Genomic DNA, 55715 nt, shown 5'->3' with positions numbered 1-55715 from the left:
CATCGGCCTCTCCGAAGCCCTCGACGCGCAGGTGCTGAGTCGAGTCGGCGCAGCCATCGGCCACTTTCGCCGGCGCAACCAGGCGGTGCAGATCGAACTGCTCAGCGCCATGCCGGCCGAACTGGAACGACGCCTGCTGCAGGATCAATTGCACCTGGCGATCGGTTACTTCTCCGGCGCCCAGGCCGCGCTCGACTACGTCCCGTTATTCGAGGAGACACAAGCGTTGTACTGCGGCGGCGGGCATCATTTATTCGCTCGAACCGAAGTGAGCCTGGAACAGTTGCAGGGCCAAGACAGCGTGCTCCACCCCTACCGTTTCATCCAACGCGACGAACCCTGGCAAACCACCGCCAGCAGCGCCCACAGCGAACAGGTCGAAGGCACTCTGGCCTTTGTCCTGTCTGGCGCCCATATCGGCTACCTGCCCCGACACATCGCCGCCCCCTGGGAAGCTAGCGGCCTGCTGCGCGCGCTGCTGCCGGAACAGCTCGGCTTCAGCGTGCAGTTTCACCTGGCCAGCCACCGCGGCCGTCAACCGAGTGAGGCGCAGCAGGCCATGGTCAAGGATTTGCTCACGACCTTCAGCTGAGCAAGGCCCGCCAAGACCTTCGGCGCCGGGGCGGTCTATAGTTTCAGTTCACCCCACTTCCCGCTCTCACTGGCAAGGAGTCGTCATGAGCAAGGTTCACCACGTCGCCGTCCTCGTCGGCAGCCTGCGCAAGGCATCGATCAACCGCAAGCTGGCCCTGGCGCTGGCCGAGTTGGCGCCCGCCTCGCTAAAGCTGGAAATCATCGAGATCGGCGACCTGCCGCTGTACAACGAGGATATCGACCAGCAACAGCCGCCCGAAGCCTACCTGCGCTTTCGCGCCAAGCTCAAGGCCGCCGACGCGCTGCTGTTCGTCACCCCGGAATACAACCGCTCGGTGCCGGCGCCGATGAAGAACGCCATCGACGTCGGCTCGCGTCCCTACGGCCAGAGCGCCTTTAGCGGCAAGCCGGGCGCCGTGCTGAGCGCCTCGCCGGGTGCCATCGGCGGCTTCGGCGCCAACCAGCACCTGCGCCAGTCCATGGTGTTTCTCGATGTGCCGATGATGCAGCAGCCGGAAGCTTATCTGGGCGGCGCCGGCAGCTTCTTCGAGGAGGCCGGCATGCTCGGCGACGGCATCAAACCGTTCCTGCAGAAGTTCATCAACGCCTATGCCGAGTGGGTGGAGCAGCAGATAAAAGGCTGACCCGCGCGAGCCAGCGCGCATCCACCACCAGCCGAGCAGGAAGTCCCGAAAGGGTTGCCCGATGGCCGCACCGCACGTCGCGGCAGCCTGCTGGCAGGATGCCGCTGCGGACAAACGCCGGATCGGCTGAAAGGGGGTGAAAAACGCCCGCCTGCTGCGACCAATGACCTCGCGCAACCCGCGATCCGCAGGCTGTCACTCGCCGCAGGCAGTGCAGCGTCGATCAGCGCGACGCCACACAGCTGGCGGGCTGCGCAGCCTGGCGCTGCGCCTTGCCGCGAATAGCTGGCGGCGCCCTCGCGATATGTTCACCACCTCTGACGCCTTGGCTTACAGCCCGTATTTCGCCTTCAGCGCAGCGACCGCCTGCCGCTCGCTGCGCAGGAAGGCATCGAAGCGCTGGATCAGCTCGGGATGGCGGATGCTCGACAGGTAATAGTGGCTGTCGCTGGACTGCAACAAGCTGGGCTCTGCCACCAGGGCGTGCGGCCGCTCGAGTTGGCCCAGGTGATAGCGCGCAACCTGGCGGGCCATGTTGGCACCGTCGATGTAGCCGGCCAGGGTCATCCGGATCAGGCCCTCCGGGCTCGGCGCCCGGTGGATCTCCACGGCGCCTGCGGCAATCTCGGCGTGAAACTTCCAGGGAGTGAAGCCGCGGACGAAGCCGAGCTTGCGAAACCGCTCTCGCGGCTGGCCCACCCGTGCCGGCAGCACCAGCATCACGTCCTGGAAGGTCAGCAGCGGCTGCGAGTAGGTAATCACACCGTGCGGTTTACCGGTCTCATACCAGCGCGGACTGTCGGGAAAAACCAGGTCGAGCCGACCCGCCCAGTACTCGTGATAGAGCCGGCGTACCGGCAACGGCACATAGCGCAGCTGGATGTGCGCGTGGGCGGCGAACAGGTCGAGCAAATCGCGGGCGTAACCACGGTACTGGTGGTCCGCCGACACCGCAAAGATGGGGTAGTAATCGACGTCTTCCACACCCACGCGGTATAGCTGCGCGGCGGCCACTGGCTGGATAGTGCTCAGGCTCAACGCCGCGAGCAGCAGCCAGACGGAGCGGAGCGATGGTGGAAAACACAGGGCAAGCTGGATCAGCATAGCGAGGCTCGACGCGTACAAAGTCGTCACAGTTTACTGCAGGTCGCCATCGACTCGACTGACCTGCCCCCTCGACGTCTGGATGCCGTGGAGGCTGCCCCGCTGTGAACCATCACGCTACTGGAGATTGACGCGGCAGAAGCGCCGCACTGGGCGAACGCCCAAAAAAAGAAACCCCGCTGGTGCGGGGCTTTGCAGACTGTGTACTGACATCCGTGTTGCGCGCACCATCCTGGCGGCTATCCTGCGTGTCCCTTTTGGTTTTTTTGCGCTTCCTGCGCTACGTCCATGGCCAGAAGATTAGCCGCCCAGCGCCGATCACAGTAGTGGCGATCGACGGCACGCCATGTAAGCCAAAGCTTACATGGCGCCAATCTTTCGGCTTGCTCATGTGACGCGGGTCTTGTTAGATGCGGCCACTCTAAAAAAACAACAGACCCCGAACACGGCGGTCAACGGAGTCTTATCATGCGAGCAGTCGTTATCGCCCTCGGTTGCCTGGCAGCCAGTTTCAGCCTGCCGGCGCTGGCCAATGGTCAGAGTCAGATTGCCGATCCGCAAGTCCGCGACCAATTATTCTGGGGTGAGCTGTATGGCGCCGGCGGCACCTCGCTGTATTGCGCCAAGGCCTTCACCGGTGAAGGTGGCGGCGCACTGCTCAGCGCCAGTCCGATCTACAGCAGCAAGCAGTTGAAAAGCGCCCTGCGCTGCATCACCGATCGCCAGTGCAGCATCATGAGCCCACGCTATGCCTATATGGCCGCCGACCTGCATAACCTCTATCCGGCGCTGACCCGCGCCGAACAGGTGCGGCGCGACGCGCAGTTCGGTTTGCTGGACGCCAGCGAGGAGAGCACGTTCGCCGACATCGGCTGCGACCTCAAGAGCCGCTTCAAAGTGCTGGAGCCGCGCGACGCCGCCAAGGGCAACATCGCCCGGGCGATCTTCTACATGCACATCGAGTACGACCTGCCCATCGGCGGCGACGCGCGCATGTACAAGCAGTGGCACCGGATGGACCCGCCGGATGGCGAAGAAAACGCCCGCAACGAAAAGATCGGCAGCCTACAGGGCACACGCAATCGCTTTATCGACGACCCGGCCCTGGTCGAGCAACTGATCGCCGACTGACAACCCCGCGCCGCGCCGGTGAGCCATGCTGCACTGCCTGCAGCGAGTGACACCCTAGGGATCGCGGATTGCTCAAGGTAATGGGCCTGAGCCTAGGGTGCCTGGAGGCGGCTGCAGTAGGCGAGCGTTAGTCCAGCGCGCGGGCCAGCTGGATCAGCTCGGCGCGCCATTCGACGGCCACCGGCAAGGCGAGGAAGGAGGGGTTGAGCAAGGATTCGCGCGCTTCATAGGTCAGCACGTCGCCCTGCAGGGTCAGCACTTCGCCGCCGGCGCCTTCCAGCACGCCCTGGGCGGCTGCGGTGTCCCACTGCGAGGTCGGCGCCAGGCGCGGGTAGCAATCGGCATTGCCTTCGGCCAGTTGGCAGAACTTCAACGAGCTGCCGACGCTGGCCAGTTGCAGGTCGCCAAAGCGTTCGCTCAGGCCCTCCAGCAGACGCTCCTGCGCCGGGCTGGTGTGGCGCCGGCTGGCGACCACGGTAAAGGCTTCATCCGGGTTCAGGCGCACGCTGATCGGCTGCTCTGCACCATCGGCCTCGGCGCGCCAGGCACCCAGGCCGGCGCCGCCGTAGTAACAGCGACCATTGGCCGGAATCCCGACTACGCCGAACACCACCCGGCCCTGCTCGATCAGCGCGACGTTGACGGTGAATTCTTCACTGCCGGAAATGAATTCCTTGGTGCCATCCAGCGGGTCGACCAGCCACCAGCGGCTCCAGCGCGCGCGCTCGTCGAAGGCGATATCGGCGGCCTCCTCGGACAGCACCGCAATGCTCGAATCGAGCGCGACCAGGCCATCGTTGAGGATGTGATGGGCGGCCATGTCGGCGGCGGTCACCGGCGAGGCGTCGGCCTTCTCGGTCACCAGCACACCGGCTCGCCAATGCGGCAGAATCGCCGCGCCGGCCTCGCGGACCAACTGGATTACCGCCGGAATCAGGGGATGGCTCATAGCACGAAGTCTCCACGCTGGGTCAGCAGGTCGCGCGCCAGATAGAGCGCGGCCAGGGCCCGGCCCTCGCTGAATTGCGGATGCTGCACCAGGCTCGAGAGCTCGCGCAGGTTAACCTTGTCGACCCGCATCGACTCCGGTTCGTCGCCGGGCAGGCGTTCCGGGTACAGGTCCGTGGCCAGCACCACCTGGATTTTCTGGCTCATATAGCCGGGCGACAGGCTCAACTCGGTCAGGAGCTCAAGCCGCCGCGCGCCGAAACCGGCTTCCTCCTTGAGTTCACGGTCAGCCGCCGCCAGCACGTCCTCACCCGGTTCGATCAGCCCCTTGGGCAGCGACAACTGGTAGTCGTCGGTGCCGGCGCAGTACTCCTCGACCAGCAGCACATGCTCGGCATCGGCCAGCGCCACTATCATCACCGCACCGTAACCGACACCCTTGCCGACCAGGCGCTCATAGGTCCGTTCCACACCGTTGGCGAAGCGCAACTGCAGCTCCTCGATACGAAACAAGCGACTGCTGGCGACTATCTCTCGGGCGAGTACGGTGGGTTTCTGACGCATGGTGCGGCTCCTGAGAATGGCGGGGCGAGTTATCATACCGCGCCTGTTCCGATTAGCCCCGCCGGAGATTGCGCGATCACGACGTCAGTCGGCAGATTCGCGACACCCTCCGCACTCAGCACACAAGAAGCCACCATGCCGTCATTGCCCTGGAGCGAGATCGATACCGTACTGCTGGACATGGACGGCACCCTGCTCGACCTGCATTTCGATAACCACTTCTGGCTGGAGCACCTGCCGCAGCGCTACGCCGAGCTGCACGGCATCAGCCGGGCGCTGGCCGACGCCGAGTTGCTGCCGTTGTTCCATGCACATGCCGGCCAGCTCAACTGGTACTGCACGGACTTCTGGAGCCGTGAGCTAAACCTGTCGATTCGTGACCTCAAGCGCGAGGTGGCCCACCTGATCGCCCTGCGCCCGGACGCCGACACCTTCCTCGCCGCGGTGCGCGCCGCCGGCAAGCGCGTGGTGCTGATCACCAACGCCCATCGCGACTCGCTGTCGCTGAAGCTGGAACGCATCGAACTGGCGCCCTACTTCGACCGTCTGATCAGCTCCCACGACTACGGCTTCGCCAAGGAAGCTCAGCAGTTCTGGTTCGCCCTGCAGCAGGACCTCGGCTTCGCTGCGGCGCGCAGCCTGTTCATCGACGACAGTCTGCCCGTGCTGCGCAGCGCCCACGCCTATGGCATCGGCCACCTGCTGGCGGTGCGCCAGCCGGACAGCCGCAAAGGCCCAAAGGACACCGAGGAATTCGCCGCAGTCGGTGATTACCGGGAGCTGATCGAGGGGCTGTAACGGTTTCGCGGCAGACCAGCTTCGCGGTCAAGACCGCAGCCACACTAACGCGCCGGGCTGTATACCCGTGGCGCGCTGTGATGCGGCAGGTGGATCAGGTTGAGGCGATGCTCGCGCGCCCAGCGCACGCTGAGGTTGGTCGGTGCCGAGAGGCTGACCAGGGTGGCAAATTCGCCGCGCACCGCCTTGTGAATCAGCTCCAGGCTGCAGCGACTGGTGATCACCACGAAGCCTTGGCGCGCGCTACGACCCTGCTGGCGCAGCGCGCCGATCAGCTTGTCCAGCGCGTTGTGCCGCCCGATGTCCTCGCGGCACAGGTTGATCTCGCCGTCCTGGTCGACGAATAACGCGGCATGCAGGGCACCGCTGTAGCGCGCCAGGCTTTGCGCGCTGGCGATGCGCGTGCGCAAGTCATGCAAGTGTTCGGCGGGCGGCAACGGGCTGGACGGCAGAACTGCGAGTTGCGGCAGCGCCTGCTCCAGCGCCGCCACGCCACACAGGCCACAACCGCTGGTGCCGGCCAACTGGCGACGTTGCTGCTTGAGCGCCCAGAAGGCGCGATTGCTGATCTGCACCTCGGCGTTGAGGGTGTCGCCATTGCGCTGAACGCGCACGTCATAAATTTCTTCGATGCCGCTGACCACCGCACTGCTCAGGCTGAAGCCGATAACGAAGTCTTCGACGGCCGAGGGCGACACCATCATCACCGCATGGCTGATGCCGTTGTAGGCAATCGCCAGGGCACACTCCTCGGCCAGCATGGCGCTGCCGCGCACCGCCGCGTCATCCAGCTCGACATAGGCATAAGCATCCTGCGTCTGGCTGGTGGACGGCTCGCCCGGGACAGGGGTGGCGGCGTTGCGTGACATGCGCGAAGACTCCAAGGGATCAGGCCCCAGCTTAAGCCGGTCGGGCCAGCGGTTCGATCTGCTCACGCAGGCCCTGCATCGCCTCCAGGGCGAAGGCGCTGAGCCCTTCGCCGGCGGTGGCGTCGACGTGTGCATAGAGCGCGATACGCATCTGCGGGTCCCATTGTTTCCTCAGATGCAGGGCGAAGTCCGCACGGGCCTGCTCCGGGTTGGGTTGCGAGGCGAAGAAGGCGCCGATCTGGTTGGCCATCTTGATCAATTGTGTGGCGTTCATACCCATCTGCGAACCTCTGGCAGTCGAGGAGCTGAAAAACAATGGCGCCGAGCGATCACACGGATCGCCCGCCGCCAGCGGCGCTTAGAGCTGGGTCACCTTGATCCGCGGCAGCAGGTCGAGTTGCTCCTTGGTAAAGGCATGGAACTCGTCCTGCCATTGCGAAGGTGTTTCGACCTTGCTGATCTGCACGGCGGTGACCTTGTACTCGGGGCAGTTGGTCGCCCAGTCCGAGTTGTCAGTGGTGATCACGTTGGCGCCGGACTCCGGGTGGTGGAAGGTGGTGTAGACCACCCCCGGCTGCATCCGCTCGGTGACCACCGCGCGCATCACCGTCTCGCCTGCGCGGCTGTTGATCGCCACCCAGTCGCCGTCGTTGATTCCGCGATCCTCGGCATCCACCGGGTGCAACTCGAGGACATCCTCGGAATGCCAGGCACTGTTTTCGGTACGCCTAGTCTGCGCGCCGACGTTGTACTGCGAGAGGATCCGCCCGGTGGTCAGAATCAGCGGACGCTTGCGCGAGGTGCGCTCCTCGGTGGGAATGTACTCGGTGATCATGAAGCGACCCTTGCCGCGCACGAAGGCGTCCTCGTGCATGATCGGCGTGCCTTCCGGCGCGGCGTCGTTGCATGGCCACTGGATGCTGCCCAAACGCTCCAGCTTGGCGTAGCTGACCCCGGTGAAGGTCGGCGTCAGGCTGGCGATTTCATCCATGATCTGCGACGGATGGCTGTAGTTCATCGGGTAGCCGAGGGCATTGGACAGCGCCACCGTCACTTCCCAATCTTCCTTGCCGGCCAGCGCCGGCATCACCTTGCGCACCGGCGAGATGCGCCGCTCGGCGTTGGTGAAGGTGCCGTTCTTCTCAAGGAAGGAGGCGCCGGGCAGGAACACATGGGCAAACTTGGCGGTTTCATTGAGGAACAGGTCCTGCACCACCACGCACTCCATGGCCCGCAGCGCGTCGGTGACGTGCTGGGTATCCGGGTCGGATTGCGCCGGGTCTTCGCCCTGGATGTAGATGCCCTTGAAGGTGCCGGCATGCGCCGCAGCGAGCATGTTGGGAATACGCAGGCCCGGCTCGTCGAGCAGACTGACGCCCCAGGCCTGTTCGAACTGCCCCCGCGCCAGCGGATCGGAGACGTGGCGGTAGCCGGGCAGCTCATGGGGGAAGGAGCCCATGTCGCAGGAGCCCTGCACGTTGTTCTGTCCACGCAGCGGGTTGACGCCGACGCCGGCGCGACCGATGTTGCCGGTGGCCATGGCCAGGTTGGCAATCGCCATCACGGTCGAGGAGCCCTGGCTGTGTTCGGTCACACCCAGGCCGTAGTAGATCGCCGCGTTACCGCCGGTGGCGTACAGCCGCGCGGCGCCGCGTACTACGGCGGCCGGCACGCCGGTCAGTTCTTCCATGGCCTCGGGGCTGTGCCGCGGCTCGGCGACGAAGGTGCGCCACTGCTCGAAGGCTTCGCCCTCGCAGCGCTCGGCGACGAAAGCCTCGTCCACCAGGTTCTCGCTGACGATGACGTGGGCCAGGCTGTTGAGCAGGGCGACGTTGCTGCCGGGACGCAGTTGCAGGTGGTAGTCGGCCTTGACGTGCGGGCCGCGCACCAGATCGATGCCGCGCGGGTCGGCAACGATCAGCTTGGCGCCCTCGCGCAGACGACGCTTGAGCTGCGAGCCGAATACCGGATGACCGTCGGTAGGGTTGGCGCCGATCACCAGCACCACGTCGGCGGCCAGCACCGAGTCGAAGTCCTGGGTCCCGGCGGATTCGCCGAGGGTGACCTTGAGGCCATAACCGGTCGGCGAATGGCAGACCCGCGCACAGGTGTCGACGTTGTTGTTGCCGAAGGCGGCGCGCACCAGCTTCTGTACCAGATAGGCTTCTTCGTTAGTGCAGCGCGAGGAGGTCAGGCCGCCGACCGAGTCGCGGCCGTACTGCGCTTGAATGTCCTTGAAGCGCTTGGCGGTGTAGCTGATCGCCTCGTCCCAGTCGACGGTGCGCCAAGGCTGATCGATGCTCTCGCGGATCATCGGCGCGGCGATGCGGTCCGGGTGGGTGGCGTAACCCCAGGCGAAGCGGCCCTTGACGCAGGAGTGACCGTGGTTGGCGTGGCCGTCCTTGTTCGGCACCATGCGCACCACTTCATTGCCCTTGATCTCGGCCTTGAACGAACAGCCGACCCCGCAATAGGCGCAGGTGGTGGTCACGCTGCGTTCAGCCTGGCCCATCTCGATCACCGATTTTTCCATCAGGGTGGCAGTCGGGCAAGCTTGCACGCAGGCGCCGCAGGACACGCACTCGGAATCGAGGAAGTCTTCGTTCTGCCCGGCGCTGACTTGCGAGTCGAAGCCACGGCCAGTGATGGTCAGGGCAAAGGTGCCCTGTACTTCTTCGCAGGCGCGCACGCAACGGTTGCAGACGATGCACTTGGCCGGATCGAAGCTGAAATAGGGGTTGGATTCGTCCTTGGTCTCGGCCAGGTGGGTCTTCACCGGGTCGTAGCGCACTTCGCGCAGGCCGACCACGCCGGCCATGTCCTGCAGCTCGCAGTTGCCGTTGGCCGAGCAGGTCAGGCAGTCCAGCGGGTGATCGGAGATGTACAGCTCCATGGTGCCACGGCGCAGATCGGCCAATTTCGGGCTCTGCGTGCGCACCTTCATGCCGGTTTCCACCGGGGTGGTGCAGGACGCCGGGAAGCCGCGGCGGCCTTCGATTTCCACCACACACAGGCGGCACGAGCCGAAGGCTTCCAGGCTGTCGCTGGCGCACAACTTGGGCACGGCGATGCCGGCCTCCTGGGCCGCGCGCATCAGCGAGGTGCCGGCCGGCACGGTGATCGCCTGACCGTCGATTTCCACCGTTACCGGGGCGCCGGTACGGGCGGGGGTGCCATAGTCGAGTTCACGAAACAGGGCCATGTCGGTGTCTCCGGTTCAGCGGGCTGCGGCGGTGTCTGGCGACACCCCGAAGTCTTCAGGAAAGTGATTGAGGGCGCTCAGCACCGGATAGGGTGTCATGCCGCCGAGGGCGCACAGCGAACCGCCGAGCATGGTGTCGCACAGGCTCTTGAGCAGTTCGATGCGCCCCGGCTGCGGGCCTTCCGAGCGGGCGACGATGATCTGCTCGAGCAGCTCTTCGCCGCGAGTCGAACCGATCCGGCAGGGCGTGCACTTGCCGCAGGATTCGATGGCGCAGAATTCCATGGCGTAGCGGGCCATCTCGGCCAGGTCGACCGTATCGTCGAACACCACGATGCCGCCGTGACCGAGCACCGCGCCGAGGGCGGCGAAGGCCTCGTAGTCCAGCGGCGTGTCGAACTGCGATTCCGGTAGGTAGGCGCCCAGCGGGCCGCCGACCTGCACCGCGCGGATCGGCCGCCCCGTGGCCGAGCCGCCGCCGTAGTCGTAGAGCAGTTCGCGCAGGGTGACGCCGAAGGCCTTCTCGATCAGGCCGCCACGGGCGATGTTGCCGGTCAGCTGGATCGGCAGGGTACCGAGCGAGCGGCCCATGCCGAAGTCTTTGTAATAGGCCCCACCCTTGTCGAGGATGATCGGCACCGAGGCCAGCGAGATCACGTTGTTGATCACCGTCGGCATGCCGAACAGGCCTTCGATGGCCGGCAACGGCGGCTTGGGTCGTACTTCGCCGCGCTTGCCTTCGAGGCTTTCCAGCAGCGAGGTTTCCTCACCGCAGACATAGGCGCCGGCGCCGCGGCGCAGGTGCAGGTGGAAACGCTGGCCGCTGCCGAGAATGTCGTCGCCCAGGTAGCCCTCAGCATAGGCCGTGGCGATGGCCGCGGTGAGCGCCGCCTCGGCGTGCGGGTATTCCGAGCGCAGGTAGATATAGCCCTCGGTGGCGCCGACGGCCAGGGCGGCGATGGTCATGCCCTCGATCAGCACGAAGGGATCGTCCTCCATCACCATGCGGTCGGAGAAGGTGCCCGAGTCGCCCTCGTCGGCGTTGCACACGATGTACTTCTGTGCGGCCGCGCAGCCGGCCACGGTGCGCCACTTGATCCCAGTAGGAAAAGCCGCGCCGCCACGCCCGCGCAGGCCGGAGTCGAGCACCTCGGCGATAATCGCCTCGGCGCCGATTTCCAGTGCGCGCTTGAGGCCGCGGTAGCCGTCATGCTCGATGTAGTCAGCCAGCGACAGCGGATCGGTGATCCCGGCGCGGGCGAAGGTCAGGCGCTCCTGGCGCTTGAGGTAGTCGATTTCTTCGGTCAGACCGAGTGCCTTCGGGTGCTCGCCTGCGGCGAGGAAGCCGGCATCGAACAGCCCGGCGACATCGCGGGCCTTGACCGGGCCATAGGCTACGCGCCCGGCCGCAGTGGCGACCTCGACCAGTGGCTCCAGCCAGAACAGCCCGCGCGAACCGTTGCGCACCAGGTGCACCTCGAGATTGCGCGCCTTGGCTTCGGCAACGATGGCCCGTGCTACCGCGTCGGCGCCCAGGCTCAGGGCGCTGGCGTCACGCGGGACGTAGACGGTGATGGCTTGGTTCAACTGGCTCATGCGCGCGCCTCCTGTTCTTCCAATAGGTCCAGCAGGTCCTCGGCATCGACCCGACCGTGCAGCTCACCGTTGAGCATGGCGTTCGGCGCACAGGCGCAGTTGCCCAGGCAATACACCGCCTCCAGGGTCAGGCTGCCGTCTTCACGAGTCTCGCCCAGTTGCAAACCGAGTTTTTCCTGCAGCTCATTGGTCAGCGCCTTGGCGCCCATCGACTGGCAGGCCTCGGCCTGACACACCTTAAGGTGCAGGCGACCGGCCGGGCTGGCGCGGAAATCGTGGTAGAAGCTGACCACCCCGTGCACCTCCGCGCGCGACAGGCAGAGGTCTTCGGCGATCATTGGCAGCACCTCGGGCGGTACCGCGCCGAGACGCTCCTGGATGTCGTGAAGAATGGGCAGCAGGGCGCCGGGTTCGTCCCGGTGCGCCGCCAGCACCGCGCGGGTGACGGCCTGGTACTGCGGGAAATCGGCATGCTGGGCAAGCTTGGCCATGTTCGAGGCTCCGGCCGCTGTGCGTGGTGGTGGCCGCCAGCAACCGCCGAAACTATCCGGCGAACGGCTGGGCGACTTCTTTGCCGCACAACATATGAAATTGAGTTCTTATTTGCGGATCATGAAAACCGCGTAAAGCAAGCTAACATGGCGTAACGCAGCATCAAATATGAAGTAGAGGACATATGATCCGCATCGAGATCCAACCGCGCTGGCGCTTTCACCAGACCGATGGCAGCAGCCTCGACCCGCAGGGCCTGAGCCTGCTGCAAAATGTCCACGATACCGGCAAGCTGACCGAGGCCGCGGCCCGCAGCGGCTACTCCTACCGGCACGCGTGGAACCTGCTGGGCAAGTGGGAAGCCTTCTTCGGCAGCCCGCTGATTGCCCTGGAGCGCGGCAAGGGTGCGCACCTCACCAGCCTCGGGGAAAAACTGCTGCGCGCCGACCAACGGATCCGCGCACGCCTGAGCCCGCAACTGGATAACCTCGCCGGCGAACTGGAGATCGAGCTGAATCGCGCGCTGCAGGAAACCCGTCCCGGCCTGCGCATCCATGCCAGCCATGGCTTCGCCGTCGCGGCGCTGCGCGAGTGGCTGGAACTGGATGGCCGCTGGCAGTGGGAGTTGCAGTTTCGCAGCGGGGTCGAGGCGATGCTTTCACTGCACCGCCGCGACTGCGACCTGGCCGGCCTGCATGTACCTGCAGGGCCGCTGGGCAGCCTGAGCATGGCGCGCATCCAGCCCTGGCTGCGTACCGAGCATCGGGTGATCACCTTCGTCGTGCGCACCCAGGGGCTGATCCTCGCCCCCGGCAACCCGCTGGGCATCACTGGCCTGGCCGACCTGCAGCGCAGCGGCCGACGCTTCGTCAACCGCGAACAGGGCTCGGGCACGCGCATGCTCCTGGAAAGCCTGCTGCAACAGGCGGCGATCGATAGCGTCGACATCGACGGCTTCTATAACGAGGAATACACCCACGCGGCCGTGGCCGCCTACGTCGCCAGCGGCATGGCCGATGCCGGTTTCGGCGTGGAGGCGGCGGCGCGCCTTTTCGGCCTGGCCTTCATCCCCATGGCCCGCGAGCACTACTGCCTGCTCTGCCATCAAGACAGCCTGACGCTGCCGGCCATGGGCGCGCTGCTCGAGGTGCTGCAGAACCCCGAGTTCCAGGCGCGCATCGCCGAGTTACCCGGCTACGCCCTGAGCCGTCCCGGCGAGGTACTGCCGCTGGCCCAGGCGCTGGAACAGTGGAGCCGCGAGAGCCTGCTGTGATGCCTGAGCGCCTGCGTTTGGCCGGCCGAGGCGGACGCCAACGCTCTGTAGGCGCCCGCTTGCGGCGGGTCGGCAGCCCGCCGAGCAATGGTCCAAACACGGTATGTCCCACATTCCTGCCGGGTCACAAGCTGGCGCCTACAAAAATCAGCCCCTCCGCCTGCGAAGTGCCATTTAAAGGCCTGAAAAACGCCCTGGCTAGCCCGGGGCAATGATCTATGACCGCCTTATTTAGTAAAAGTTCTCCATTCAAAACAGTTACTTACACAACCTTTACATAAGCACACCGCTCGTCGGCAGACGCTTGCCAGGCCTGGCCGCCAACCCCAGCATCGCCACCGACTTAACCACTGAGAGAACTTCTCCATGAAGTACATTTCAATGTTGCTACTGAGCCTCGGCCTCGCCGCAGGACAGACAATGGCAGGCGATAACATGAGGGCCGGTGTCGGCGGTGCGCTGGGCGGGGTATTGGGCTCGGTGGTCGGCCAGCAGATCGGCGGCAGCACCGGCGCGGCCATCGGCGCCGGCGTCGGTGGCGCCGCGGGCGGCTCGGTCGCCGCACGCCGCGGCAACAAGACCGAAGCAGCCATCGGTGGTGGCCTGGGTGCGGCCGGCGGCAACGTCCTCGGCCAGCAAATGGGCGGCACCACCGGCGGCCTGATCGGCGCGGCGCTCGGCGGCGGTGCCGGCGGCGCCATCGGCAACAACTATGGCGATGCCAGCCGGGATGACGACCGCTACGATCGCCGCGACCGCGGTTATTACCGTGACGACCGCCACCACGGTCATCGCCGCCACCACGGCAAGCGCCACAAGCGTAAGCACCACGGTCACGGCTGGCGCGACTGACAGACAGGACGAGCCGGCAAGCGCTGAAGCCCTCGCAGAGGGCAGACGCGGGGCTTTAACCCATCTATGGGTTGCGGATTGTTCCTGATTTTGTGGTCTGTCAGTAGGGCGGTTCGGGCGGCGTTCCGTTCGCAGCGCAGCGACAACCCGCCAGGATTTGCGCCGCGCCGGTGGACCATCGGTGCACTGCCTGCGCCGAGTGACACCCGACGGAACGGCGCACGCTACGCGCTTTAGCGGGTGATGTTGGAACCTTCGTTTGAGCGGCAGGGAACCAAAGCCCGCCATGCGCCTCTACATCTGTGCGATGTAGCGAAAAGCCATCAGTTGCAATGCAGTATGCTCGCCCCCTTATTCAGCAGGACTCAAACCATGCGCAAAACCCTCGTAGCGTTCGCTCTCAGCAGCCTTATCGCCGCACCATATGCCTTGGCTGGCGACTCCGGAAAAGTCGCCATCGGCAGCGGTGTTGGCGGTGTCCTGGGCAACGTCATCGGCCAGCAGGTCGGCGGTAGCACCGGCGCGGCGATTGGTGCCGGGGTCGGTGGCGCAGCCGGCGGAGTAATTACCGCCCGCGACGGCAACAAGACCGGCGCTGCCCTCGGTGGTGGCCTCGGCGCGGCGGGCGGTTCGGTGCTCGGCGGCCAAGTCGGCGGCAGCACCGGTTCGACCATAGGCGCAGGCCTGGGTGGCGCAGCCGGCGGCGCGCTCGGCAATGAAATGAGCAACGACAACCGCTATGACAATCGCTATGAAGGCGGCGGCCACTCCCATGGCCACAAGCACAAGAAGCACAAGAAACATCGCCACCATTGAGTAATGGTGCGCCATGCGCACCTGCCGGCCAGCGCCATGGCCCACGACACCAGCCGCTCACTTAGCCAAGTGAGCGGCTTTTTTCTAGGCTCCATCCAGGTGAAATTCGCGGATAAAGGTTAGGCGCGCCCTCTCCGCGCCTACCGGGGTCGATACCCATGCGACACCTGACCGGGACGCCGAATTGTTGCTGGCCCGGATGCAATCCGGGAGGATCTGCCGCCGACCAACCCTTCCCGGATTTCGCTGGGACTCTTGGGCTAGGGTCGCTGATTGCAGCGATTACACGCCGGCTCTTGTCGGATGCGATTGAGCCTGGCGCTACCCATCGACGAGCAACCAACCACCGTTTTCCAGGTTCGCCAGCGCCCCCTCAGCCCGCCAACAGCAGCCGATCCGGCTCGTCCAGGCGTTGCAGCAACTCGGCCCGCGCCTGGTCGCGCAACTTGATTGCATCCAGCCAATCGTGTCCCTGCGCCAGCAGTTGGGCGCAGATGTGCAGGTGGATTTGGCCACGATGGGCAAACCACTGACCGTCACGCAGCACCATGCGCGAACCCGCGATGGCCACCGGCACCAGCGCCACGTCGGCACGCGCGGCGAGGACGAAGGCGCCCATGCGAAATGGCAGCAACCCCGGTTCGCGGCTCAGCGTGCCTTCGGGAAACAACACCAGTGACTGCCCGGCCTGCAATGCCGCCGCCAGGCGCTCGGCATCGGCGGCACTGCGCTGCAGGTCGAAGCGCTCGACGAAGCAGGTGCCGATCTTGCGCAGGAAGTGCCCGGCGATACGCTGTCCGGCCAACTCGCGTTTGGCGACGAAGCTGAACTCGGGCGGCAGAGCCGCGCAGAGCAGCAAACCGTCCAGGTAGCTGGCATGGTTGGCGACCAGCACGCGCACGTCCTGCCGGCGCAGCCTGTCCAGGCCCTCTATCTGCAAGGAGATGCCCGCCAGACGCAGGAACAGGCGGGCCGCGGCCCCGGTCAAGCGGCGCCGCCAAATCAGGCGCGGCAGCAGTGCCACGGCCGTCCAGGTCAGGCTGCCGAGCAGCCCGAGCAAGGCCCAGAAATACCCGGCATAGAGTGCGGCCCGAACACTGCGCCAGACGCGGCCGAGTTGCGCCCGCGCCGCCGACTGCAGCAGGCGCAGCAGTTGCCGCCACACCGGCCGCCCCGGCCGACCCACCTCACCTCGCTCGTACAGCTCGCGACTGGCGGCGCGACGGATCTTGCCACTGGAGGTTTTCAGCACGCTGTGCGGCGGCGCCAGGACGATATCGTCCGGCGGCACCCCGGTCAGGTCGATGGCCACCCGGGCAATCTGTTGTTGCAGGCGTTGCCGCACGCGGGGGTCCTTTTCGCTGGTCTCCGCCAGCACCACCAGGCGCTCACTGGCGCTGGCCGGATCACTACTGCCGAACACCGCGACGCAGCCTTTGCGCAGGCCCGGCAGGCTGCCGACCGCGGTCTCCACGTCGTAGGGATAGATGTTGCGCCCGCCGCGAATGATCAGGTCCTTGGCCCGCCCACTGAGGTAGACCTCGCCGGCGGCCATGTACGCCAGATCGAGCGAGTCGAGCCATTCGCCATGGCGCACCCGCTGGCTCTCCAGCGGGTTATGAAAATAGCCACTGCTGGTCGACGGCCCCTTGAATTGCAGATGGCCCTCGCTACGTTCGGGCAGCTCGATGTCGTGATCATCGACGATGCGCACCTGATGCCCCGGCAGCGGCCGACCGCAACTGACGAAACGCAGCCCATCGGTACTGCCCGGCTCGGCGCGCAGGGCCTGGCCCCGGGCCTGGAACGACTCGCGCTGAACCCAGTCGAGCAGCGGCGCGCGGCCGATCGGCGGGAAGACTACGCCCAGGGTCGCCTCGGCCAGGCCGTAGACCGGGGCCAGCGCACTTGGCTGCAGCCCATAGCGGCCGAAGCGCTCGGCGAAGCGTTGCAGGGTGTCCGGGCTGACCGGCTCGGCGCCGTTGCAGGCCAGGCGCCAACTGCTCAGATCGAGGCCCTGGATCTCGCTGTCGGCGAGCTTGCCCAGGCACAGCTCGTAGGCGAAGTTCGGTGCCGCCGACAGCGTCCCGCGGTAGCGCTGGATGGTCTCCAGCCAGCGCGCCGGCCGGGCGAGAAAGGCCAACGGCGACATCAGCACCAGGACGAAACCGTAATACAGGCTGCCGAGCCAGGCGCCGATCAGGCCCATGTCGTGGTACATCGGCAGCCAGCTGACGAACACATCGTCGGCGCTGACGCGCAGCGCCGTACCCATCGCCCGCAAGTTGGCCAACACATTGGCATGGCTGACCATCACTCCCTTGGGTTGGCCAGTACTGCCCGAGGTGTACTGCAGGAAGGCCAGGTCCTGGGCTTGCCGCTGGGTCGCCAGGAAGCTGCCGGGCTCGGCGCACAACTCGGCCACCGTGGCGATCTCGCGCAGGCTCGGGATTTGCGGCTTGAGCAAGCGGGCGAGCAGCTTGGCTTCGCTGACGGTGAGCAGCATCGTCGCCTCGGCGTTAGCCAGAATGCCGGCCTGGCGGCGCAGGTGCTCCTCGATCTGCGACAAGCGCATGGGCGGATAGATCGGCACCGGCACGCCGCCAGCGAGAAGGATGCCGAAGAAGCCGAAGAGGAAATCCAGGCCGGTCGGCAGCATCAGCGCCACCCGCTGCCCGGCCTGCAGGCCGCGTTGCTGCAACCCGCTGGCAACCGCCCTGGCCCCCTGCTGCAAGGCCAGGTAGCTGATGTCTTCGGGCACATCGCTTTCGCCTAGCAAGCGCACATGAATGCGCTGCGGATGACGCTGCACATGCCAGTCGAGCACCTCGACCAGGGTCTGCGCGGCGTCCGGCGTGAGCCGCTCCTGCGGGCCGACGGGCAAGCGCTCGACGCTGCCGCGCGGCCTCGCCGCGACTGTCGGCCCGCAGGCCAGCAGCGCCTCGAGCACATCGCCCGGAGTCTCCGCCGAGGCGAACAGCGCCTGGGGCAGACGCACGCCGAACTCGCGCTCGACCCGTGACCACAGCTCGACCCGAGCCAGGCTGTCCAGCCCCAGATCGCTGTCGAGTACGCTGTGCAAGCTGACGGACGAATCCTGCGCCGCATAGGGGCGCAATTCGGCAACCGTCTGGCGAACGATCCGTAGCAGGCGCTGCGCCGCAGCCGTTGCAGTGGGATGGGCGCTTGTTGCATGAGGCAGACGACTCATCGGCGACCCTCAGCGGGCGGGGCAGTCTCGACGACCACCCTCGCTGAAAAACAATAAGCCTTTGCCGCCACTGGCGATAATAACCTCTAGCCCATAGCAGACCGGCGGTTATAGCCCGGTCGTCTCTAGCCGAGCGGACTGCTAGGCTTGCGTGAGCATCATTGCGCGCCGCCAACCGGCGCGCGCCAACGGAGTGCTCGCCATGCCCCCCAGCCTCGCCCCCGGAGTCACGCGCCGCGAAGCCTGGGCCTGGGCGATGTACGACTTCGCCAACTCCGGCTACACCACGGTCGTGATCACCGCGGTATTCAACGCCTACTTCGTCGCGGTGGTGGCCGGCGGCGCGACCTGGGGCACCCTGGCCTGGACCAGTTCGATCGCCCTGTCCTATGCCCTGATCATCGTCAGCGCACCAGTGCTCGGCGCCTATGCCGATGCCTATGCCTGCAAGAAGCGCCTGCTGCTGCTCTGCACCCTCGGCTGCGTGCTGTTCACCGCCGGTTTGGCATTGGCCGGACCGGGCGCGCTGGTCATCGCCATCGTTTTCATCGTGCTGTCCAACTTCTGCTTCGGCAGCGGCGAAAACCTGATCGCCGCGTTCCTCCCGGAAATCGCCCGCGAGGATGCCATCGGCCGGGTCTCCGGCTGGGGCTGGGGCTTCGGTTATATCGGCGGCCTGCTCAGCCTCGGCGCCAGCCTGGCCTATGTCAGCTGGGCGCAGGCCCAAGGCCACACGGCGGCGCAGTTCGTGCCGGTGTGCATGTTGCTCACCGCGATCCTGTTCGCCCTGGCCAGCCTGCCGACCTTTCTGTTCCTGCGCGATCGCAGTCAGCCGCAGCTGCAACCTAACGCCCGCCACGGCGTGCGGGTGGCGTTCGCCCGCTTCGCCCGGACGGTCCGCGAGGCCAGGCGTTATCGCGACCTGCTGCGCTTTCTCGCCTGCACCCTGTGCTACCAGGCCGGGATCGCCGCGGTGGTCACCCTGGCCGCCATCTACGCCGACCAGGCCATGGGCTTCACCACCCAGGACACCCTCAAGCTGATCCTGCTGGTGAATGTCACCGCCTCGATTGGCGCCGTGTTGTTCGGCTATGTGCAGGATCGCCTCGGGCATATCGTCACCCTGGCCCTGACTCTGCTCGGCTGGCTGCTGATGATCGGTCTGACCTGGGCCGCCGAGGGGCCGCCGCTGTTCTGGCTGGCAGCCAACATCGCCGGGCTGTGCATGGGCGCCAGCCAGTCGGCCGGGCGCGCCATCGTCGGTCTGCTCGCGCCGCTGGCGCGGCGGGCGGAGTTCTATGGCCTGTGGGGCCAGGCGGTAAAGCTGTCGTCGATCATCGGCCCGATGACCTACGGCCTGACCAGCTGGCTGACCGATGGTGACCACCGCCTGGCGATACTGCTCACCGGCAGCTACTTCGTGCTTGGCCTGCTGATCCTCGCCAGCGTCGACCTCAAGCGCGGCCGCCGCGCGGCGCTGGCCGATCGGTAAGGCTCGCCGCCGCTTGGCGGTTGTAAGTCAACGCTGAAGAGGGCCACGGGCAGCGATCCGCCCTACTGGCCGCCCTTACTCGACCAGCAAGACCGCCAGCGCCATGCGCAAGCGCTCGGGAATCGGCAGCGGCCGGTTACTCTGCCGGTCAACGAACACATGGACGAAACGCCCGGCGGCGCAGGCCTGTTCCTCGTCCTGCTTGAACACCGCCAGCTCGTACTGCACCGAGCTGTTGCCCAGCTTGCCGACCCGCAGGCCGATCTCGATACGCTCGGGAAAGGCGATGGAGGCGAAGTAGTCACAGCTGGAGCTGACGACGAAACCGACCACCTCGCCGGTGTGGATATCCAGGCCACCAACCTCGATCAGGTAGCTGTTCACCGCGCTGTCGAAGTAGCTGTAGTAGGTGACGTTATTCACATGGCCGTAGATGTCGTTGTCGTGCCAGCGCGTGCTGATCGGCTGCAAGTGCCGGTAGTCACTGCGCAGGTGTTGGGGTGGGTTCATGGGTTGTCCTTGGATGGCAGTGGTGCGCGCGGCGCGCCTTACGACGGTATCAGGCGCCGGCCCGGATAGGTGCGCCGTGCGCACCGCCCAGGCTCGCCTCAATAGGCCGACTGGTAGATCGCCAAGGCGTGCGCCTCGGTCATCTCGCGCGGGTTATTGAGCAGCAGGCGTTGTTGCAGCATGGCATCGGCCGCCAGTTGCGCGAGCATCTCTTGCGGCACACCGGCGTCACGCAGACGCGTGGGCAGGCCACTGCGTTCGCTGCAATCGGCCAGTTCGAGGATGAATTGCTCGGTCTGCTGCATGGCACTGCCGGGGCGCAACTTGGCGCCCAGTACCAACGGTGCCAGCTCGGCATACAGCGGCGCGGCCACCGCGGCGTTGAAACCGAGTACGTGCGGCAGCACCAGCGCGTTGCTCAGGCCGTGAGGAATATGAAAGTGCCCTCCGAGCGGATAGGCCAGCGCATGCACCGCCGCCACCGGCGCGTTGGCGAACGCCTGACCGGCCAGGCAGGCGCCGAGCAGCATGGCCTGGCGCGCCTCGCGATTAGCGCCGTTGTGCACCGCCTCGTCGAGGTTGGCGGCGAGCAGACGCAGTGCCTCGCGCGCCAGCAGGTCGGACAGCGGGTTCTTCTTCTGCACGCTGGTGTAGGCCTCGATGGCATGCACCATGGCGTCGATGCCGGTGGCGGCGGTCACCGCCGGCGGCAGGCCGAGGGTCAGGTCGGCGTCCAGTAGCGCCAGGTCCGGCAGCAACAGCGGCGAGACCACGCCCAGCTTGGTCGTGGCGCCGGTGGTGACGATCGCCACCGGGGTCACTTCCGAGCCGGTGCCGGCGGTGGTCGGCACCTGGATCAACGGCAGGCGCCGGCCCTTGGCATTGCCGACGCCGTAGATGTCGGCCAGCTCCTGGCTGCAATCGGGGTGGGCGAGCAGCGCGACCAGCTTGGCCACGTCCATCGAACTGCCGCCGCCGAAGCCGACGATCAGCTCGGCCTTGAGCGCCCTGGCCTGCGCCACCGCGCTCTGCACTATGGCCTCCGGCGGATCGGCAACCACCTGATCGAACACCTGGGCAGTCAGCCCTTCCAGGAGAAAACCGGGCAACACCTCGGCGAGCAGACCGAGCTGGGTAATCCCCGGGTCGGTGACGATAAACACCGACCGGGCACCGCGCTCGACGCACAAGGCCGCCAACCGGCGGGCGGAACCGCTTTCACAGATGATCTGCGCGGTGGTAGCAAAGCTGAACGGATGCATGCTTGATCCTCTTGAGGTTGGCCGCGCCAAAGCAGCGACACTGCAGCTTACCCTGGCCGCAGGGTCTTTCCTCTACGGCTGGATCGACAGCGGCTGCCCGCAGTCATTGCCAGCGCCACTCTAACCCTTGACCCCTGCGCCAGCTAATTGCCAGTATTCAGTACGCACGTCCAAGAGCCGACTAGCATTCTGTGTGGCCGCTTAATTCATAGGGATACTGTTAATGCCCAAATCACTTCTTCGTCTGCTATCGCTGGCTTCAGCCTTCCTACTCTTACACTTGCCCCTGGCCAGCCTGGCTGCTGAACGCCAATTGGTGATCCTCAACTGGTCGGATTATATGGACCCGGCGCTGATCAAAAAATTCGAGCAGCACTATGACGCCCAGGTCATCCAGAGCTACTACAGCTCTGACGACAACCGCGCCGAGAAGCTGATGGAGAACAACGCCAGTGGTTATGACCTCATCCTGGTGGCCGGCTTCGACCTGCAGCTGTACGCCAAACGACGGTGGATTGCCCCGCTGGATTACACCCGGTTACCCAACATCCAGCATACTGCGCCTGCGTTGAAGGGGGTCTTTGAGGCTGCCGATGTATACGGCGCCCCCTATACCTGGGGCACGGTCGGCATCGCCTACCGCAGTGACCTGGTGCAAACGCCTATCACCAGTTGGTTGCAGCTGTTCAGGCCGGCCCCCGAACTGCAGGGCAAAGTAGCCATGATCGAAGACGCCAGGGAATTAATTGGCATGGGCCTCAAAGCCTTGAACTACTCCGCCAACAGCTCCGACCCCGATCAACTTCGAGCGGCGGAGACCCTGCTGTTGGAGCAGAAGCCCTTCGTCCGCACCTACGACTACATCGCCCTCGATGAGACCTCCCCGCTCCTCAATGGCGACATCGTCGCAGCCCTGCTGTACAGCGGGGATGCCCTCATGCTGAAAGAATTCAACGAAAACCTGCGCTATGTCGTTCCGCAAGAGGGCAGCGCTATCTGGATCGACTATTTCGCGCTAGCCCAGCAGGCGCCAGATCCGGATCTGGCTTATGCCTTTCTCAACTTCATCAACGAACCAAGCAATGCCGCCCAGCAGGCGCAGTTCATCCATTACGCGACGCCCAACCTTGCAGCCGAAGCACTGTTGCCCCCAGAGTTTTTGCGTGACCCGATCATCTATCCTGATCAGGCAAGCCTGAAATCCTCCGAGTTCTACACCCCCCAGCCGGCTAAAGCCCAGCGCTTACGCAACGCGATCAATGCTAGGGTGTTACGTTAGGGTTTCGGCAACCATGGCTGCGCTGGCCTACCGTATCGAGGGGCTGACATGAAGTTGCGCACCCACTTGCCATTGCTGGTCATCCCGCTGATTGCCGGCCCACTACTGCTGGCAGGACTTCTGGCCTTTATCGCGCTCCAGCAAAGCGCCGAACAGAAAAGCACTGATCAAATCAGTGCACTGGTGGCACGCCTGGATGACCAGCTGCAACTACTCAGCATGGTAGCCACAGCCAATATCGATATTTTCTCGGATGATCCCCTGGTCAAAAGCTACCTACTGACCGGTGATGCAGAAGAGCGCTACGCCTTGTTACAGCGCCCTTTGCTGCAGAAGCTCGCCAGCATTCAACGGGTTTATCCCGACTATTATGAGATTCGGATTCTGCAACCCGATGGCTTTGAAGACCTGCGCCTGCAAAACCGGGATCAGCCCAACCTGACTGAAGAGGAGGCGGACAGCCCCGGGTTTCTGGCCATGCGTCACGCCGACCAGGACACCTTGGTGCGCATCGGCATCAACCCGGATAACCAGGAGTTGGCGCTGTACGTCTCTCGGCGCATCAGCTTGATCAACCCGGCATTCGAGTCCTTCAGTAGCCCACCCACGCTGCGCGGCTACCTGAGCCTGACCATCAACCTGCAATCGTTGCTGGACAATCTGAGCCCCTCCCCCTGGCCCCAGGGCAGCATTCTCCTGACTGACGCCAAGGGCACTTTGCTTGCCGCCTCCCAGGAGAGCGATGCCGCGCGTTTGCTCGGCGACTACGACCTGGCGCAAGGCATCACGGCGCTGCAGAGCAAAAGCCAGATCGAGCTGAATGGCCAGTCGTACCAGCACCATGCCAAGTGCCTGCTGGAAGGCTTATGGCTGCACCTATTGATTCCCGAAGCGGACTTGTTCAAAGAGTCGCGCAATGTTGGCCTGCTGGTGCTGTTGATCTGCCTGGCCGCCATTAGCATTTCGGTACCGCTGCTCCTGGTGTTGATCCGCAATCGCTTCCTGAAACCGGTCGAGCGCCTCAATCAGGCGCTGGCGGCCATGGGCAAGCAGTCACAATTGATCCAGGTGCCCGTGCAGAACGAGGATGAGCTCGGCGAGCTGAGTCGCTCCTTTAACCGAATGAGCCTTGACCTGCATCAGTCCAGCGAGCAAATCCATAACCTGGCCTTCAGGGACAGTCTCACCGGGCTGCCCAATCGGCTGATGTTCATCAAAACCCTGCGCCGTGAAATCGAATCCGCCCGCCAGCGCCAGGGGCGTTTCGCCTTGCTGTTTCTCGACCTGGACAACTTCAAACACGTTAACGACACCCTGGGCCACCCTGCCGGAGACCAGCTGCTGATCAAGGTGACTGAGATATTCCAGTCCAACCTGCGCGGTTATGACTACCTGAGTCGCCCCGTCGATATCGATGTCGACCGGGATATGGCGCGCCTGGGCGGCGATGAATTTACCCTGCTGCTCAACCATCCAGAAGCCGAACACCTGGCCGGCCCCGTAGCCGCACGGGTGATCAAGGCGCTGGCTGAACCTATCGACATCAATGGCACGGCTTGTTACGTGGGCTGCAGCATCGGCATTGCCATCTATCCCGATGACGGTAGAACGATGGAGGACCTCGTCAAACATGCCGACCTGGCGATGTATCAGGCGAAAGCGACAGGCAGGAACACCTATCAGTTTTTCTCCAGCGCCATTGCTGCGCACTCCCAACACCGCGTGCTTCTGGACCAACGCTTACACACCGCCGTCGAAACGCTGAACTTCCAGCTTTACTATCAACCGATTATCGATAGCCGAACCATGCGAGTGGTGTCTGTTGAGGCGTTAATCCGCTGGAACGATCCCGAGCTAGGCCAGGTTCCTCCGGATCAGTTCATTCCTCTGGCCGAAGAAAACGGTCTTATTTTGCCCATTGGCGCCTGGGTAATCGAGGAGGCGGCCCGCCAGCTGGCGGCATGGAAGAAGGCGGGTCTTGCCCCTCTGCGGGTTGCCATCAACGTTTCCAGCCTGCAACTGGGCCAACCGGGCTTCGCTCAACAGATCACCCGGGTCTTGAACAAGCACCAGCTTTGCGCCGATGACCTTTATGTGGAGTTGACCGAAACCGCCGTACTACAAGGGCGCGAACAGGTACTGGAGAACCTCTACGCGTTGCGTGCACTCGGCATACAGATTGCGCTCGACGACTTCGGCACCGGCTACTCCTCGCTTAGTTATCTGCAGACGCTGCCTATCGATATCCTGAAAATCGACCGTAGCTTCATTCTCGACCGGCAAGAAAACAGCAACGGCGTGATTCTCTCGGCCATCATCACCATGGCTCACTCGCTGGGAATGAAAGTGGTCGCCGAGGGGGTCGAGGATCACGACCATCTGGCCTTCCTGGTTGCCAAGGGCTGCGACCTGTTACAAGGCTATCTGTTCAGTACACCCCGCCCCGCGGGCGAGATTGAACGACTCATCAACGTACCGCTGCCCGAAGCCATATAGCCAACAGTTCGATCTACCGCCCACACCCCGCCGCACCTACCACTACTGACTTAGCGCGGCAGCCCGAAGGTACACGGAGGCGGATTTCCGGATTGCATCCGGGCAATCGACTGGTTTGCGACCGCCGTCATAGGGCTGCTTGCTCAACGCGCAGCGCGGAGCCATTGCAGATACTCGGGGCTCTTGGCTATCGATTATGGTCCTGGTCCGCGATGAATTTGAGCGAAACCCTGCAACTGGCGCTACGCCGCGCTCTTGCCGCTGCAACGGTTCGATCTGCCCTTTCACCTCAGGCCCTTCCACCTGGAAGCCGTCAGCCTGGCGCAGCGCCAACGCGACGCGGCGTTGCAGTGGTTGAACGAACAGATAATTGCCATCGGCCAGGGCTGATGCCTGGCAGACCCTTGCCATCAACCAGTAACCGCTGCCAGCTCCAGCTCGAACCAGTCGGCATTTTCCAGCGATGCCTGCTGCGGGTTGCGGGCCGCGGCAAGCCGCTCAGTCTCGGCATGGTTCCAGAGCGGGCCTTCGCTGATCAGCATCCCGTGCATGACCAGGCAGGTCCTGCCCCGGCACTGCAACTTCAGCGGGTTGCGCTCAGCGATGACCCAGCCCTCGCGCAGCAGTTGATCGATATGCGCGCGCAGCGCAGGGAGGTAGCGTTGTTCTTGCATGGACGAGTCCTTTCATGCCTACAGACGACGGCTTTGGCACCGGCCCGAGGACCGCTGTACTCACCCGTGAAATACGCCGCGAATAATAGTGGCCTTGTGCCCGTCAGAAAAGCGCTATTGGCCCTGGCGCTGTAGCCGATAGTCCCCATTCCGCCATGGCGTTTGGCTTACACAAGGCTATGCCGCAGTTATGGACTGCATCGCCGCGAGGCGCGCCGCCAACAAGAGCGCGATGCTCTCGTAGCCCGAATAAGCACCAGCGCAATCCGGGGCGATCCCAGGGAGATGACAGCAGGTTCGAGCCAATGATCTCGTCAAACGACAGAGCCTAGCGCCTCGGCATCATCGCTGGGTTGCGCCGAGCTGAACTCCAAGCAGCCGTCCTCCAGCTTGCCGTAGCGCAGCAGCGCCAGGTCGAGCAGGTAATTCTGGTAGAGCTTCCAGGGCACTCGATCACCCTGCTTGGGAATCCGGTCGGCGGCGCGCTGGATGTAGCCGGAGGTCAGATCGAGAAACGGCGCTTCCGCGACCTGACGCGCCGGGTCGCGCGGGGTGCACTGGCGCATGCCGGTGGCGTCCATATGCTTGATCAGGCGGCAGAAGTACTCGCTGGACAGATCCGCCTTGAGCGTCCAGCTGGCGTTGGTGTAACCGAGTACCACCGCGGCATTGGGCAGATCGCGCAGCATGATGCCGCGATAGCCCATGCTCTTGGCCGCGTCGAACGGCTGGCCGTCCACCGCCACCGCGATACCGCCGAACAGCTGCAGGTCCAGGCCGGTGGCGCTGACGATCACGTCGGCCGGCAGCTCCTGGCCGGTTTTCAGGTGGATGCCGGTTTCGCTAAAGCTGTCGATCTGCTCGGTCACCAGCGACGCCTTGCCCGCGCGCAGCGCCTTGAACAGGTCGCCGTCTGGCACCACGCACAGGCGCTGATCCCACGGCTGGTAGCCCGGGCTGAAGTGGCGCATGTCGAACTCCGCGCCCAGTTGGCGGCGGGCCTGGCCCAGCAGCAGCTTGCGCACCAGCGTCGGCAAGCCCCTGGCCAGCGTGTAGAAACCCAACTGCATGACCACGTTGCGCGAGCGCACCAGCCGGTAGACCAGGGCCGGCGGCAGCCAACGGCGCAGCAGGCTGGCCAGCCCATCGCGCTGCGGCAGGCTGACCACATAGCTCGGCGAGCGCTGCAGCATGGTCACGTGCCGGGCCTTGTCGGTCAGCGCCGGCACCAAGGTAATGGCGGTGGCACCGCTGCCGATCACCACCACGTTCTTGCCGCTGTAGTCGAAGTCCTGCGGCCACTGTTGCGGGTGGATGAACGCGCCGCGGAACAGCTCGCGGCCCTTGTACGGTGGGGTATAGCCGGCTTCGTAGCGGTAGTAGCCGGTGCACATCAGCAACTGATTGCAGCTCAGCAGGCTCGGTTCGGCCGCCTCGCCGCACTGCACCTGCAAGGTCCAGCGCGCCGTCTCACTGCACCAGTCGGCCTTGAGCACCTTATGTTGGTAGCGGATCTTGGCGTCGATGCCGTTCTCCCGCGCGGTCTCCTCGATATAGCGACGGATCGACGGGCCATCGGCAATCGCCTGCGGGTCGGTCCAGGGCTTGAAGTTGTAGCCGAGGGTGTACATGTCCGAGTCGGAACGAATGCCCGGGTAGCGAAACAGATCCCAGGTGCCGCCAAGGGCATGCCGGCCTTCGAGGATCGCGAAGCGCTTGTGCGGGCACTGCTGCATCAGGTGATACGCCGCGCCGATGCCGGACAGGCCGGCACCAATGATCAGTACGTCCAGGTGTTCCACAGACATGGGCTGCCTCGCTGTTGTGATGCCTGGCCCGGTCGACGACCTCGGCCAGGTGGGTTCGCCAGATACAGGGTAGACGCTGGCAGCGCCAGCCAGCCGTTACCCTGCCCAATAGCCTTATGTCTCAGGACGGCGTAACAGGCGCAGCAAGCATGCCGCCACCCATTCCCCAGCCAGTCCGGCCCTGCCCGCACCTTGACCACGAAAGCACCGCCCCAGACACCTACTGTCGTGCAACCAAGGTCCAAGATCGGCGCTCGCCGAATGCTGGCAAACTGCCGCTAGCGGGTTTACCCTCCTGCACAGTTACGAGCCGGCTGAACCCACATCAGCCCAGGCTCGCCATGGACAGGTGAAGGGATGCCATGAAACACCAGGATTGGCAACGCGACAGTCGCGACGAGCGCCTCAATGCCGACAGCGACGACGCCTCGCTCAGCGTGCAAGCCTGGCTGCATGAGCGCCAACGCACGCGCGCCAGTCCCCTGCGGCGCTTGGCCAAGGTGTGCGGCCTACTCGCGGCATTCGCCTTCAGCCTCTACCTGCTGGCCGAGCACAGCGGCCTTGGCAACCTGCTCAAGGCCAAGACCCACGGCCTGCTCAACCCCGCCGCGCCGGCCAGCGTCCGGCAAACCCTCGATCTGGACACGCCGACGCACCGGCAAATAGCCGACCCTTATCGCATTCCCCAGCACCTCGACCCGATCCAGCCCAACACCCTGAGCAGCGCCCCGCCCCCCGAGCCACAACCGCTGGCCGACTGCATCAAATCCGCCAACCTCATCGACGAAAACGTCGTCGCCTGCCGCTACGGCGCCCTGCCCCGCGACCACCGCCCGGCCCCGAACAGCGGCATGGTGTCGGCGCAATACCTCGCCCAATACCAGACCGAGCAAGCCAACCGCAGCCGCGCGCCGGCCCGGCGCAGCGCCGGTCGCGAGGTGGATGTGAAGCGGATCAAGGCTTGGAACGGCGGCGGTTCCTACCTCGCCGAATGGCACGCCCTGGATAACCGCATCGACAGCAGCAGCGTGTGCCGCAACCACCGCCGGGGCTCGATCGACTACCGCGAATGCCGCAAGGCGGCCAAGGTGCATTTTCGCGAGCAATGCCGAGGCTGGGAAAAGCGCTGGGAGCGGGATCGTCAAGAGTTGAGCAAGCGGATGGAGCAGCGGTATTGCAGTGCGGCGAATGGGTTTAGTCCGATGGGGTGAGGTTGTTTTATTGGCGGCTAACGGCTGTGGATTCAACCGGTCAATGCAACACACTAGCCTGACTTACTCGCCAATAGTTACGCGCAACAACGACCATCGATGATTGGTTCTTCAGGCGGATTATTGCTGCACGTAACCAAGCCCTTTAAGCCTTAATCGTGAGAGTGCCCATGGCCATCCGTGTCAGCCGCGGCGCCATGTTCACCGCCACCGCACGCGGCAAGCAGACCTAGCAGGCAAACCAACAGCAGAGCGCGCCCCAGAGATATCGTGTTTGTCATCGTCTAATCCTTCACTAAAAACAAAGTATGCCGGAGCCCCTTCCACCGAATGGCGGAAGGGCTGAAAGCCTTAAATCACTCGTTTAACGCTCAGGTATTCGCCTTTGGTCTTTAGCGTGATCGTCACGTCGCTGTTGCTGCGGTTGCGCCAGAACCAGCCGTGAGTGCCATCGAAGATGGCGGTGAACTCACCTTTATCGCCTTTCACCTGCTGGGCTTTGCTATAGCTGTGGTAATAGCCGTTTGGCCCGTTATAAGGCTCGCCGTGGGTGTCGTGATTGACCGGAGCGCCATTGGTTGCCCACTCGTAGCTGACCGTGGCTTGATTCAGCATCTCCAGTTTTATCTCGCTGCTCTCGCCCGGTTTCAGCGTGAGTGTCACTTCATCGGACTTCAGGGCTGGCTTGGTTTCAGCTGCCGGCTCAGCAGCAGGCGTGGATGCGATCTGTTCTTGGGGTACCGGCTGAACCGTCGCGGGAGCTTGAACGACAGGGGCCGCCGCTGGCTGAACAGCCGCATCAGCCGCTGCCTCCTCGGCCAGGGTGGTCTTAATTTCACCCATCTGTGTCAGACCGAGTAGGCGACCTGCGCCCGTTAGGTCGATGGCGTATTCAGAAGGCATGACCACAGTGACCAGCAATGCAGCAGCAACACCCACCGCAATCACGGTGGAGCGCAGCAGTTGGCGACTGGTAGGCAGTTCATTGTGGGTCGGGAGCTTGGTATTGAACATGGTGATAATTCCTTACTGAGACACGATGAGGCCGGTGAGCTGGTAACCCATCAACAGGAAACCGGCGCTCATCATGGCGACGTTGGCGGTGTAGGCATGACGCCAGAAGCTGGCGGTGCGCCGCCAGTAGCCCATGACAATCAAAATGGCGCTCAAGGCCAGGAGCTGGCCGATCTCGACGCCGACGTTGAAAGCGATCAGGTTAGGGATCAGGCCATCTGCCGAGATCTCGTATTCCTGGATTTTGCTGGCCAGACCAAAACCGTGGAGAAGACCAAAGAGCAGAGTTGCAGCCTTGGTGTTTGGTTGGTAGCCGAACCAGCGCTGGAATGCCCCAAGGTTATCGAGCGCCTTGTACACCACCGAGAAACCGATGATCGCGTCGATCACATAGGAGCTGATGCTGATTTCCGTCAGTACGCCCAGGAGCAAGGTCACCGAGTGGCCCACCGCGAACAGCGTGACGTAGAGGCCCACGTCTTTCAGTCGATAGAGAAAGAAGATCACCCCGAACAAAAACAGCAGGTGGTCGTACCCGGTCATCATGTGTTTCGCGCCCATGTAGATGAACGGCAGCAACATCACCCCGGAGCTTTCCTGGATAAAGCCTTTGTCGCCTTCTGCCACGGCGTGCGCCAATGCTTCAGGCATGCCGAAAAAGAGCAGTGCTGTGAACAGCAGCAATAGTAATAGCGAGCGGTTTGGGCGCACGGCAGATGCGCCCATTGCGCTCATAGATAGCGAATGCATGGTTGAGTCCTAGGTTGCAGTGGTCTTGGGCCGCATAGCGGCCTGCGTCAGAGCACGTACGTTGAACGTGGTGGCCGTTCGATCAGAAAGATCGGGCTAGCGGGAACGAAATAACGTGGGGCTGCTATTGCCAGCGCACGTTCTGGCTGGGCTGCGAGGCTCAGCAGCGCGGTCAGGTGCGGTGTTTCATGCAGGTGGTCTACTGTCAGGGACGAATGGTAATGATCCGCGCACACCGCACAAGCTATTGCGCCATCACCATGCGCATGTGTGTGAGCGCCGTCACCACTACTCACAGCCGTCTGGCTAGAGCCCACCAGCACCGCAGAAGCATGCCCGGCCCAGGCCATGAATATGGCAAGAGCAAGGGCAAAAATCACCTTGGCATTGATGGGCTTACCGAGCATTGCGACCCTCTTTAATTGCCTATAACGCTTCGATTTATGGCGGGCCAATGCGTTTGACCATATCCCCCCCAGGGGGATAGCATGCGAGCGTAATTCATCGAGACATGAGACTCAAGACATGAGCGACCACGAACACGGCCACCAGCACCAAAGTCATAGCGATATCATCAAAAGATTGAAGCGGGCGGAGGGGCATCTGCGCAGCATCACCACCATGATCGAAGACGGACGCGCCTGCGTCGATATCGCGCAACAACTGCATGCGGTGGAAAAAGCTGTCTGCCAGGCCAAGCGCACCCTTATCCAAGATCACATCGATCACTGCCTGGAACACACAGTCGAGGCACTCGCTACTGGCGAGCGCGCATCACTCGAAGATTTCAAGCAAATCACCAAGTACCTCTGAGGGCGACTCAAAGTAAAAGGCATCAACAATAGCGTTCTAGGAGATGCAAAATGGCGTGGGTTATCAGCAAATACTTCCTGACAGCAATCATGGTCGTCGTGGTGTCGGAGGTCGCGAAGCGTAGTGACAAGTTTGGTGGCCTGATTGCCGCGTTGCCCTTGATCACCATACTGACGCTGATCTGGCTAAACGTTGAAAACCAATCACCAGAAAAGATCGCAAATCATGCGTGGTATACCTTCTGGTATGTGTTGCCCACCCTGCCGATGCTACTTGCGTTCCCCGTGCTTTTATCCCGGTTCGGTTTCTGGCCAGCTCTGCTCACCTACATCGTTGTCACCGCCGGCTGTTTCGGCTTATTTGCTCTGTGCGTTCGCCGTTTTGGTATCGAGTTGCTCTGATCAGTCCGAGTGAATTCTTAACGACTTTGCCCGCGCTACGCTACGACTGCGCTCTGCTTAATCGAGTTGCGTGGGGCCTACCCCGTACGCACGCGAGGACATGCAAGGCTCCTGGTCTATCTGAAACTGACACAGACCCCTTCCGCAGCGGGTTCACGCCTGGCCGAAGGGGCTCATTCAATTCATTCATGACTCGTCAGTTCCGCTCGCACACGTTCCAGCCCTGCGCGCACTTCTTGCGCGACTTCGGCGACCTCGGGGTTGCTGGTCATCTGCAGTACGGCCACCGGATCCATGAATGCGACCACCAGGCGACCGTCCGCCTCCTCGCGCACCACCACGTTGCAGGGCAACAGCAATCCGATGTCGGGCTCGGCGGTCAAAGCGCGGTGGGCGAGCGGCGGGTTGCAGGCGCCTAGGATCCGATACGGGCGGACTTCGAGCCCGAGCTTGGCCTTCATGGTGGCCTGGATGTCGATTTCGGTGAGAACACCGAAGCCTTCGACCTTGAGTGCCTCGGTAACGCGAGTGACGGCTTGGTCGAATCCCAAGCCGGTGAGCTCGCAGTGAAATTCGTAGGCGGGTGAGGAGGATGAGCTCATGACGTACTCCGACAAGTTGAAGTGCGGCACTGAACCGGACCATCCGGCCCGGTTCAGTGCCGCATTACACCTGTATGGGCAAAAGAGTTTGGCCCCGAAGTGCGTCACCCAATGCTTAGACCACCCTTCTATGAATGATTTGCTGTCAAGCATACCGATCGCTACGTGTTCGCTCAAAAGCCCGACGACGTTCGCTTGATCCGGCCGAGGCTAGTTTGTCCAACGGCCTATAAAAATGAACTGTCAGCCTGGCAGGACTGGCATCTTGATCAGTGTCATGCCGAAATAGTGCTTCAGCACTGACTGGAATCGGGCTCTGTCCTCAAAGTCTGAAGATGCCCAAACCGGTCTTCATGAATGATAGCGTTGGGGCGACAGCGGCCTGCCGCAAACGATCGAAACCACCCAGCCATGACCAATCCGACTACCCCCCCAGCACACCTGGCGGCTAAGTCACCCTCAAGCCCCCCAGCCCTTCTGCTTGTCCATCAGGAAGTCGATGAACGCCCGCAAGCGCTGCGGAACGTGCCGGCCGTGCGGATAGAGCAAGGTGAACGGCCGCGAGCGGCCAGCATAAGGTTGCAGCACTTCCACCAGTGAGCCCTCGGCCAGTTCACGCTCGATTATGAACCGGTAGGTCTGGAACAGGCCCGCACCATGCTTGGCCAGGGTCACGCCGCCGAGTACGTCGTCGGAGCAGACGTAGGCGCTCCGCGCGAGGATCTCGCAGGGGCGGCCGGCGTCATTGAATAACCACGCAATGCGCCGGCCACTGCTGGGCAACTCGAACTGAATGCATTCGTGCTGTGCCAGATCGTCCAGGTTCTGCGGTACGCCGACCCGCGACAGGTAGTCGGGGGTCGCCACCACTACCAGCGCGGCGTCCTCCAGCTGCCGGGCGATCAGGCCGGAATCGGGCTGCGCGCGCACGCGGATGGCCATGTCATAGCCTTCGTCGACAAAATCGATATTGCGGTTGCTCAGGTTGATGTCCACCTGGACCTGCGGATAGTGGCGGCGGAACTCTGGCAACAGCGGCAATATCCGGTAGTGCCCATAGGTGGTGGGGATGCTGATGCGCAGGGTGCCGGATGGCGCCTGCTGCTGCCCCATCAATTCGCGCTCAGCTTCGAGCATCTGGTTCAACGCGCCCCGACATTGCCGGTGATAGATGAGGCCACCATCAGTCAGGCGGATGCTGCGGGTGGTGCGGACGAACAGACGCACCCCAAGCCGCGCTTCCAGGCGCGAGATCGAGCGACTCACCGCCGCCGGGGTGACACCGGCGGCCAGGGCGGCTCCGGTGAAGCTGCCGATTTCCGCGGCCAGACAGAACAGCTCAATGCTGCCCAGCAGCACATCGTCGAATTGCCGTCGCATTGATTACACCATGTATCAAGTGAAGTGCTGAGCGCGGTATTTATCATCATTCTCTGCACAAATATAGTCCTGCCCAACAGCGCGAAACACCGCTGAGTCTCTTAACCCGACCTTGAAGGCAGGACTACCGCCATGAACAACAACAGAACAGTGGTCATTACCGGTGCCTCCAGTGGCATCGGCCTCGGCCTGGCCAAGGCCTATCTCGCCCGCGGTTTCAATGTGGTTGGCAACGCGCGCTCCGAAGCGCGATTGGCAGACGCCGCCGAAGCACTTGGCAGCGATGGGCGCTTCCTTGGTATGGCCGGTGACATCGCCCACCCGGACACCGCGCCGCGTCTGATCGAACATGCCATCGAGCGATTTGGCCAGGTCGATGTGCTGGTGAACAACGCCGGGTTCTTCCTGCCCAAGCCCTTCATCGACTACACCGCCACGGACCTGGACAACCTGCTGGCAACCAACCTCATGGGTGTGGTGTACGCGTCCCAGGCCGCCGCGCGGCACATGATCAAACGGCGTCAGGGCCACATCATCAACATCACCGCCAGCATCGCGCTGCAGCCGAACCTCGCCGTACCGGCCGCGTTGCCGGTGCTGATCAAGGGCGGCCTGAATCAGGCGACTCGCGCCCTGGCGCTGGAACTGTCGCCGTACAACATCAAGGTGAATGCGGTGGCGCCTGGGATCATTGATACGCCCATGCATGACCCGGCAGCGCGCGAGTTCCTCAACGGCCTGCAACCGGCAGGACGGATAGGACGCATCGATGAGATCGTTGATGCCGTGCTGTATCTCTCAGACGCCGATTTCACCACCGGCGTGATCCTGCCGGTGGATGGCGGCATGAGCGTCGGCAAGTGGTAAACCCCGCGGGCGGCCTGTGCGCCTCCCGCATCTTAGAACCCCAAGGAGAACGAGCATGCCTTTCGTCAATGTGCGCATTACCCGCGACGGTGTCACCCGCGAGCAGAAGGCTCAGGTAATTCGCGAGATCACCGATACCCTGCAGCGGGTATTGAACAAACGGCCCGACCTGACCCATATCGTAATCGAGGAAGTCGACACGGATAACTGGGGCTACGCCGGCATAACCACCACCGAGTACCGTGAGCGAACGCCCGACTAAACGGTTACTCCTGGCGTTGGCGCGTGCACGGCGAGGTGCCGTGACCACGCGATTGGTGCGCCACCGACCCGAGGAGGGGGAGTCCATTGCACTGGGTTACTAAGCCGCAGATATGCTTGCGCACCATCCTGCGGACGGGCAATCGGATCGCGGGGGGCTTATTGCGCACATGACCAGCAGCGCAGGCGTGTCTGCCAGGAGTGGTTACGGGCTGTTTGCGGGACCCTAGACGGGTTGTTCAACCTTAAAGGGGTTGCCATGCATGCATGGCAACCCCTCATGGCATCACTCAAGAATCAACCAATCTGAGCGCTTTAACCCCGGCCGAGGGCTTCTTCGTTGGCCAGGAATTCTTCCTGCAGCAGGGCGTCGGTGACTTGCTCAGGATCTTCGCTCAGGCGCGGGTCGTCGATATGCCCGGTGGATACGGCCCTGACCTCAAGCTTGCCAACCAGGTGGTCGAGGGCATGGCGCATTTTTTCGGTGGCACCATCCACGGCCTGATCCAGCGATGAGGCTTTGTGGGTGACTGAAATGGATTGATGGCCTTTGGGCCGTGCTTCGATCTGGCAGCGCTTGTCGTCGGCACCGGCCTTGTTGCCATTCTCGTCGCTGAGATGAACTTCAACCCGAGTGAGAAAATCTTCGAAACGGTCCAGCCGCTCCGTCACTGTTGCGCTTACCCACTCCTGAAGCCGGACACTTCCTTCAATATGGTTACTTCTCACATGAATTTGCATGGTATTCCTCGCTTCTGACGGGTCTGTACCTTCGAGGGCCGGCTAGCGCCGAGGTTCCTGGCTTTGTCGCTTCGCGCTGACAAAGACTACAAATCGGGACGCTGCAGCTGCGTACGCGGGGCCCTGTATTGCGTTGAGCCTGCATCGGGACGCTGAGTACGCTCCCTCACATAGCCACGTGACAGTTATGACAATGGCGGGCGTGGAAGGCAACCCTTATCGCCTTCGAAATGGGGTAAATGATGCCGAGCAATAGCGCCGCGCCGCCACGCCTGCGGCAAAATGGGCTTTGCTTGCTCTAGCGACCATTACTCAAGGACGCGGATATGACACTCGAAACCTGGGAACTGCTGTCCTACATCGTCACGGTGGTGGCCTTGCCCTTCGCGATTGGCGTGTTCCTCGTCGAACAGCGCAAGGAACGCGCGAATGAACAGGAAGCCACCTGGCAGCAGATCTCCGATGCTTATATCGACTTCCTCGAGGTGGTGCTGGCCAACCCGGACCTGAAGCTGCGCAGCCAGCTTGCGACCCCGGATTTGACCGACGAGCAGCGCGAACGCATGTTGCTGATCTTCGACATGCTCATTTCCCTGTTCGAGCGTGCCTATCTGCTGATCTACGAGCCCAATCTGGACGAGAAGAAACAGCGCCGCTGGCATTCCTGGGAGGACTACATGCGCGAGTGGAGCCGACGCGAGGACTTCCGCGAACGGCTGCCACAGCTACTGCGCGGGGAAGACCCGGATTTCGCCGTCTACTTGCAGCGGTTGGCGGATGAGGAAGCGAGCGCGTCCGGAGCTCCGTAGGATGTGATTGAGCGCAGCGATGCTCATCGCCAGCAAAGGCAAACAAACAGCACACAGACAAGCTGCTTAGGCTGGTAAGCCGTCATTGGGTATCGCTGCTCTCAACGCCAACCTACCTATGCGACTGGCTTCGCGGCAGTGACTGTCAGGCGAAGACGAAGTACTTGCGCACCGTCTCGACCACTTCCCAGGTGCCTTGCATGCCCGGTTCGACGATGAAGATATCGCCAGCCTTGAGGTGAATCGGCGTCTGACCGTCCGGGGTGATGATGCAGTAGCCTTCCTGGAAGTGGCAGTACTCCCATTTCTCGTAGGCGACCCGCCATTTACCGGGGGTGCAGATCCAGGTGCCCATGATCTTGCTGCCGTCTTCCGAGGTGTAGGCGTTGAGGTTGACGGTGTGCGGGTCGCCGGCAAGCTTTTCCCATTTGCAGGCGTCGAGCATCGGCATAGGGGTGGTATCGCGGAGAACGGTGATCGGGTTAGGCATGTCTGCTCCAAGTTTTTCGGCTGAAATAACACCTGCCTAACCTAGAACGTCTGGCGCCCGCACGGATGTCTGTAGTCGACCCCAAAATGCCTGGAAACGCGCCGCTTGCGGCGTGGTGGATCGGCCGTTACTCATCGCGCCATCTCGGACTGCGCGGAGCTTAACGTGGCACTCGGCCCTGCTGGTACATAAAGCCAAGCCATGAGCGGGCACAAGCTGGATTCTCGACAGGGCAAACCGGCCCGCCTAGGGAATACGGTGCTGTTGGTGGGGTATATGCGCGTTAATTCCTGAAGTCTCAGGTTTTATCGCCACTCGGACTAAACCCCGCGGAGCAATTCGGGCTACCTTGTGACTCAGGACAGTAACAAAGGAGGGCTTAAGCGAATGACGACACGCCGTATCATTTGTCCCCCAATCAGCCCCCGCGTGATTCTGCACGCTGGCCACATTGCCAAAGTACAGAGTGCACGTGTAACCATGGAGTCGATAAGCCCGACCCTGGGTGCAGGTCACCACATATAGAGACATAACACCGCGCTTAGCGCGTACAGCCGCAGCTCGCGCATGGGCAAATCGCATTAGGCGAAACAGTAGAACGGCATAACCCGACCAAAGGTCAGGATTGATAGCCATAGCGCTAACGACGATCCGTTCAACTGCATAGCATGGCGATCCAACGCAGCACCCTGGCACTCGTCCAGGCGGTTAGCGACATAGATCCAGCGCCCTACACGGGGCGTGAAGCAGCGAAATCCGAGACGGCTGCCGGCCCTCACCAGCGCCGCCTCGGTTCTGATCTACCCCATCCCTTGACGCATTTTTATCCCGATCCAGCATCGGGATGAAATGTGTCGTTCGCGGTCACGACTTTGGCTCTGTACCCAAGCCCCTTCAGGTGAGTCCAGAATCATTAGGCCACTTCAGTACGACACACAATCCAGCGGACTGATGCTTCGCTCCGAACGGATCGCCGCCCGGACCGCCCTACGGTCTGGAGCAATCCGCGAGCTGGGCAATCCGCGGGCCGTAGGGTCTCACTCGCCGCAGGCAGTGCACCCCTGGTTCACCGGCGCGGCACAAAAGCTGGCGGGTTGTCGCTACCCTCCGAAACCGCCCTGCGCGCTACTCCGAACGGAACGCAGCGCGTCTTGCCGCGAACTCTTGGAGGCGGCCCCACGAGTGCCGCAAGGCGGCCAAGGTGCATTTCGGCGAACAGTGTCGTACCTGGCAAGCACGCTGACAGAGCGACCGTAATGACTTGAGCAAGCCGCTGGAGCAGCGCTATTGCAGCGCGACGAATGGCGTTAGCTCGATGGATTGAGGTTGCGGTTTGAGGGCTAGCGGTCGAGCGTGGATTGGCGAACCCATCCACTCACTGTCGGGGTGTCAGCGCTTGCCAGCAGGCAGTCCGCGAGCACCTTACAAGCCAGCCGGAGTAAAGTCCGCGGGCCAAGGCTGCTGACTGGCGACGGCCTCCAAGCACAGCGTTGAGTCACCCTCGACCCAGCAGACGAAGTGGCCGCCAGACGGCAGCAAATGGTGCCTGAAGGGCAAGCTTAGCTCCTGCAGCGGCTGGATCTGCTCGAGGCCGTGGGGGTATTTAATGATTGAATAGAAGCCGACCGCCGTTTTCGAGCGCTCCAGCACCTCGAAACTATGGCGCGCGCCAGCCAAGCAGTGGGGCTCAGCGCCAGCCTGGCCAAACAACCGCTCCAGCGCAAAAAGCTCAACCCTATCAAGTTCCATAGCTACCACCCGCGTTAAGGTTCACGGTGTTGCGAAGACCAGGCTCGCCGCCGCAGGGCGGCGACGAGCGGACTCAATCAGTCGCCGTAGATGTCGAAATCGAAGTACTTCTTGCGGATCTGGTCGTAGGTGCCGTTGGCGCGGATAGCGGCCAGGGCCTTGTTCAGCTCGGCGGCCAGCGGGTCATTTTTGCGCACCGCGATGCCGGCGCCCGTGCCGAAATATTGCTGTTCGGTGAAGCTTGGGCCAACGAACTGAAAGGGGCTGCCTTCCGGCGTCTTCAGCAGACCTTCTTCGATGGCGATGGAGCCGGCCAGGCTGGCATCCAGGCGGCCGGCCAGCAGGTCGAGGAACACCTCGTTCTGGGTGCCATAGCGGATCACCTCGGCACCGGCGGGCACGAAGTATTCGCTGGCATAGCGGTCGAAGTTGGTGGCGCGCTGCACGCCGATGCGCTTGCCCTTGAGGTCCGCCGGGATGCTGTCGATACCAGTGTCTTTGCGGGCGACCAGCTTCGCCGGGACGCGGTAGTAGCTGTGGCTGAAGTCCACCGACTTCAGGCGTTCCTCGGTGATCGATACCGACGACAGAGCGGCGTCGATCTTGCGCACCTTGAGCGAGGGAATCAGGCCGTCGAACTCGACCTCTTTCCATTCGCAAGTGACCTTCATCTCGGCGCACAGCGCCTGGCCGATGTCGTAGTCGAAACCCTGGATCTGATTGTCCGGGGTCTTGTAGGCGAATGGCGGGTAGGCCGCTTCGATACCCAGGCGCAGGGGCTTGTCGGCGGCCTGGGCGGTGCAGGCAAATGCGACCAGCGCCGCCAGGCCTAGGGTCTTGAGAGTGTTGTAGCTATTCATAGGTGGCTCCAATTACGTTGTTGTTGTAATCCGGATGCTCCAGGAAATGAAGTCACCCGTTATCGGCAGCAGCACGTCGAATGACTGCTGTGCATGGCGCTTGGTTGGCCACTCTGGCCATACCTCCGGGCGGGCCCGGCGGGTTGGGGTGAATGCTGTGCTCAGACCGCCGCGGTGACGATCAGCTCGAGGCGGATGTCGGCATCGTCGAAGGTCACCTGGGCGGTGGCGCGGGCCGGCGTCTCGCCGGGGGCGAACCAGGCGCTCCACTGCTCGTTCATCGCCGAGAAGTCGCCGAGCATGTCCTTCATCCAGATCTGCGCGCTGAGCAGGTGACTTTTGTCGCTGCCGACCTCCGTGAGTAATTCCTCCAGGCGTTGCAGCACCTGGCGGGTTTGCCCGCGAATATCCTGACTGCAATCGGCGGCGACTATGCCGCTGAGCCAGGCCACGCCGTTGTGCACCACCACGCGGCTGAGGCGGGGATTGCTGTCGATGCGTTGGATGCGGTTCATACGAACTCCTGAGGGGCGCTGGCCGTGGGCTCGCTGGCCAATTGCGCGAGGGTGATGGGTTTCAAGGGCGAACGGATGCGGTAGTAGCCGACCTGCTCGGGGGGGACGCCACGACGCTCGGCGATCACTTCGGTCACGCTCAGGCCACACAGGCGTCCCTGGCAGGGGCCCATGCCGCAGCGCCCGAAGGCCTTGGTCTGGTTGGGGCCGAGGCAACCGAGGTCGACATGCTGGCGTACGGCGCCGGCGCTGACTTCCTCGCAGCGGCAGACAATGACCGCATCCGCCGGTACGCGGTGTTCCAGAGGCGGACGGTACAGGGCGTCGATCAAGGGCCGCGCGGCTTGCTGCCGGGCCAGGGCACGTCGGTAGGGTTTGGCGAGCGCCTCGATGGCAGGCGCAGGGAGGCGTTGCAACTGCCCGGCGATGGCCAGGGCGGCGATCCGACCCTGCTGCTGCGCCGCCAGCGCGCCGCCAATGGCGCCGCCGTCACCGGCGATGAAAATGCCCGCCAGGCTGGTTTCGCCCCAGGCGTCGCGCTCGGCGCTCCAGCACAGTTGCTCGTTGTTCCAATGGTGCTGCAGGCGCAGCGACCAGCTGATCTGGGTGTTCGGCACCACCCCTTGGTGCAACAGGATCAAGCTCGCCGGAATGTGTCGCTCGCTGCCGCCACTGCTGAAACGCAAGGCCGCGGCCTGCTCTTCGCCCTCAATCGCCAGATGACGCGCGCCGCGGTAATGCGCCACGCCGGCACGGCGCAGGCTGGCCAGCAACGACAGGCCCTTGAGCAGGTCGCGCCAGCCGCGCAAGGCGCCCGGCAGCTGGCGCCAGGCGCGCAGGGCAGCGGCGTGGCTGCTGGTATCGACCAGCGCCGCCAGCGCAACGCCAGCGCGCAGGTACTGCACGGCCAACAGGTACAGCAGTGGGCCGCAGCCGGCCAGCACCACCGGGCCGTTGGGTAACAGCGCGGCATTTTTCAGCAGGATCTGCCCGGCACCGGCGGTCATCACTCCGGGCAGGGTCCAACCGGGAATCGGCATGGGCCGTTCATAGGCGCCGGTGGCGATCAGCAAGCGCCGTGCCTGCAGCACACTGGCGCGGCCGTCGAGCAGGTAGTGCACCTGCTTCTGCGCGGTGACTTGCCACACCGCGGCGCCAGCGATGTAGTGCGCGCCGCAGGCCATGAAGGCAGCGCTCAGGCTCGCGCCGGCCTGGTAATCCGCACCGAGTATCGCCAGGCGTTGCGGGTCGCTGCCGTCGATGTTGCGGTAGATCTGTCCGCCAGGTGAGCGCTGCTCGTCAAGCAGCGTCACGCTCAGGCCATGGCGACGCGCTTCGAGCGCCGCACTCATGCCGGCTGGGCCGGCGCCGATGATCAGCAGGTCGACGGATTCAAGCGTCATCGTGGTGCTCCTCCAGCGCAGGCGCCGGGCTCAGGCTGCGGGCCCCGCGCTGGCTGCGCACGCGCATGCCGGGTGAGACTGGCAATAGGCAGGCCTGGCAGTTGGGCATGCCGTCCACCTCGACCAGGCATTCGAAGCACACGCCCATCATGCAGTAGGGCGCGCGCGGGCTGCCGCTCACCGGGGTGCTGCGGGTATGACGCACGCCGCTGGCGAGCAAGGCGGCCGCCAACGAAACGCCGGCCGGCACCTGTAAGGCTTGGCCATCGAACTCGATACTGAGCAACCCAGCGTCGGTGGGCAGTTGGCGGAACAGGCTGTCAGCTGGCATGACGCACCTCGGCAGGGCCGGCGAAACGTTGCAGGCCGAAGGAGCTGATCTCCGCCAGTGTCTGTTCACCGGCGATCCAGGGCGCCAGGCGCAGGGCGTGCGCGGCGGCCAGGGTCACGCCACTATGGCAGGACAGCACGCTGGCGCCCGGTGCGCCGGACAGGGCCTGATAGATAGGCGCGCCATCCGGGCTCAACACCCGCAACGCGCCCCAGGCGCGCACCAGACGGACATTTGCCAACCGCGGGAAACACCGCACCGCCCGCCCGGCAATATCGGCCATGACCGCACTGCTGGTGCCGTCGTCGAAGCCCACCGACTCCGCCGAATCGCCCAGCTGCACAGTGCCTTCGTCGGTCTGGCGGACGGTACTGGTGGGGTAATGCAGGAACGGCTCGAGGCGTTCGGTCACCAGGATCTGCCCGCGGCTGGGCTGCACCGGTACCGGCTGACCCAGCAAAGCGCCGAGCTCGCGGTTGCCCAGTCCGGCCGCCAGCACCAGGCGCTCGCAGTGCCAACGCTGGTCGCCGCTGGCAACCTCGAAGCCCTCGCCGCGTTGCGCGATGCCACTGACTCGGCGGCCATTGAGTAGCTGCACGCCACGCTGGTGACAGCCAGCATGCAAAGCGCGCAGCAATTTAAGCGGATTGACGTGGCCATCCAGTGGCGAATAGCAGGCGCCCACCACCTGCGGACCGACACCGGGCAGGCGCTTGCGCAGGGCGGCGGGGTCGAGCAGTTCGAAGGGATAGTCGCCATCCAGTGCATCTTTGAGCCAGCACAGACGACGGCTTTCTTCGGCCATTTCCGCATCGGACAGGCACAGCTGAAAGCCGCCGGGCTGGCGCAGTTGCACCTCGATGCCGGTGTCGTCCAGCAGCATGCGCGCCAGTTGCGGCCACAGCGCTACCGATTGCAGGGTCCACTGCGCATAAGCCGGCATGCCGTAGCCTTTGCCTTGTACCCAGAGCAGGCCGAAGTTGCCGCGCGCCGCGCGCAAGGCCGTGTCGCCCTCGTCCAGCACGCTGACCTGGCGCCCCAGGCGAGCCAGGCCGTAGGCGATGGCCATGCCGAGCAAACCGCCGCCAACGACCATGATCTCAGTTTTCTGCATAGGGTGCGCCTCAGTCAGGATTACTCCCGCGCTTGTGCCGGGATTCAGTCAGACTGCCTTGTCGGTGAAGATGGGATTGATCCTATGGCGCTTATGCGGCGATGAAAAATGCTTTATTTTGGCAAGACTATGTCTTTTTGTTATGGGGTTGCGGCGGATGAATCTGCGTCAATTGGAAGCCTTTCGTGCGGTCATTCTCGGGCAGACCGTCACCCGTGCCGCCGAGATGCTGCACATCTCCCAGCCGGCGGCGACCCGACTGATCGGCGCGCTGGAGGAGGACATCGGCTTCGCCCTGTTCGAGCGGACCAAAGGCCGTCTGCAGCCCACCCCCGAAGCGCTGGTGCTGTACGAAGAAGTGCAGCGCTCGCTGCTGGGGGTGGAGCGCATCGCCCGGACCGCCCGGGAAATCGGCAACCTCACCCGCGGCTCGCTGCATATCGCCTGCGCGCCGGCGTTGGGACTGTCCTTTCTGCCGCGGGCGATCAGCGCTTTTCTCAAAGCGCACGAGCAGGCGCAGATCACCCTGGTGGTGCAGTCGTCACGCGAAGTGGTGGACCTGGTGGTGGGGCAGCGCTGCGACCTGGGTTTTATCGTGCAACCCAATACCTACCCCAGCCCGCGCAGCGAGAAGCTGCTGAAATCGCGCCTGCTGTGCGCCTTGCCGGTCGGTCACCGGCTACAGGACAAGGCGCTGATAGTGCCCGAGGACCTGGAGGGTGAAGCCTTCATCTCCTACCCGCAGGCGATCGCCTCGCGCCAGCATATCGACGCGATTTTCGCCGCCCATGACGTGCAGCGTGAACTGCGCCTGGAGACCCAGTTGTCGATCCCCATGTGCATGTTTGTCGAACAGGGCGCCGGGGTCGCCTTGGTGGATGCCATCAGCGCGCTCGAATACCGGGGAAGCGGCGTGCTGTTTCGGGCCTTCGAGCCGGTGATCGAGATGGATTTCAGCATGCTGATTCCCACCCAGGCCCGGCTGTCTAAATTTCATCAAGGTTTTTTGGAGCATATGCGCCACTTCGTGGCGCTTGAGATACCCGACAGCTACAAAATCCCTTAAGCGGCCTGCCGATCCGGCCAGGCCTCGGCAACTGCTCGTTCGAGAACCGAGCCGTTATGCGCTCTCAAGCCGTCACCTGATTAGCCTGCCTGCTCGGCCCAGGCACGCACCTCGGCGTAGGGGTAGCTGTCCAGCGCCGCAAAGCCTGGAATGTTGCGCGCCTTGAGTTTGCTCAACAGCGGCACGCTGATACCGCAGAGGAAGCGGGTCAGGCATTCGGCGCTCGGTGTGTGGCCTTTCAACTCGGTGTGGCGCTGGATAAAGCTGCCGCACAGGCGTTGCAGGTCATGTTCGGCCAATGCGGGCAGCGGCGGCGGCTCCGGCAGGTGGGCGACCTGGCCATGACACACCGAGCAGTGACCGCAACGCTCGGGCGCCAGGCGGTCACCGAAGTAGGCGGCCAGGCGCTGGCTCAGGCAGTGCTCGGTGGCGAACAGTTCGAGCATGGCGTGGATGCGGGTGATTTCACTGCGTTCCTGCTGTTTGAAGTAGCCATGCAACTCGGCGCTCAGTGCTTCAGGGTCGAAGCCGGCATCGAGCAGCGCGTAAACCTCGGTCATCTGTTTGCTTTCCAGCTCGATCCAGCCCTTTTCCTGGAAGTAGTCCAGCGCCTTGACCACCCGCCCGCGGTCGGCCTGGTGCTGCTGGTAGAGCGTGTCGAAATCCAGGGTGCACCAGGTGCGGGCGCGCTGTGAGCTAGTGAGGATGGCCTCGACGAACTGGCGGCGTTCGCCGTCGAACTTGGCCAGCAGGGCCTCGGGCTCGAGCAGGAGTTTGAAGCGGTATTCGGCGAAGTAGGCGTAGCGCGGGGCGATGATGCCGCGCAGCTCCAATTGCACCAGCAGGGTTTTCAGCGGTAGTTGGCGGATGTTGCTCTGCTCGGACAGAGCATTGAGCAGCAGTTCCCACTGACCGTCCTGGCTACTGGCCAGCAGTTCGTCGAGCACGCAACGGATGCCGCCCTGCTCGGGCGTGTCGCCATAGACGAAGTTTTCCAGCACGTTGAGGCTGTCGCGGTTGGCCAGCACCAGGCAGTCAGACGGCTGGCCGTCGCGCCCGGCACGGCCGATCTCCTGGCTGTAGTTCTCGATCGACTTGGGCAGGTCGAAATGCACCACGTTGCGGATGTCGCTCTTGTCGATGCCCATGCCGAAGGCGATGGTGGCGACGATGCAATTGATCTGCCCGCCCATGAACCGGCGCTGGATCGCCTGGCGTGCTTCATGGGCCATACCGGCGTGATAGGCGCTGGCGGCAATACCGCGCTGACTCAGGCGCTCGGCCACCTGCTCGGCAGTCTTCTGTTGGGTGACGTAGACGATGCTTGGCTGCTCGGCCTTGGCGCCCAGCCACTCGACCAGCCGGCGCTGCTTGTCGGCGCCACTGACCGGCTCGACCAGCAGGTTGAGGTTGGGCCGGTAGAAGCCGGTGGTGATCACATCCGCCGACGCGATGGCGAACTTGGCCTGCATGTCGGCGATCACCGGAGGCGTGGCGGTGGCAGTGAGCAGCAGCACTTGAGGAATGCCGAACTGGCGCTGGTAGTCGGGCAACTTGAGGTAGTCGGGGCGGAAGTTGTGGCCCCACTCGGAGATGCAGTGGGCTTCGTCGATCACCAGCAGGGAGATCGGCACCTGACTGATGAAGTTGCGGAAACGTTCGTTCTTCAGGCGCTCGACCGAGATCATCAGGATCTTCAGTTCGCCGGACTTGGCCCGGGCCATCACCGCGCTGGCGTCTTCGCGGCTCTGCGCCGAGTCGATGCTGGCGGCGCTGATGCCGTGGCGGGCGAGAAAGGCCAGCTGATCCTGCATCAGCGCCAGCAATGGCGAGACCACCAGGGTCAGGTGCGGCAGGTGCAGCGCCGACAACTGGTAGCACAGCGACTTGCCCGACCCGGTGGGAAAGATCGCCGCCGCCGAGCGCCCGGCCAGCACGGCGCCGATCGCCGCTTCCTGGCCGGGACGCAGTTGCTTGAAACCGAAAACACGTTCAAGAGTTGTGTACATGAGCTGTCACTCCGTTGACCGCTGGATGGCCTGTGACCATATCGCGGTGAAGGTGCCTTGGGTAGGGTGCGCCGTGCGCACCACAATGCCTGGGGGCAGAAGAATCGGCGGCGGTTTGCTCGCGACCACGCAGCACCTAATCGCCATAACGAAAAAGCCGCCCGAAGGCGGCTCTGTCGCAGGGCGCGCTGCAGCTTAGAGTTGCGGGCCGGCCTGCTTGATGGCGTCGCTGACATCGAACTTCTTGAAATTTTCGACGAACAGCTTGGCCAGACCTTTGGCTGCTTCGTCGTAGGCGTTCTGGTCTGCCCAGGTGTTGCGCGGGTTGAGCAGGTTGGTTTCGACGCCCGGTACCGACGTCGGCACGCTGAGGTTGATGATCGGCAGTTGCTCGGTCTCGGTGCCGATCAGCGCGCCGCTCTGGATCGCGGCAATCACGCCACGGGTAGTCGGAATATTGAAGCGCTTGCCGACGCCGTAGCCGCCGCCGGTCCAGCCGGTGTTGACCAGGTAGACCTTGGAGTTGAAGCCGCGGATGCGCTTGATCAGCAATTCGGCGTATTCGCCAGCCGGGCGCGGGAAGAACGGCGCGCCGAAGCAGGTGGAGAAGGTCGACTTGATGCCGCTGCCGCTGCCCATCTCGGTGGAACCGACCAGCGCGGTGTAGCCTGACAGGAAGTGGTAGGCCGCCTGTTCTTCGTTGAGGATCGACACTGGCGGCAGTACGCCGGTCAGGTCGCAGGTCAGGAAGATCACCGCGTTCGGCTCGCCGCCGAGGTTCTTCTCGCTGCGCTTCTCGACGAACTCCAGCGGGTAGGCGGCGCGGCTGTTCTGGGTCAGGCTGTCATCGCGGTAATCCGGCACGCGCTCGTCGTCGAGGACGACGTTTTCCAGCACGGTGCCAAACTGGATGGCTTTCCAGATTACCGGTTCGTTCTTCTCGGACAGGTCGATGCACTTGGCATAGCAGCCGCCTTCGATGTTGAATACCACGCCCTCGCCCCAGCCGTGTTCGTCATCGCCGATCAGGTAGCGCGACTCGTCGGCCGACAAGGTGGTCTTGCCGGTACCGGACAGGCCGAAGAACAGGGTCACATCGCCCTCTTCGCCGATGTTGGCGGCGCAGTGCATCGGCAGCACGTCTTTTTCCGGGAGCAGGAAGTTCTGCACCGAGAACATGGCTTTCTTCATCTCACCGGCGTAACGCATGCCGGCCAGCAGAACCTTTTTGGCGGCGAAGTTGATGATCACGCAACCGTCGGAGTTGGTGCCGTCACGCTCGGGCACGCACTCGAAGTTGGCCACGTTGAGCACCGTCCACTCGTCTTTGCCCGCTTGGTTGTAGGTCTCTGGATTGATGAACAGCTGACGGCCGAACAGGTTCTGCCAGGCCGTGGCGGTGGTCATCTTGACCGCCAGGTAGTGTTCCTCGGCGGAGCCTACATGCACGTAGGAAACGAAGCGGTCCTGATTTTGGCTGAATGCCTCGACGCGATCCCACAGGGCATCGAACTTGTCGGCCGGGAACGGGCGGTTGATCGCGCCCCAGGCGATTTTCGCCTCGGTGCTCGGCTCTTGCACGATAAAGCGATCAGCCGGCGAACGACCAGTGCGGTGGCCGGTACGGACGACCAGGGCGCCACTGGTAGCCAGTTCGCCCTCACCGCGGCGAATGGCTTCTTCGACCAGTTGTGCAGCGCTGATGTCGGTGTACACGGCGTTGTTAGCTTGCGTCATGAGGGTCCCCGTCGGCCAAAGGGCCGAGTTTCCAAACGGTTTGTAGTAAAAGCAAAGACACTACTACAGCGAGAAAAAAGTGCCGGGATTATGCCAGAAAGCCCATCCCTTGGCAGCACTCGACCCGCCAAGCGGATCGATAGGCGCAAACTATCGGCTTCAATGCAGCGTGTCCGCAGGCCCTGCGCTGCCGCCGCCGATGAATAGCTGGACGATGTCGGCCGCGTCAAACGCGTAGCGCTGGTTGCAGAACTGGCAATCGATCACCACCTGGCCGGCATGCTCACTCAGCAGCAGCTCGGCATCGGCCTGACCTAAACTGACCAGCGCATTGGCCGAACGTTCACGCGAGCAGCTGCAACGAAACTGTAGCGGACGCGGCTCGAACAGGCGTAGCGACTCTTCATGATAGAGACGGTGCAGCAGGGTTTCATTGTCCAGACCGAGCAGCTCTTCGTGGGTCAGGGTGCCGGCCAGGGTCGCCGCATGCTGCCAGCTGGCCTCGCGCTCTTGCGGATCTTGCAGTCGATCGGCGGGCAACTGCTGGAGCAGCAGGCCGCGCGCGCGCTGACCGTCGGCACACAGCCAGAAGCGGGTGGCCAGTTGCTCGGACGTGGTGAAATAGTTGGTCAGGCAATCGCTCAGCGTGGCGCCGTCCAGGTCAACGATGCCTTGATAGCGCTGCCCCTGGGCGGGGTCGATGGTCATCGCCAGCACTCCATCGGGCATCAGCTCGGCCAGGCCGGCATCGGCACTGATCTGTTCGGCCTGGTAGCGGGCGATCCCGCGCAGTTCGCCGGCGCTGGAGCATTCGACCATCAACAACGGCAGCGCACCCGAGGAGCGCGCCTGCAAAATCAGCAGGCCGTCGAACTTCAGGGTGCCAACCAGCAAGGATGCAGCGGCCATCAGTTCGCCAAGCAATTGCGCGACCGGCTGCGGGTATTCATGTTTGGCCAGCACGTGCTGGTAGCTCTCGCCCAGGACGACCAACTCGCCGCGAATGTCGGTGTCGTCGAACAGAAAGCGTTGGGTGAAATCGGGCATAGCGGGCTCGCCTGCAAGGGGAACTGCGAAAAGCAGGCGATTTTATGCACAAATGCCGCGCTAACCAAGGACCGCACGCCGAATGACCGCCACGGGCTTGCCGATTGACGATCAATCTTCGGGGGGATTTGCGGCTCAGATCACATGCAAACCCCAACCAGCTCCCCTACAATGCGCGCCGCCTGGGAAGGCGCACCATTATTTCCACCAAGGAGCGGTAGCATGCCCTGCACTTTCGTCAACAGCCAATGGCGCCTGCGCCCCCTGCTGATCTGCCACATTAGCGCCATGCTGCTGCTCGCCAGCTGGCTGTGGCAGCCAACCCGCCAACTGTGGGATCGACTCGACCTGCTACTGTTCGCCCTGCTCAACGAGCCGGTGCACGCGGTCGGTCTGTGGGCGCACATCTGGGCCATCGGCAGCATGCGTCCGACGGATATGGGCGTCGGCTTGCTGATGCTGGCAGTGATGCTCAAGGCCGACCTGGTATTCAGCGCTGCCCAGGTGCGCCGAGCGCTGTTCGCCTTTTTCGCCGTCCTGCTGGTAATGCTGCTGATACGCGTCGGTTTCGCCGATCTGGTCAAACTGATGGACTGGCAACGGCCTAGCGCCTCACTGGTGGTAGAAGGCAGCGCGCGCCTGACCGAACTGTTCCCCGCCTGGGCCGAGCGCTGGGACATGAAAGACAGCGCCAGCCGCAGCTTCCCCGGCGACCACGCCTCGGTGCTGCTGCTCTGGGCGCTGTTCATGAGTTTCTTCGCCCGCGGCTGGAAGCTGCTACTGGTCTGGAGCATGGCCGTGCTGTTCATGCTGCCACGCCTCGTCGCTGGCGCCCATTGGGCTTCGGACGCGCTGGTTGGCGGGGTGTTCCTCAGCCTGCTGGCGCTGGCATGGGGCTGTTATACCCCCTTCGCCTGCACGGCCAGCGCCTGGCTGGAGCGCACCAGCGCACCACTGACCCGCCAACTGGCGCGCCTGCCACTGCTGGGGCGGATCAGCGTGATTTCGGGGCGCTGAGAAGCGCCCCGCAGCGAAAGCAGGCCTGCCCTGAAGGCCAAAAGCATCGCGCCGGGGCGGCCCTCCCACAAAAGCAGCAGACATCCCTGTGCGGGCCCCGGCCGCTCGCGCTACAGCAGATGCTCCAGCACGCTGGTCGCCGATTGGAAGGGCAAGCCATGGGCTTCGGCGACGCTGCCGCAGATAATCACACCCTTGGCCACGTTGAGGCCATTGCACAGATGCGGGTCGTCCTCCAGCGCGCGGCGCGTGCCTTTCTCGGCGAGGGCGATGACGAACGGCAGGGTCGCGTTGTTCAGCGCCAGGGTCGAGGTGCGCGCCACCGCGCCGGGCATGTTGGCCACGCAGTAATGCACCACTTCGTCGACCACATAGGTCGGATTATCGTGGGTGGTGGCCTTGGAGGTCTCGGCACAGCCACCCTGGTCGATCGCCACATCCACCAACACCGAACCGGGCTGCATCTGCCTGACCATCTCGGCGCTGATCAGTTTGGGCGCGGCGGCACCGGGAATCAGCACGCCGCCGATCACCAGGTCGGCCGCCAGAATCTGCTCGCGCAGCGCGGCGCGAGTCGAGTAGAGGGTGGTGATACGGCTGGCGTACTGGTTGTCCAACCGACGCAGGGCATCGACGCTCTTGTCCAGCACCGTGACATCGGCGCCCAGGCCCACCGCCATGGCCAGGGCATGACTGCCGACCACGCCGCCGCCGAGGATCACTACCTTGCCCGGCGCCACGCCCGGTACGCCGCCGAGCAACACCCCGCGACCGCCCTTGGCTTTTTCCAGGCAATTGGCCCCGGCCTGGATCGACATGCGCCCGGCCACCTCGGACATCGGCGCCAGCAGCGGCAGACGGCCGTGACTATCGGTGACGGTTTCGTAGGCGATGCAGGTGGCACCGCTGGCCATCAGCTCGTCGGTCTGCGGCCGGTCCGGCGCCAGGTGCAGGTAGGTGAATAACGTGTGTTCGGGGCGCAGTCGCGCGCGCTCGGCGGTCAGCGGTTCCTTGACCTTGACGATCAACTGCGCCTCGGCGAACACCTGCGCCGCGTCCCCGGCGATCTGCGCGCCGGCCGTCTGGTAGTCGCCGTCGCTGAAGCCGATCGCGGCGCCGGCCAACGTCTCGACCCAGACCTGATGGCCAAGGCTGGTCAGTTCGGCTACCGAATGTGGGGTCAAGCCGACGCGGTACTCATGGTTCTTGATCTCTTTGGGAACACCGATACGCATGATTCTCTCCTTAATCCGACGAGTAACTTGAAGTGTAGAAGAGCGATGGCGCCGACCTCCCTGTATATCCGCCGCACTTCAGGGGAAATCCACGATTCTCTCCAGTATCACGGCACGTTCTGCGCAAATCGGCGCAGAACGCGACAGTTTGTCCGCAGCCTGTCAGCTGCGCGGATGCAGCCAGGCCGGCGCCAGGGTGGCCGGATCGATCGCAGGCGCCTCAGCCAATTCGACGCCCTGGGCACGCAACAGCGTGGCGAGCCGACCATCGGCATAGGCGCCAAACAGTTCGTTGCAGCCCCCGACCAGTTCGCCACCGACGAATATCTGCGGGATGCTGAGCATCCCGCTCTTGCGCCGCAGCGCCACACGCAGGCGGCCGCCGAGGTCGTCCTGCTGGTACTCGACCGAGTCCAGGTCGACCGAGCGGTAGGGCACGCCGAGAGCGTTGAACAGCTTGCGCGCCGACCAGCAGAACTCGCACCACTCCAGGGCGAACATCACCAATGGTTGCTGGCGGTCGGCGAGGATCTGCGCCAGCAACGCCTCGATCTTGGCATCGACTTCTTCGCCGATAGGCTCTGGCTGCGCGGCACTTGGCGGGGCGGGGCTGACGTCGAAGCGGTAGTTGGGCGTCGAGCTGGCCAGCTGCTGTTCCTCCTCGCTCATGTCGACGGCGATGTCGTCGAACAGCGGCGTGGACAAATAGCGCTCGCCGGTGTCCGGCAGCATGCACAGGATACGGCTGCCGGGGGCAGCATCGGCGGCCACAGCCATGGCGCCAGCGAAGGTGGCGCCGCTCGAAGGCCCGCAGAAGATGCCCTCCTGGCGCGCCAACTGGCGGGCGTAGTGCAGGGCTTGGCTACCGTTGATCGGCACGATCCGGTCGATCAGGCCAAGACGGCGGGCGTCTTCGGTGAGTTTGGGGATGAAGTCCGGGGTCCAGCCTTGCATCAGATGGGGGCGAAACGCCGGGTGACTGTTCAGCGGCCGACCGTCGGCGTCACGCGCTTGTTCGATACCGCTACCCAGCAGCGGCGAGTTATCCGGCTCGCAGACCACGATGCGGGTTGCCGGGCGGTACTCGCGCAACACCCGCGCGGTGCCCTTGAGCGTGCCGCCGGTGCCGTAGCCGGTGACGAAGTAGTCGAGCGAGCCATCGGCGAAGGCCTCGAGGATTTCCAGGGCGGTGGTGCGCGTGTGGGCGTCGGCGTTGGCCTCGTTCTCGAACTGGCGCACCAGGAACCAGCCATGCGCCGCAGCCAGTTCCTCGGCCTTGCCGAGCATGCCGCTGCCTTTGAGCGCCGCCGGGGTAAGCACCACTCGGGCGCCAAGAAAACGCAGAATCTTGCGCCGCTCGATGCTGAAGTTCTCGGCCATGGTCACCACCAGCGGGTAACCCTTGGCCGCGCAGACCATGGCCAGGCCGATGCCGGTGTTGCCGCTGGTGGCCTCGATCACCGTCTGCCCGGGTTGCAGTGCACCGCTGGCTTCGGCCGCTTCGATCACGCTGAGGGCCATGCGGTCCTTGACCGAGCCCATGGGATTGAAGGCTTCCGCCTTGACGTACAACTCGATGCCGGGCGGCGCCAGGCGATTGATACGGATCACCGGGGTGCGGCCGATGGTGGCCAGAATACTCTCGTAGCGAATGTTCATCGCAGCCTCCGTCAGCAGTCTCGGCCACAGCGCAGGGCTCGCACGCTGCGAGCCCTGCGCTGTGGCTGGCCGGCTAATTATTGCCCTTGCGTTCGGCCATGCCCTGGAGCAGTTCGATCGGTAGCGGAAAGACGATGGTCGAGCTCTTGTCGCCGGCGATATTGCTCAGGGTCTGCATGTAGCGCAGCTGCATGGCGCCTGGTTGGCGGCCGAGCATCTCGGCGGCCTGCATGAGCTTTTCCGAGGCCTGCAATTCACCCTCGGCATGAATCACCTTGGCCCGCCGCTCACGCTCGGCTTCGGCCTGCTTGGCGATGGCGCGGATCATCGATTCGTCGAGGTCGACGTGCTTGATCTCGACATTTGCCACCTTGATGCCCCAGGCGTCGGTTTGTGCATCCAGCACTTGCTGGATATCGACATTCAAGCGCTCGCGCTCGGCGAGTATCTCGTCCAGTTCGTGCTTGCCGAGCACCGCGCGCAGGGTAGTTTGCGACAGCTGGCTGGTGGCCGCGTGGTAATCCTCGACCTGGATGATCGCCTTCTGCGGGTCAAGCACGCGAAAGTAGATCACCGCATTGACCTTGACCGAGACGTTGTCGCGGGAAATCACGTCCTGGGTCGGCACATCCATCACGATGGTGCGCAGGTCGACGCGGACCATCTGCTGGATGCCCGGAATGATGATCACCAGGCCCGGCCCCTTGACCCGCCAGAAGCGCCCCAACTGGAACACCACGCCGCGCTCGTATTCGCGCAGGATACGAAACGCCGAAACCAGCAGCGCCATCAGCAGCACCGCCAGCGTGGCAAAACTCAGTTCAAAACCCATGTCAGTCTCCTTGTGGCGGTGTTGCTTCAGTGGTGGCGACGTCCAGCATCGAGCCTTTGCGCGCCAGCACCCGCACCTGCTGGCCGGGTTGCAGCGGCACCTGGCTGACGACCTGCCAGTTCTCTCCTTGCAGTTGCACCCAGCCGCCCAGCGGGTTGCTCGGCTGCACCGCCTGGATCCGCGTCAGACTGCCGATCAGTTCGCTGTCGCCGCCGACCAGGGCGCGACGCCTGGCGCGCAAGGCCATGCTGACGATGGCGAAAATAATCGCTCCCGTGGTCAGGGCCAGGGTCACGATCAACGCCAGGGGAATGCCGAAGCCGGGCACTTCGGTGTCGATCAGAATCAAGGCGCCAAAGACGAAGGCGACCAACCCGCCAATCCCGAGCACGCCGAAACTCGGCATGAAGGCCTCGGCCGTGATAAAGGCGATGCCGAGCAGGATCAAGGCCACTCCAGCGTAGTTGACCGGCAACAACTGCAGGGCGTACAGCGCCAGAATCAGACAGATACCACCGAGCACACCGCCGACACCGCTGCCCGGGTTGGAAAACTCGAAGAACAGACCGTAGACGCCGATCATCATCAACAGCAGCGCCACACTGGGATTGGTGATCACCGCCAGCAACCGTGCGCGCCAGTCCGGCTCGCGGCTGACCACCACGGCATCGGCAGTTTGCAGCGTCACCTCCACGCCAGCGGCGGTGAAGCGTTTACCGTCCAGCTGTGTGAGCAGATCGGTCAGGTCACGGGCGAGGTAATCGACCACCTTGAGCTCGAGCGCTTCTTCGGCGGACAGGCTGACCGACTCGCGCACCGCCCGCTCGGCCCACTCGGCATTGCGCCCGCGCAGCTGCGCCAGGCCACGGATATAGGCGGATGCATCGTTGATTTGTTTTTTACTCAGGGTATCGGTCGGTGCGCCGGCTTTCTCGGCCTCGGCGGCGCTGCCGGGCTTGTCACCCTTACCGGCGCTCTCTGGCTTGTCCGGTGCTGGCGCCGGTGCACCGGGCGTGCCGCCGATCTGCACTGGGGTGGCCGCGCCGAGGTTGGTGCCCGGCGCCATCGCCGCAATATGGCTGGCATAGAGGATATAGGTGCCGGCACTGGCGGCCCGCGCACCACTGGGTGCAACGAAGCTGGCCACCGGAATCGGGCTGGCGAGAATAGCCTTGATGATCGAGCGCATCGAGGTGTCCAGGCCGCCGGGGGTGTCGATGCTCAGCACCACCAGTACCGCGCCCTCGTTCACCGCGCGGGTCAGGCCGCGCACCACATAGTCGGCGCTGGCCGGGCCAATCGCGCCATCGACGCGCAGCTCCACTACCACAGTGGGCGCCGCCGTCAGCCCTGTGGGCAAGAGCAACAGGGCCAGGAGCAGGAGCAAACGCTGTATCGGGAAAACCTTCACGGCCCTCTCCACGACAGCCGTTAGGGGTGGCAAAAGACTGGCAAAGCACGGTTGTCTGCTTAGAGGATAGTCCATGAGTTTTCGCGCAGAGTCGGCGTCTTCGCCCCGAGCGGGCAGACCGGCCACAAAAGCTGTCATCAATAGGGTGCCAGACGCCCGCATACTCCGTTAGTCTGCTCACTATTACCGCTGCACAAGGTCGCCCGGATGCCCGCCAGCTCTTTTCGCCATTCCCTGCGCCGCCTGTGGGCGCTGGATAAATTCAGCTACAGCCTGCGGGTGTTCATCGCCCTCAGCGGCAGCCTGTGGCTGTGCTGGGCGCAGGACTGGATGCAGGCGTTGATTCCGCTGTTTCTCGGGGTGATCGCCAGCGCCCTGGCCGAGACCGACGACAGCTGGCAAGGCCGCCTGACCGCACTGCTGGTGACCCTCGGCTGCTTCAGCGCGGCGGCCTATACGGTCGAGTGGTTGTTCCCCTATCCCTGGCTGCTCGTCAGCGCCCTGGCCCTGGCCAGCTTCGCCCTGACCATGCTCGGCGCCCTCGGTGAGCGCTACGCCACCCTGGGCTCGGCCACCCTGATCCTGGCGATCTACAGCATGATCGGTGTGGAGCAGCGCGGCGGCATCGCCGGCCTGTGGCTGGAACCGCTGATAATAGTGGCGGGAGCGGCCTGGTACGGGGTGTTGTCGGTGATCTGGAATGCGCTGTTTGCCAACCAGCCGGTGCAGCACAGCCTGGCCCGACTGTTCCGCGAACTGGGCCAGTACCTCAAGCT

General features: G+C 63.8%; 51 protein-coding genes and 1 pseudogene (2 of these 52 only partly in view). 20 read left to right on the top strand and 32 right to left on the bottom strand.

The features are described 5' to 3' along the window. Window positions 1-592, top strand: partial view of a LysR family transcriptional regulator gene (locus VCJ09_RS01955; protein WP_324732939.1) — the 3' portion only. 302 nt of this gene lie to the left of the window's left edge; only the last 592 of its 894 coding nucleotides appear in the window; its start codon lies beyond the left edge, outside the window; its stop codon occupies window positions 590-592. An 85-nt stretch (window positions 593-677) separates the two neighbouring features. Next, window positions 678-1238, top strand: coding sequence for an NADPH-dependent FMN reductase (locus VCJ09_RS01950; RefSeq protein WP_079204429.1), 561 nt, complete (start codon window positions 678-680; stop codon window positions 1236-1238). A 330-nt stretch (window positions 1239-1568) separates the two neighbouring features. On the opposite strand, the gene VCJ09_RS01945 is transcribed toward VCJ09_RS01950, so the two are convergent. Next, on the bottom strand, window positions 1569-2342 hold the full coding sequence (locus VCJ09_RS01945; protein ID WP_324732938.1) for a substrate-binding periplasmic protein: 774 nt from the start codon (window positions 2340-2342) through the stop codon (window positions 1569-1571). Window positions 2343-2810: 468 nt separating this feature from the next. On the opposite strand from VCJ09_RS01945, the gene VCJ09_RS01940 reads away from it, so the two are divergent. Further along, the gene (locus VCJ09_RS01940; protein ID WP_324732937.1) at window positions 2811-3473 is read left to right on the top strand and encodes an endonuclease; all 663 of its coding nucleotides are present in this window, start codon (window positions 2811-2813) and stop codon (window positions 3471-3473) included. 127 nt (window positions 3474-3600) lie between these two features. Here the strand turns inward: VCJ09_RS01940 and cysQ are convergent, their stop codons facing one another. Both cysQ and nudE read right to left on the bottom strand, forming a co-directional pair. Further along, a complete protein-coding gene (gene cysQ / locus VCJ09_RS01935; protein WP_324732936.1) occupies window positions 3601-4422 on the bottom strand; it encodes a 3'(2'),5'-bisphosphate nucleotidase CysQ in 822 nt (273 codons plus the stop codon). After that, window positions 4419-4985, bottom strand: coding sequence for an ADP compounds hydrolase NudE (gene nudE / locus VCJ09_RS01930; RefSeq protein ID WP_324732935.1), 567 nt, complete (start codon window positions 4983-4985; stop codon window positions 4419-4421). The genes cysQ and nudE overlap by 4 nt, the downstream gene beginning before the upstream one ends. 135 nt (window positions 4986-5120) lie before the next feature. Here nudE and yrfG point away from each other — a divergent pair, with 135 nt between their 5' ends. Then, a complete protein-coding gene (yrfG, locus tag VCJ09_RS01925; protein ID WP_079204424.1) occupies window positions 5121-5783 on the top strand; it encodes a GMP/IMP nucleotidase in 663 nt (220 codons plus the stop codon). A 44-nt stretch (window positions 5784-5827) separates the two neighbouring features. Here the strand turns inward: yrfG and fdhD are convergent, their stop codons facing one another. From fdhD to VCJ09_RS01900, 5 genes are all read right to left on the bottom strand, one after another. Beyond that, window positions 5828-6652: a formate dehydrogenase accessory sulfurtransferase FdhD gene (fdhD, locus tag VCJ09_RS01920; protein ID WP_324732934.1), complete on the bottom strand. Its 825-nt coding sequence runs from the start codon at window positions 6650-6652 to the stop codon at window positions 5828-5830. Window positions 6653-6683: 31 nt separating this feature from the next. Further along, the gene (locus tag VCJ09_RS01915) at window positions 6684-6926 is read right to left on the bottom strand and encodes a formate dehydrogenase subunit delta (RefSeq protein ID WP_324732933.1); all 243 of its coding nucleotides are present in this window, start codon (window positions 6924-6926) and stop codon (window positions 6684-6686) included. A gap of 84 nt (window positions 6927-7010) precedes the next feature. After that, entirely contained in the window at window positions 7011-9854 is a 2844-nt protein-coding gene (gene fdhF / locus VCJ09_RS01910) for a formate dehydrogenase subunit alpha (protein ID WP_324732932.1), read from the bottom strand. 15 nt (window positions 9855-9869) lie between these two features. Beyond that, on the bottom strand, window positions 9870-11450 hold the full coding sequence (locus tag VCJ09_RS01905) for a formate dehydrogenase beta subunit (protein ID WP_324732931.1): 1581 nt from the start codon (window positions 11448-11450) through the stop codon (window positions 9870-9872). Continuing rightward, window positions 11447-11941 (bottom strand): formate dehydrogenase subunit gamma, encoded by a 495-nt coding sequence (locus VCJ09_RS01900; RefSeq protein WP_238043659.1) that lies wholly within the window; start codon window positions 11939-11941, stop codon window positions 11447-11449. Before VCJ09_RS01900 ends, VCJ09_RS01905 begins: the two co-directional genes overlap by 4 nt. Window positions 11942-12126: 185 nt before the next feature. On the opposite strand from VCJ09_RS01900, the gene VCJ09_RS01895 reads away from it, so the two are divergent. The 3 genes from VCJ09_RS01895 (at window position 12127) to VCJ09_RS01885 (ending at window position 14883) form a co-directional block, all read left to right on the top strand. Continuing rightward, complete coding sequence (locus VCJ09_RS01895) at window positions 12127-13215, top strand: substrate-binding domain-containing protein (protein WP_324732930.1); 1089 nt, start codon at window positions 12127-12129, stop codon at window positions 13213-13215. Window positions 13216-13581: 366 nt separating this feature from the next. Beyond that, the gene (locus tag VCJ09_RS01890; protein WP_079204415.1) at window positions 13582-14067 is read left to right on the top strand and encodes a hypothetical protein; all 486 of its coding nucleotides are present in this window, start codon (window positions 13582-13584) and stop codon (window positions 14065-14067) included. Between the two features lie 372 nt (window positions 14068-14439). After that, complete coding sequence (locus tag VCJ09_RS01885) at window positions 14440-14883, top strand: glycine zipper domain-containing protein (protein ID WP_324732929.1); 444 nt, start codon at window positions 14440-14442, stop codon at window positions 14881-14883. Window positions 14884-15256: 373 nt separating this feature from the next. Here VCJ09_RS01885 and VCJ09_RS01880 read toward each other — a convergent pair whose 3' ends face one another. Continuing rightward, window positions 15257-18094 carry an AMP-binding protein gene (locus VCJ09_RS01880; protein ID WP_324732928.1) on the bottom strand — a complete coding sequence of 946 codons (2838 nt, stop codon included), beginning with the start codon at window positions 18092-18094 and terminating at the stop codon, window positions 15257-15259. A gap of 202 nt (window positions 18095-18296) precedes the next feature. Between VCJ09_RS01880 and VCJ09_RS01875 the strand changes: the two genes are divergently transcribed. Next, a complete protein-coding gene (locus tag VCJ09_RS01875) occupies window positions 18297-19586 on the top strand; it encodes an MFS transporter (RefSeq protein WP_324732927.1) in 1290 nt (429 codons plus the stop codon). Between the two features lie 75 nt (window positions 19587-19661). On the opposite strand, the gene VCJ09_RS01870 is transcribed toward VCJ09_RS01875, so the two are convergent. Both VCJ09_RS01870 and VCJ09_RS01865 read right to left on the bottom strand, forming a co-directional pair. After that, window positions 19662-20096 carry an acyl-CoA thioesterase gene (locus VCJ09_RS01870; protein WP_079204412.1) on the bottom strand — a complete coding sequence of 145 codons (435 nt, stop codon included), beginning with the start codon at window positions 20094-20096 and terminating at the stop codon, window positions 19662-19664. Between the two features lie 98 nt (window positions 20097-20194). Next, window positions 20195-21358, bottom strand: a complete 1164-nt coding sequence (locus tag VCJ09_RS01865; RefSeq protein ID WP_324732926.1) for an iron-containing alcohol dehydrogenase — start codon at window positions 21356-21358, stop codon at window positions 20195-20197. A 223-nt stretch (window positions 21359-21581) separates the two neighbouring features. Here VCJ09_RS01865 and VCJ09_RS01860 point away from each other — a divergent pair, with 223 nt between their 5' ends. The 3 genes and pseudogenes from VCJ09_RS01860 to VCJ09_RS01850 all read left to right on the top strand — a co-directional run. Continuing rightward, the gene (locus tag VCJ09_RS01860; RefSeq protein WP_324732925.1) at window positions 21582-22637 is read left to right on the top strand and encodes a polyamine ABC transporter substrate-binding protein; all 1056 of its coding nucleotides are present in this window, start codon (window positions 21582-21584) and stop codon (window positions 22635-22637) included. Window positions 22638-22685: 48 nt separating this feature from the next. Further along, window positions 22686-25133: an EAL domain-containing protein gene (locus tag VCJ09_RS01855; protein ID WP_324732924.1), complete on the top strand. Its 2448-nt coding sequence runs from the start codon at window positions 22686-22688 to the stop codon at window positions 25131-25133. A 243-nt stretch (window positions 25134-25376) separates the two neighbouring features. Beyond that, a pseudogene (locus VCJ09_RS01850) lies at window positions 25377-25523 on the top strand (LysR family transcriptional regulator); the annotation flags it as partial. 20 nt (window positions 25524-25543) lie between these two features. Here the strand turns inward: VCJ09_RS01850 and VCJ09_RS01845 are convergent. Next, window positions 25544-25807: a hypothetical protein gene (locus VCJ09_RS01845; protein ID WP_324732923.1), complete on the bottom strand. Its 264-nt coding sequence runs from the start codon at window positions 25805-25807 to the stop codon at window positions 25544-25546. A gap of 314 nt (window positions 25808-26121) precedes the next feature. Next, window positions 26122-27615: a flavin-containing monooxygenase gene (locus VCJ09_RS01840; protein WP_324732922.1), complete on the bottom strand. Its 1494-nt coding sequence runs from the start codon at window positions 27613-27615 to the stop codon at window positions 26122-26124. 362 nt (window positions 27616-27977) lie between these two features. Between VCJ09_RS01840 and VCJ09_RS01835 the strand changes: the two genes are divergently transcribed. Further along, window positions 27978-28826: a hypothetical protein gene (locus VCJ09_RS01835; protein ID WP_324732921.1), complete on the top strand. Its 849-nt coding sequence runs from the start codon at window positions 27978-27980 to the stop codon at window positions 28824-28826. 351 nt (window positions 28827-29177) lie between these two features. Here the strand turns inward: VCJ09_RS01835 and VCJ09_RS01830 are convergent, their stop codons facing one another. From VCJ09_RS01830 to VCJ09_RS01820, 3 genes are read right to left on the bottom strand one after another with little or no spacing between them, the layout of a single operon-like run. Then, the gene (locus VCJ09_RS01830; protein ID WP_324732920.1) at window positions 29178-29840 is read right to left on the bottom strand and encodes a transmembrane anchor protein; all 663 of its coding nucleotides are present in this window, start codon (window positions 29838-29840) and stop codon (window positions 29178-29180) included. 12 nt (window positions 29841-29852) lie between these two features. Further along, window positions 29853-30590 carry a HupE/UreJ family protein gene (locus VCJ09_RS01825; RefSeq protein ID WP_324732919.1) on the bottom strand — a complete coding sequence of 246 codons (738 nt, stop codon included), beginning with the start codon at window positions 30588-30590 and terminating at the stop codon, window positions 29853-29855. Window positions 30591-30637: 47 nt separating this feature from the next. Next, window positions 30638-30997 (bottom strand): hypothetical protein, encoded by a 360-nt coding sequence (locus VCJ09_RS01820; protein ID WP_324732918.1) that lies wholly within the window; start codon window positions 30995-30997, stop codon window positions 30638-30640. A gap of 118 nt (window positions 30998-31115) precedes the next feature. On the opposite strand from VCJ09_RS01820, the gene mreA reads away from it, so the two are divergent. Together mreA and VCJ09_RS01810 are read left to right on the top strand one after the other, a co-directional pair. Beyond that, window positions 31116-31403 carry a metal-sensing transcriptional repressor MreA gene (gene mreA / locus VCJ09_RS01815; RefSeq protein ID WP_079204401.1) on the top strand — a complete coding sequence of 96 codons (288 nt, stop codon included), beginning with the start codon at window positions 31116-31118 and terminating at the stop codon, window positions 31401-31403. Between the two features lie 50 nt (window positions 31404-31453). Further along, window positions 31454-31804: a DUF3147 family protein gene (locus VCJ09_RS01810; RefSeq protein ID WP_324732917.1), complete on the top strand. Its 351-nt coding sequence runs from the start codon at window positions 31454-31456 to the stop codon at window positions 31802-31804. Window positions 31805-31986: 182 nt separating this feature from the next. On the opposite strand, the gene VCJ09_RS01805 is transcribed toward VCJ09_RS01810, so the two are convergent. Both VCJ09_RS01805 and VCJ09_RS01800 read right to left on the bottom strand, forming a co-directional pair. After that, a complete protein-coding gene (locus VCJ09_RS01805) occupies window positions 31987-32406 on the bottom strand; it encodes a DUF302 domain-containing protein (protein ID WP_324732916.1) in 420 nt (139 codons plus the stop codon). 459 nt (window positions 32407-32865) lie between these two features. Continuing rightward, window positions 32866-33786 carry a LysR family transcriptional regulator gene (locus VCJ09_RS01800; RefSeq protein ID WP_324732915.1) on the bottom strand — a complete coding sequence of 307 codons (921 nt, stop codon included), beginning with the start codon at window positions 33784-33786 and terminating at the stop codon, window positions 32866-32868. Window positions 33787-33918: 132 nt separating this feature from the next. On the opposite strand from VCJ09_RS01800, the gene VCJ09_RS01795 reads away from it, so the two are divergent. Both VCJ09_RS01795 and VCJ09_RS01790 read left to right on the top strand, forming a co-directional pair. After that, entirely contained in the window at window positions 33919-34653 is a 735-nt protein-coding gene (locus tag VCJ09_RS01795; protein WP_324732914.1) for an SDR family NAD(P)-dependent oxidoreductase, read from the top strand. 55 nt (window positions 34654-34708) lie between these two features. After that, complete coding sequence (locus tag VCJ09_RS01790) at window positions 34709-34915, top strand: tautomerase family protein (protein ID WP_324732913.1); 207 nt, start codon at window positions 34709-34711, stop codon at window positions 34913-34915. Window positions 34916-35229: 314 nt separating this feature from the next. Here the strand turns inward: VCJ09_RS01790 and VCJ09_RS01785 are convergent, their stop codons facing one another. Then, window positions 35230-35655: an HPF/RaiA family ribosome-associated protein gene (locus VCJ09_RS01785; protein ID WP_324732912.1), complete on the bottom strand. Its 426-nt coding sequence runs from the start codon at window positions 35653-35655 to the stop codon at window positions 35230-35232. Window positions 35656-35981: 326 nt separating this feature from the next. Between VCJ09_RS01785 and VCJ09_RS01780 the strand changes: the two genes are divergently transcribed. Continuing rightward, a complete protein-coding gene (locus VCJ09_RS01780; RefSeq protein WP_324732911.1) occupies window positions 35982-36464 on the top strand; it encodes a hypothetical protein in 483 nt (160 codons plus the stop codon). 145 nt (window positions 36465-36609) lie between these two features. On the opposite strand, the gene VCJ09_RS01775 is transcribed toward VCJ09_RS01780, so the two are convergent. The 6 genes from VCJ09_RS01775 to VCJ09_RS01750 form a co-directional block, all read right to left on the bottom strand. After that, on the bottom strand, window positions 36610-36954 hold the full coding sequence (locus tag VCJ09_RS01775; RefSeq protein WP_324732910.1) for a cupin domain-containing protein: 345 nt from the start codon (window positions 36952-36954) through the stop codon (window positions 36610-36612). A gap of 1826 nt (window positions 36955-38780) precedes the next feature. Next, complete coding sequence (locus VCJ09_RS01770) at window positions 38781-39563, bottom strand: ABC transporter substrate-binding protein (protein ID WP_324732909.1); 783 nt, start codon at window positions 39561-39563, stop codon at window positions 38781-38783. 161 nt (window positions 39564-39724) lie between these two features. Then, window positions 39725-40078 carry a RidA family protein gene (locus tag VCJ09_RS01765; RefSeq protein ID WP_324732908.1) on the bottom strand — a complete coding sequence of 118 codons (354 nt, stop codon included), beginning with the start codon at window positions 40076-40078 and terminating at the stop codon, window positions 39725-39727. After that, on the bottom strand, window positions 40075-41481 hold the full coding sequence (locus VCJ09_RS01760) for an FAD/NAD(P)-dependent oxidoreductase (protein ID WP_324732907.1): 1407 nt from the start codon (window positions 41479-41481) through the stop codon (window positions 40075-40077). Before VCJ09_RS01760 ends, VCJ09_RS01765 begins: the two co-directional genes overlap by 4 nt. Next, window positions 41471-41812: a (2Fe-2S)-binding protein gene (locus tag VCJ09_RS01755; protein WP_324732906.1), complete on the bottom strand. Its 342-nt coding sequence runs from the start codon at window positions 41810-41812 to the stop codon at window positions 41471-41473. Before VCJ09_RS01755 ends, VCJ09_RS01760 begins: the two co-directional genes overlap by 11 nt. Then, entirely contained in the window at window positions 41802-42926 is a 1125-nt protein-coding gene (locus VCJ09_RS01750) for an NAD(P)/FAD-dependent oxidoreductase (RefSeq protein WP_324732905.1), read from the bottom strand. Before VCJ09_RS01750 ends, VCJ09_RS01755 begins: the two co-directional genes overlap by 11 nt. A 157-nt stretch (window positions 42927-43083) precedes the next feature. On the opposite strand from VCJ09_RS01750, the gene VCJ09_RS01745 reads away from it, so the two are divergent. Beyond that, on the top strand, window positions 43084-43992 hold the full coding sequence (locus VCJ09_RS01745; protein WP_079204388.1) for a LysR substrate-binding domain-containing protein: 909 nt from the start codon (window positions 43084-43086) through the stop codon (window positions 43990-43992). A gap of 80 nt (window positions 43993-44072) precedes the next feature. Here the strand turns inward: VCJ09_RS01745 and VCJ09_RS01740 are convergent, their stop codons facing one another. From VCJ09_RS01740 to hslO, 3 genes are all read right to left on the bottom strand, one after another. After that, the gene (locus tag VCJ09_RS01740; RefSeq protein ID WP_324732904.1) at window positions 44073-46001 is read right to left on the bottom strand and encodes a RecQ family ATP-dependent DNA helicase; all 1929 of its coding nucleotides are present in this window, start codon (window positions 45999-46001) and stop codon (window positions 44073-44075) included. Between the two features lie 195 nt (window positions 46002-46196). After that, window positions 46197-47738 carry a phosphoenolpyruvate carboxykinase gene (locus VCJ09_RS01735; protein ID WP_324732903.1) on the bottom strand — a complete coding sequence of 514 codons (1542 nt, stop codon included), beginning with the start codon at window positions 47736-47738 and terminating at the stop codon, window positions 46197-46199. Window positions 47739-47897: 159 nt separating this feature from the next. Next, window positions 47898-48785 (bottom strand): Hsp33 family molecular chaperone HslO, encoded by an 888-nt coding sequence (gene hslO / locus VCJ09_RS01730; protein ID WP_324732902.1) that lies wholly within the window; start codon window positions 48783-48785, stop codon window positions 47898-47900. A 222-nt stretch (window positions 48786-49007) separates the two neighbouring features. Between hslO and VCJ09_RS01725 the strand changes: the two genes are divergently transcribed. Continuing rightward, the gene (locus tag VCJ09_RS01725) at window positions 49008-49802 is read left to right on the top strand and encodes a phosphatase PAP2 family protein (RefSeq protein ID WP_324732901.1); all 795 of its coding nucleotides are present in this window, start codon (window positions 49008-49010) and stop codon (window positions 49800-49802) included. Window positions 49803-49912: 110 nt separating this feature from the next. Here VCJ09_RS01725 and ald read toward each other — a convergent pair whose 3' ends face one another. The 4 genes from ald to VCJ09_RS01705 all read right to left on the bottom strand — a co-directional run bounded on the left by ald (window position 49913) and on the right by VCJ09_RS01705 (window position 54939). Then, window positions 49913-51037, bottom strand: coding sequence for an alanine dehydrogenase (gene ald / locus VCJ09_RS01720; protein WP_324732900.1), 1125 nt, complete (start codon window positions 51035-51037; stop codon window positions 49913-49915). A gap of 162 nt (window positions 51038-51199) precedes the next feature. After that, window positions 51200-52696, bottom strand: a complete 1497-nt coding sequence (locus VCJ09_RS01715) for a pyridoxal-phosphate dependent enzyme (protein ID WP_324732899.1) — start codon at window positions 52694-52696, stop codon at window positions 51200-51202. Between the two features lie 73 nt (window positions 52697-52769). After that, a complete protein-coding gene (locus tag VCJ09_RS01710) occupies window positions 52770-53528 on the bottom strand; it encodes a slipin family protein (protein ID WP_079204382.1) in 759 nt (252 codons plus the stop codon). Between the two features lies 1 nt (window position 53529). Next, window positions 53530-54939, bottom strand: coding sequence for an NfeD family protein (locus VCJ09_RS01705; protein ID WP_407693001.1), 1410 nt, complete (start codon window positions 54937-54939; stop codon window positions 53530-53532). Window positions 54940-55146: 207 nt separating this feature from the next. Here VCJ09_RS01705 and yccS point away from each other — a divergent pair, with 207 nt between their 5' ends. Then, a protein-coding gene (yccS, locus tag VCJ09_RS01700) for a YccS family putative transporter (protein ID WP_324732898.1) crosses the window boundary here: on the top strand, window positions 55147-55715 show its 5' end (the start). It continues 1609 nt past the right edge of the window; the window shows 569 of its 2178 coding nt (coding positions 1-569); the start codon lies at window positions 55147-55149; the stop codon falls past the right edge of the window.

Source organism: Pseudomonas paeninsulae (assembly GCF_035621475.1).
In the GTDB taxonomy this organism is placed as follows: domain Bacteria; phylum Pseudomonadota; class Gammaproteobacteria; order Pseudomonadales; family Pseudomonadaceae; genus Aquipseudomonas; species Aquipseudomonas paeninsulae.
Note: the sequence above shows the minus strand (reverse complement) of the source record. Positions and strands in the feature narration are given on the sequence as shown.

What these genes read in the sequence shown, in the direction of transcription:
- VCJ09_RS01950 (WP_079204429.1), top strand. Translation starts at nt 678, where the DNA reads ATGAGCAAGGTTCACCACGTCGCCGTCCTCGTCGGCAGCCTGCGCAAG.
- VCJ09_RS01945 (WP_324732938.1), bottom strand. Translation starts at nt 2,342, where the DNA reads ATGCTGATCCAGCTTGCCCTGTGTTTTCCACCATCGCTCCGCTCCGTC.
- VCJ09_RS01940 (WP_324732937.1), top strand. Translation starts at nt 2,811, where the DNA reads ATGCGAGCAGTCGTTATCGCCCTCGGTTGCCTGGCAGCCAGTTTCAGC.
- cysQ (WP_324732936.1), bottom strand. Translation starts at nt 4,422, where the DNA reads ATGAGCCATCCCCTGATTCCGGCGGTAATCCAGTTGGTCCGCGAGGCC.
- nudE (WP_324732935.1), bottom strand. Translation starts at nt 4,985, where the DNA reads ATGCGTCAGAAACCCACCGTACTCGCCCGAGAGATAGTCGCCAGCAGT.
- yrfG (WP_079204424.1), top strand. Translation starts at nt 5,121, where the DNA reads ATGCCGTCATTGCCCTGGAGCGAGATCGATACCGTACTGCTGGACATG.
- fdhD (WP_324732934.1), bottom strand. Translation starts at nt 6,652, where the DNA reads ATGTCACGCAACGCCGCCACCCCTGTCCCGGGCGAGCCGTCCACCAGC.
- VCJ09_RS01915 (WP_324732933.1), bottom strand. Translation starts at nt 6,926, where the DNA reads ATGAACGCCACACAATTGATCAAGATGGCCAACCAGATCGGCGCCTTC.
- fdhF (WP_324732932.1), bottom strand. Translation starts at nt 9,854, where the DNA reads ATGGCCCTGTTTCGTGAACTCGACTATGGCACCCCCGCCCGTACCGGC.
- VCJ09_RS01905 (WP_324732931.1), bottom strand. Translation starts at nt 11,450, where the DNA reads ATGAGCCAGTTGAACCAAGCCATCACCGTCTACGTCCCGCGTGACGCC.
- VCJ09_RS01900 (WP_238043659.1), bottom strand. Translation starts at nt 11,941, where the DNA reads ATGGCCAAGCTTGCCCAGCATGCCGATTTCCCGCAGTACCAGGCCGTC.
- VCJ09_RS01895 (WP_324732930.1), top strand. Translation starts at nt 12,127, where the DNA reads ATGATCCGCATCGAGATCCAACCGCGCTGGCGCTTTCACCAGACCGAT.
- VCJ09_RS01890 (WP_079204415.1), top strand. Translation starts at nt 13,582, where the DNA reads ATGAAGTACATTTCAATGTTGCTACTGAGCCTCGGCCTCGCCGCAGGA.
- VCJ09_RS01885 (WP_324732929.1), top strand. Translation starts at nt 14,440, where the DNA reads ATGCGCAAAACCCTCGTAGCGTTCGCTCTCAGCAGCCTTATCGCCGCA.
- VCJ09_RS01880 (WP_324732928.1), bottom strand. Translation starts at nt 18,094, where the DNA reads ATGAGTCGTCTGCCTCATGCAACAAGCGCCCATCCCACTGCAACGGCT.
- VCJ09_RS01875 (WP_324732927.1), top strand. Translation starts at nt 18,297, where the DNA reads ATGCCCCCCAGCCTCGCCCCCGGAGTCACGCGCCGCGAAGCCTGGGCC.
- VCJ09_RS01870 (WP_079204412.1), bottom strand. Translation starts at nt 20,096, where the DNA reads ATGAACCCACCCCAACACCTGCGCAGTGACTACCGGCACTTGCAGCCG.
- VCJ09_RS01865 (WP_324732926.1), bottom strand. Translation starts at nt 21,358, where the DNA reads ATGCATCCGTTCAGCTTTGCTACCACCGCGCAGATCATCTGTGAAAGC.
- VCJ09_RS01860 (WP_324732925.1), top strand. Translation starts at nt 21,582, where the DNA reads ATGCCCAAATCACTTCTTCGTCTGCTATCGCTGGCTTCAGCCTTCCTA.
- VCJ09_RS01855 (WP_324732924.1), top strand. Translation starts at nt 22,686, where the DNA reads ATGAAGTTGCGCACCCACTTGCCATTGCTGGTCATCCCGCTGATTGCC.
- VCJ09_RS01845 (WP_324732923.1), bottom strand. Translation starts at nt 25,807, where the DNA reads ATGCAAGAACAACGCTACCTCCCTGCGCTGCGCGCGCATATCGATCAA.
- VCJ09_RS01840 (WP_324732922.1), bottom strand. Translation starts at nt 27,615, where the DNA reads ATGTCTGTGGAACACCTGGACGTACTGATCATTGGTGCCGGCCTGTCC.
- VCJ09_RS01835 (WP_324732921.1), top strand. Translation starts at nt 27,978, where the DNA reads ATGAAACACCAGGATTGGCAACGCGACAGTCGCGACGAGCGCCTCAAT.
- VCJ09_RS01830 (WP_324732920.1), bottom strand. Translation starts at nt 29,840, where the DNA reads ATGTTCAATACCAAGCTCCCGACCCACAATGAACTGCCTACCAGTCGC.
- VCJ09_RS01825 (WP_324732919.1), bottom strand. Translation starts at nt 30,590, where the DNA reads ATGCATTCGCTATCTATGAGCGCAATGGGCGCATCTGCCGTGCGCCCA.
- VCJ09_RS01820 (WP_324732918.1), bottom strand. Translation starts at nt 30,997, where the DNA reads ATGCTCGGTAAGCCCATCAATGCCAAGGTGATTTTTGCCCTTGCTCTT.
- mreA (WP_079204401.1), top strand. Translation starts at nt 31,116, where the DNA reads ATGAGCGACCACGAACACGGCCACCAGCACCAAAGTCATAGCGATATC.
- VCJ09_RS01810 (WP_324732917.1), top strand. Translation starts at nt 31,454, where the DNA reads ATGGCGTGGGTTATCAGCAAATACTTCCTGACAGCAATCATGGTCGTC.
- VCJ09_RS01805 (WP_324732916.1), bottom strand. Translation starts at nt 32,406, where the DNA reads ATGAGCTCATCCTCCTCACCCGCCTACGAATTTCACTGCGAGCTCACC.
- VCJ09_RS01800 (WP_324732915.1), bottom strand. Translation starts at nt 33,786, where the DNA reads ATGCGACGGCAATTCGACGATGTGCTGCTGGGCAGCATTGAGCTGTTC.
- VCJ09_RS01795 (WP_324732914.1), top strand. Translation starts at nt 33,919, where the DNA reads ATGAACAACAACAGAACAGTGGTCATTACCGGTGCCTCCAGTGGCATC.
- VCJ09_RS01790 (WP_324732913.1), top strand. Translation starts at nt 34,709, where the DNA reads ATGCCTTTCGTCAATGTGCGCATTACCCGCGACGGTGTCACCCGCGAG.
- VCJ09_RS01785 (WP_324732912.1), bottom strand. Translation starts at nt 35,655, where the DNA reads ATGCAAATTCATGTGAGAAGTAACCATATTGAAGGAAGTGTCCGGCTT.
- VCJ09_RS01780 (WP_324732911.1), top strand. Translation starts at nt 35,982, where the DNA reads ATGACACTCGAAACCTGGGAACTGCTGTCCTACATCGTCACGGTGGTG.
- VCJ09_RS01775 (WP_324732910.1), bottom strand. Translation starts at nt 36,954, where the DNA reads ATGCCTAACCCGATCACCGTTCTCCGCGATACCACCCCTATGCCGATG.
- VCJ09_RS01770 (WP_324732909.1), bottom strand. Translation starts at nt 39,563, where the DNA reads ATGAATAGCTACAACACTCTCAAGACCCTAGGCCTGGCGGCGCTGGTC.
- VCJ09_RS01765 (WP_324732908.1), bottom strand. Translation starts at nt 40,078, where the DNA reads ATGAACCGCATCCAACGCATCGACAGCAATCCCCGCCTCAGCCGCGTG.
- VCJ09_RS01760 (WP_324732907.1), bottom strand. Translation starts at nt 41,481, where the DNA reads ATGACGCTTGAATCCGTCGACCTGCTGATCATCGGCGCCGGCCCAGCC.
- VCJ09_RS01755 (WP_324732906.1), bottom strand. Translation starts at nt 41,812, where the DNA reads ATGCCAGCTGACAGCCTGTTCCGCCAACTGCCCACCGACGCTGGGTTG.
- VCJ09_RS01750 (WP_324732905.1), bottom strand. Translation starts at nt 42,926, where the DNA reads ATGCAGAAAACTGAGATCATGGTCGTTGGCGGCGGTTTGCTCGGCATG.
- VCJ09_RS01745 (WP_079204388.1), top strand. Translation starts at nt 43,084, where the DNA reads ATGAATCTGCGTCAATTGGAAGCCTTTCGTGCGGTCATTCTCGGGCAG.
- VCJ09_RS01740 (WP_324732904.1), bottom strand. Translation starts at nt 46,001, where the DNA reads ATGTACACAACTCTTGAACGTGTTTTCGGTTTCAAGCAACTGCGTCCC.
- VCJ09_RS01735 (WP_324732903.1), bottom strand. Translation starts at nt 47,738, where the DNA reads ATGACGCAAGCTAACAACGCCGTGTACACCGACATCAGCGCTGCACAA.
- hslO (WP_324732902.1), bottom strand. Translation starts at nt 48,785, where the DNA reads ATGCCCGATTTCACCCAACGCTTTCTGTTCGACGACACCGACATTCGC.
- VCJ09_RS01725 (WP_324732901.1), top strand. Translation starts at nt 49,008, where the DNA reads ATGCCCTGCACTTTCGTCAACAGCCAATGGCGCCTGCGCCCCCTGCTG.
- ald (WP_324732900.1), bottom strand. Translation starts at nt 51,037, where the DNA reads ATGCGTATCGGTGTTCCCAAAGAGATCAAGAACCATGAGTACCGCGTC.
- VCJ09_RS01715 (WP_324732899.1), bottom strand. Translation starts at nt 52,696, where the DNA reads ATGAACATTCGCTACGAGAGTATTCTGGCCACCATCGGCCGCACCCCG.
- VCJ09_RS01710 (WP_079204382.1), bottom strand. Translation starts at nt 53,528, where the DNA reads ATGGGTTTTGAACTGAGTTTTGCCACGCTGGCGGTGCTGCTGATGGCG.